This window comes from Kitasatospora aureofaciens, from assembly GCF_019192735.1.
Taxonomy (GTDB): Bacteria; Actinomycetota; Actinomycetes; order Streptomycetales; family Streptomycetaceae; genus Kitasatospora; species Kitasatospora aureofaciens_A.
In genome coordinates this window covers 113,610-169,148 of record NZ_JAHTKP010000002.1, presented here as the reverse complement: position 1 = coordinate 169,148, position 55,539 = coordinate 113,610, and the positions used below count along the sequence as shown (strand labels likewise).

Sequence of the window (55,539 nt, the reverse complement as noted above, 5' to 3'; positions counted from 1 at the left end):
TGGTGCCAGACCCCGACGGCGACGTAGGCGCAGAAGTTGGTCTCCTTGGCCCGGTTGGAGACCTCGCCGTCGGTGTAGGCGGCGTACCAGGAGCCGTCCGGGTTCTGGTGGGCCGCGAGCCAGCGGTAGGCGGCCTCGGCGGCGGCGTGCTCGCCGGCGGTGTCGAGGGCCATCGCGGCCTCGGTGTGGTCCCACGGGTCGAGGTGGTGGCCGGTGAACCACGGGATGGCGCCGTCGGGGCGCTGCTCGGCGAGGATGCTGCGGACGGTGCCGGCGGCCTGCTCGGCGTCCAGCACCCCGTCGAGCAGCAGCACCTCGGGGACGGCGGCGGTCATGCGTCCACGCGCCGGGGCTTGGACGCGTACGCCACGAAGCTCTTGCCGATGACCGGGTTGAGCGCCTTCTCGGCGGCCTTGGTGAGCGTGCTGATCACCGGGGTGCCGACGATGTCCCAGACCAGGAGCTGGTGGTACGCCTTGACCGGCAGCGCCTTGTCGTTGTCCACGCCGACCGCGCACTTGATCCACCAGTACGGCGAGTGCAGCGCGTGCGCGTGGTGGGTGCCGTACGGCTCCAGGCCGGCGTCCTTGAGCTTGCCGAGCAGCTCGTCGCCCCGGTAGATCCGGATGTGGCCGCCCTCGACCTCGTGGTACTCGTCGGAGAGGGCCCAGCAGATCTTCTCGGGCAGCCAGCGCGGCACGGTGACGGCGAGCAGGCCGCCCGGCTTGAGGACCCGGAACATCTCGTTGAGCACACCCTTGTCGTCAGGTATGTGCTCCATCACCTCGGAGATGATGATCTTGTCGAAGTACTCGTCCTCGAACGGCAGGGCCAGCGCGTTGCCCTCCATCGCGACCGCCGACGCGCCCTCGGGGGCCTCACCGGCCTGCTCCATCGCGGCGAACCACTTCTTGACCTCGGCGATCTCCTCGGCGTTCTGGTCGAGGGCGATCACGTTGGCGCCGCGGCGGTAGCACTCGAACGCGTGCCGGCCCCCGCCGCAGCCCAGGTCGAGCACCCGGTCGCCGGGGGCGAGCGGGAAGCGCGAGAAATCGACGGTCAGCACTGCAGGGCTCCCATTCCTTTGCTACCAAGCGTTCTTGACGCAGCATCAAGTTCCTGACGCAGCATCAGATCCGGCCGGGCCGAGCCGGCGCGGACCGGACGACTCAGGGCACGTACCGCCAGCCGGGCCCGGACCGGGCCCGGGCACCGACGCCGGTGGCGATCGCCGCGCGGTACGCGTCGACGGTCAGCTCGGCGGCCCGCTCCCAGGTGAACCGGGCCAGCACTCGCTCGCGGCCGGCCGCGCCCAACTCCGCGCGCAGCGCCGGATCGTCCAGCAGCCGGCCGAGCGCGGCGGCCAGCGCGTCCGCGTTCCCCGGCGGCACGGCGAGACAGGTCTCCCCGTCCGGCCCCGCCACCTCGGGGATCGCGCCGCCGGTGGTGGCGACCAGCGGGGTGCCGGTGGCCATCGCCTCGGCAGCCGGCAGCGAGAAGCCCTCGTACAGCGACGGCACGCAGGCCACCTCGGCCGAGCGGTACAGGTCGACCAGCTCCCGGTCGGTCAGCCCGCTGCGGAACTCGATGTGCTCCTCCAGCCCGAACCGGCGGACCGCCTCGGCGACCGGGCCGTCCTCCTTCTGCGGCTTGCCGACCACGACCAGGTGCGCCGGGCGCTCGGTGCGCACCTTGGCCAGCGCCTCCACCAGGTACACCAGGCCCTTGAGCGGCACGTCGGCGCTGGACGTGGTGACGATGCGCCCGGGCACCCGCGCGATCTCCGCCGACGGGGACCAGAGCCGGGTGTCGGCACCCACCGGCACCACCGAGATCGCGCCCGCCGAGGCGCCCAGGTGCTCGACGATCTCGCGCTTCGAACTGCCCGAGACGGTGATCACGTGGTCCAGCCGGGTGGCGACCCGGCGCTGCATTTGGGTGAAGGCGTACCAGCGGCGCAGCGACAGCCGGCGCAGCCGGGTGGTGGCCGCGTCCAGCTCCAACTGCCGGTCCACGGTGATCGGGTGATGAATCGTGGTGACCAGCGGGAAGCCATGCCGGGCCAGCCCGAGCAGGCCGTAGCCGAGCGTCTGATTGTCGTGCACGACGTCGTAACGGCCCTTGTGTCGGGCCAGGTACTGGCGGGCGCGCAGCGAGAAGGTCAGCGGCTCGGGGAAGCCGCCGGTGCGCATGGTCGCGAACTCCAGCACGTCCACCGGCCCGCGGAACTCGCCACGCGCGGGCGTGCGGAACGGGTCGTCGGCGCGGTACAGGTCCAGGCTGGGCAGCTCGACGAGGCGCACCGAGCCCGGGCCCTCGACCTCGTCCAGGACGGGGTACGGCTGGGCGCCGATCACGTCCACGTGGTGGCCGAGCCTGGCCAGCTCGCGGGAGAGGTGCCGTACGTACACGCCCTGACCGCCGCAGAAGGGGTCGCCGCGGTACGACAACAGGGCAATCCGCAGCGGCTGCGCGGTCATCCTGGGCCCTCATCTCTGCTGCTGTCGGTGGCTGCTGCTACCAGTGGCTGATGCCGGCAGCTGCCGGGCGTGCTGCTGAGTCTGCTGCCTGGTGTGCTGCCGGTCGCTAAAGTAGATCAGGTTTCAGTGGATGTGGAACTCGTCATCGACCATGTGAACAATGAGAGACCTCGAAGATACCGGCCCGTAGCTTTCCCTCAGGAGCCAGGGCTGGTGATTCACGCCACGCCGGGTAGCGGCGCAGCTGGATCTGTTGGAGCACGCCGCCACTCTCGCGCCCCGGGAGCACTCTTGCCGCCGTCCACCACACCCGTGACCGCCGCCCCCACCACCCCCGCGACCCCTGCGCCGACCACCGCGTCGACCACGCCGTCGGCCACCGGTGAGCCGCCGCTGACCGCCCGCCAGGCCGAGCGCCGGCGGCGGATCCTGCGGGCCGCCACCGCCCTGGCCGCCCGGGGCGGGTACGAGGCGGTGCAGATGCGGGAGGTCGCGGAGAGCGCGCAGGTCGCCCTCGGCACGCTGTACCGGTACTTCCCGTCCAAGGTGCACCTGCTGGTCGCGGTGATGCTGGAGCAGTTGCAGGGCCTCCAGGAGCACATCCGGCGGCACCCGCCGACCGACCCCGAGCCGGCGCCGCGCGTCGCCGACACGCTCACCCGGGCGTTCCACGCGCTCCAGCGCGAGCCGCTGCTCGCCGAGGCGATGGTCCGGGCGCTGTCCTTCGCGGACCGCTCGGTCGGGGCCGAGGTGGACCAGGTCAGCATCGCCACCGGGCAGCTCATCCTGGACGCGATCGGCCAGTCCGGCCCGCCCAGCGAGAGCCAGCGCGCGGCCGTCCGGGTGATCGAGCACACCTGGCACTCGGCGCTGGTCGCCTGGCTCTCCGGCCGCGCCTCGATCGCCGAGGTCCGCGCCGACCTGCACACCGCGGCCCGGCTGCTCACGCTGCCCTGACTGGAACCTGTTCCTGCGGTGGTGGGCCGGGGTGGGCGGCCCCGACGGCTAGAGTCGACGGGCAGCACAACTTCATCCCGTCCCTCCCCCGGGGGAAGCCGGTGCGAATCCGGCGCTGACCCCGCAACCGTGAGTCCGGCCCCGCGACGCGCCGGACGAGCCGGAGCACCCGGGCAGGGGCGAGCGGCCAGTCCGGGCCCGCCACCGCGCGCGCCGCCCGGCACCGTCGAGGACTACGGAACGGCCCCGCCGGGCCCCCACCGCTCACCGAAAGGCACACCTCCACCATGCTCACCGCCGCCCGCCTGGGCGCCGCCGCCCTGTCCGCCGCGCTGCTCGCCGGCACCGCCGCGACCCCGGCCCTCGCCGACAGCCCCGCGCCGACCTCCCCGACCGCCGCGGCCGTCCCCGAGGGCCTGTACGGCAAGGGCGACCCGAAGTACGACGGGGTGTGGCGGCAGTCCCTCGCGCTCATCGCGCTGGCGGGGGCCAAGGTCACCCCGGCAGACTCGGCGGTCTCCTGGCTCGCCGGGCAGCAGTGCGAGGACGGCGGCTGGCCGTCGTTCCGGGCCGCCGGGGCGGCCTGCGACGCGAAGACGGAGGACAGCAACGCCACCGCCGTCGCCGTCCAGGCACTCGTCGCACTCGGCGGGCACCAGGACTCCGTAGACAAGGGCGTCCAGTGGCTCAAGGCCAACCAGAACGCCGACGGCACCTGGGCCTTCAACCCGGGCAACCCGGGTGACGCCAACTCCACCGGCCTCGCCGTCAACGCCCTGTTCGCCGCCAAGGCCGACCCGGCGGGCGTCGCCAAGTCCGGCAAGAACGCCTTCGACGGGCTGGCGGTGTTCCAGGTCGGCTGCGCGGCCCCGGCCGACCAGCGTGGCGCGTTCGCCTACCAGCCGGACCCGGCCTCGGGCGCCCTCGCGCCCAACGCCCTTGCCACCGCCCAGGCCTCGCTCGCGGCGGCCGGAGGGTGGCTGCCCGTCGCCGCCGGCGTCCGCAGTGACGCCGCGCCCAAGCCGCTGGCCTGCCAGGACGGGGCTCCGACGGCCGCCGTTGCACACGCCGACTCGGCGGAGGCCGCCGGGGCGTACCTGACCGCCCAGCTCGGCGCGGGCGGCAACCACCTCACCCTCACCACGCCGGGCGCCGCGCCCACCCCCGACTACACCGCCACCGCCTGGGCCGCCCTCGGCCTCACCCAGAGCGGCCACCCGCAGCAGGCCGCCGGCGCCGTCGACTGGCTCACCCAGAACGGCGCCACCTGGACGAAGGCCGGCACCGACGCGGGCGCCACCGCCACCCTGCTCCTGGTCACCCAGGCGGCGCAGCGGGACACCGCCGCCCTGGTCCAGCAGCTGACCGCCCTCGGCCCGGCGCCGAAGGCCGTTGCGTCGTCCTCGGCATCCGCCTCCCCCGCCCCCGCCTCGAAGAGCAACGGCATCGGCCAGTACTGGCTCATCGCCGTGGGCCTTGTCATCGGCATCGGCGGCGGCCTCCTCCTGAGCCTCCAGCGCAAGCGCGGCGCCAAGCTGTGACCTCCGCCGATCACCCCGCCGCCGAGGCCTCCCGCGCCTCGGCGGCGCGCCGGCACACCCCCGACCCAACAGCCCGCACCCACCACCACCTCACCCGGACCACCGCCACCGCCGGCCGGCGGTGGCGGGGTTCCCTGGTTGCCCTTCTCGGGGTACTGATGGTGGTCGCCGGCGCCGCTCCCGCGCAGGCAGCCGGGTATCGGTACTGGTCGTTCTGGAAGGGCGCCGCCGACGGCAGCTGGGCCTACCAGCAGCAGGGACCGTCGATCTACGTGCCGCCGGACGGGAGCGTGGACGGGTGGCGGTTCGCCGTCAGCCCGGACGGCGGGCAGGATGCCGCGCGGCCGCGGCTCGGTGGCGGGTTCGACTCCGCGTGCGCGGGCACGCCGCCGCAGGCGGGGCGTAAGCGGGTGGCCGTCGTGCTGGACTCCGGTACGGCCGCTGACGCGCCCTCGGGCGAGGCGCCGTTCGAGGAGCGGACCCTCTGTGCCGTCGTGCCGCCCACCGCCACCTCGGCCGAGGTGCTGGCCTCCGCGGCGGCGCCGCTGCGGTACGACTCCAATGGCCTGCTCTGCGCCATCAGCGGTTACCCGAAGGCCGGCTGCGCCGAGCAGCTCGGCCTTCGCCAGGAGCCCGCCACGCCGGCGGCCGGCAACAAGAGCAGCGGCCCCGACCTCGGCCTGGTCGCCGGCGGCGCCCTCGTCGTCGCCCTTGCCGCCGGGGCCGTCTGGCAGGCGCGCCGCCGCCGTCACCGATGAGGTCCCCCGTCATGCGCACTCCCCGCCAACTGCACCCCGGGGCCTGGTGGTTGTGGGCGCTCGGGCTGGGCGCCGCCGCCACCCGCACCACAAACCCGGCGATCCTCCTGCTCCTCGCCGCCGTCGCCGGCTACGTCGTGGCGGCCCGGCGCGGCGATGCGCCCTGGTCGCGTTCGTACGGCGCGTTCCTGCGGCTCGGCCTCTTCGTCCTGGGCGTCCGACTGCTGTTCGCCATCCTGCTCGGCTCGCCGATCCCCGGCACGCACGTGCTGTTCACGCTGCCCGAAGTGCCGCTCCCCGTCTGGGCGCAGGGCGTGCGGATCGGCGGCCGGGTGACCGTCGAGGGCCTACTGGCCGCGCTGTACGACGGGCTGCGCCTGGCGACGCTCCTCGTCTGCGTCGGCGCCGCGAACGCGCTCGCCAGTCCGGCCCGGCTCCTGCGCGCCCTGCCCGGCGCGCTCTACGAGGCGGGTGTGGCGGTGGTCGTGGCGATGACCTTCGCGCCGAACCTGGTCGCGGACGTGCAGCGGCTGCGCGCCGCCCGCCGTCTGCGCGGACGGACGGACAGGGGCATCGCCGCCGTGCTGAGCGTCGGGCTGCCCGTCCTGGAGGGGGCGTTGGAGCGTTCGGTGGCGCTGGCCGCCGCGATGGACACCCGCGGCTTCGGCCGCACGGCCGACGTCCCCCGTCGCCTCGCCCGGGCAACCGCCGCGCTCACCCTGGCAGGCCTGCTCGGGATCTGCCTCGCCGCTTACGGGCTGCTGACCTCCGGCAGCGCCGGCTGGGCGCTCCCCGTCCTGCTGCTCGGCCTCGCCGCCGCCTTCGCCGGTCTGCTCCTTGGTAGCCGACGGTCCGTCAGGACGCGCTATCGGCCCGACCCTTGGGCATTCGCCGAGTGGCTCACCGCAGGTTCCGGCGCCGCCGTCGCCGCGCTCACCATCATCCTCTCCACCCGCGACCCGGCCGCCTTCGCCCCCACCGTCGTCCCGCCGACCGTCCCCGTGCTGCCGCTGGCCGCCGTCCTGGCCGTACTCCTGGGCCTGATACCGGCGTTCGCCACCCCGACCCCGCCCCGGAGGGCTTCGTGATCACCTTCGAGCAGGTCTCCGTCCAGTACGCGGACGCCGCCGCCCCGGCCCTGAGTAACGTCGACCTGACCGTCCCCGAGGGCGAACTCTGCCTGCTGGTGGGCCCGTCGGGTTCCGGCAAGTCCACGCTGCTCGGTACGGTCAGCGGCCTCGTCCCGCACTTCACCGGCGGCACCCTGCACGGCCGGGTCACCGTCGGCGGCCGGGACACCCGCGAGCACCGGCCGCGCGAACTCGCCGATCTGGTCGGCACGGTGGGGCAGGACCCGCTCGCGCACTTCGTCACCGACACCGTCGAGGACGAACTCGCCTACGGCATGGAGTCCTTGGGCCTGCCCGCGGACGTCATGCGGCGCCGGGTGGAGGAGACGCTCGACCTGCTCGGCCTCGCCGACCTGCGCGACCGCGCCCTCACCTCGCTCTCCGGCGGCCAGCAGCAGCGCGTCGCGATCGGCTCGGTGCTCACCGTCCACCCGCGCGTGCTGGTCCTGGACGAGCCGACCTCGGCGCTCGACCCGGGCGCCGCCGAGGAGGTACTGGCCGTGCTCCAGCGGCTGGTGCACGACCTCGGCACCACCGTCCTGATGGCCGAGCACCGGCTGGAGCGCGTCGTCCAGTACGCCGACCAGGTGCTGCTGCTAACCCCGGGCGCCGCGCCCGTGCTCGGCGAACCGGCGGAGGTGATGGCGCACTCGCCGGTGCACCCGCCGGTGGTCGGTCTCGGACGGCTGGCGGGCTGGCAGCCGCTGCCGCTGTCCGTGCGCGACGCCCGCCGCAAGGCCGCCTCCCTCCGGGACAGGCTCGACGGCCACCGCCCGGCCGCTGCCGGTGTTCCGGCCGCCGCCCCGATCGCCGTCGCCGAGCGCCTGGCCGTCCGGCGCGGGCCGGTCGCTGCCCTGCGCGGGGTGGACCTGGTGATCCGCCCCGGCGAGATCACCGCCCTGATGGGCCGCAACGGCGCCGGCAAGTCGACCCTGCTGGGCGGCCTGGTCGGCCTGCACGCACCCGCCTCCGGCAGCATCCGCATCAACGGCCGCACCCCGCACCGCACCCGGCCCGCCGAGCTGATCCGCGAGGTCGGCCTCGTCCCGCAGGACCCGCGCGACCTGCTCTACGGGGAGAGCGTCGCCGCCGAGTGCACCGCCGCCGACGCCGACGCGGGCGCCGCCCCGGGCACCTGCCGCGCCCTGGTCGAACGGCTGCTGCCCGGCATCGCCGACGCCACCCACCCGCGCGACCTCTCCGAGGGCCAGCGGCTCACCCTCGCGCTGGCCGTCGTGCTCACCGCCCGGCCACCGCTGCTCCTGCTCGACGAGCCGACGCGCGGCCTCGACTACGCCGCCAAGGCCCGGCTGGTGGCGATCCTGCGTGACCTTGCGGTCGAGGGCCACGCCGTCCTGCTGGCCACCCACGACGTCGAGCTCGCCGCCGAACTCGCTCACCGCACGGTGATCCTGGCCGAGGGCGAGATCGTCGCGGACGGCCCGACGGCCGAAGTCGTCGTCTCCTCCCCCGCGTTCGCCCCGCAGGTCGCCAAGGTGCTCGCCCCGGGCCCGTGGCTCACCGTCCACCAGGTGGCGGAGGCGCTGAGCGCATGAGCGAGCGCAGCGAGCGAATCATCAAGAGGTGCGCGTGGGCGAATGCCCCTGCCGAGCGGAGCGAGGCGGGAGCATGAGCCGTCCCGTCCCGCTTGGCCGCCGGTCCGTCGCTGCCCTGCTGCTTGTTTCGCTGGTCGGTGTGACGGCCTTCGGCTGGCCCCTCCTCGCCTCCACCAAGTCCGCCCTGGTCGGCCATTCCACCGACGCCCCTTGGCTGTTCGCGCTGCTGCTGCCTCTGCTGTTGGCCGTCGTCATCGCCCAGATCTCCGAGGGCCGCTCGGCGGGCGGCGGCGCCCCTGGCCTGGACGCCAAGTCCGTCGCCCTGCTCGGCGTCCTGGCGGCGGCGGGCGCGGCGTTGCGGCCGCTCGGCGCGGGGACGGCGGGCCTGGAGCCGATGTTCTTCCTGATGGTGCTCTCCGGGCGGGTGCTGGGCCCGGGCTTCGGGTTCGTCCTCGGCGCGCTGTCGATGTTCGCGTCCGCCCTGCTGACGGGCGGTGTCGGCCCCTGGCTGCCGTTCCAGATGCTCGCGATGGGCTGGGTCTGCCTCGGCTCCGGGCTGCTCCCCGGTTCTGCCGGTTGGCGCGGTCGCCGCGAACTCGTCCTGCTCGCCGCGTACGGAGCTGTTTCCTCGGTCCTCTACGGCACGATCATGAACCTCCAGGGCTGGCCCTACATCGGCGGCCTCTCCAGCTCCATCTCGTTCGTCCCCGGCGACCCGCTCCCCGCCAACCTCCTCCGCTTCGGCGCCTACTGCCTCACGACGTCCCTCGGCTGGGACCTCCCCCGCGCCGCGCTCACCGTCGTCCTCTGCCTCACCGTCGGCACCCCCGTTCTGCGCGCCCTGCGCCGCACCACCCGCCGCGCCGCCTTCGCCGCCCCGGTGGCCTTCCGCCCGCCAGGCGAGTGAATCGCGCGACGCATACGCGGTATTCAGCCCCCTCGACCCGATTCGTCCACGACCATCTCGACCGTGAAACCCTTCAACCGCACCCTCGCCCGTACGACGACCGTGGCCGTGACGTCCCTGACGCTCGCCGCCGCGTTCGCATCCCCCGCCGCCGCCGTGACCTTCATCGGCCGCGACGTGCCGACCACCGTCACCATCGCCCCCGGCCAGACCGCACCCGTGCCGTGGACCTACCAGAACACCGGCGGCCCCGGCCTCCTCCCGCCCTCCGGCATGAGCGCCGTGTTCACCGCGCCGGGCAACACCACCTTCCCCTCGCAGTCCACCGTCCCCACGTCCTACAGCAGCGACGGATCGAGCTGGACCAGCAACAACGTCGGCCTGCGCAACTGCGCGCTCAGCAACGGAAACCGGACCCTGACCTGCGAGGGCTACGGCCTCAATGGCAGCCGCAGCAGCTGGCCGTCCAACGGCTACTTCCGCTTCTCACCGCAGGTCACCGTGGACGCCACCGCGCCCGACAACACCACACTCCCGCGCGGCAGCGGCAGTTTCCGCTACACCGACCCGAACAACGGCACCTACTACACGATCGAGAACGGCACCCTGAACGTCGCCACTCCGCCCAGCCGGCCCACCGGGACGTGTCTGGACGTCGGCAACACCCGGAACAATGCCGACAACGTCCGCATCTGGCAGTGCCTGGACCACACCAACCAGCGCTTCGTCCTCGACGGCGGCCGGGTGAAGGTCGCCGACACCGTCGGCACCGGGCAGGAGATGTGCCTCGACGCCGACTACACCGGGTACAACGGCGACAACGTCCGCATCTGGGCCTGCGAGTACTCGCAGGCCGCCACCGCCAACCAGACCTGGCTGCTGCGCCAGGGCTCGTTCGTCCTGCAGGCGACCGCCGACGGCTACCAGGAGATGTGCCTCGACGTCGGCTCCACCCGCAACAACGGTGACAACGTCTTCCTCTACGAGTGCGGCGCGGACAACACCAACCAGAAGTTCGTCGTCGACCGCGGCTACATCAAGGTGCGGGACACCCCTCCGACGTAATCCGCCGCTGCGCGGCATGCGGCACACGTTGTCCCGGCCGCCGCCACAGGCCGCCCACACAGGCCGTCCCGGCCCGGGCACTCGTGGCTTCGCGCCGTCCCGGCCGGCCCGTCGGTGACACGACGGGCCGCCGGGACGGGCGGAACCTGCGCAAGCCGCGCAGCGACGATCGCCCCAACGCTGTGCGTGATCCGTTCCGGCAGCGGCGCGGCCAGGATCCCCGTCAGCGCCTCCCAGCTCCAGCCGCCCGCGAGCAATCCCTCCACCCGCGCGGCCTGATCACTGAGTGGCTTGCCCGCCAAGGCCATGCGCGGGTCACGGCGCCCCAGTTCGAGCAAAAGCGCGATGCCGGCCGTCAACTTCTCGGACGGAGGGACGGAAGGGACTTCCACTTCCTTCACCCTCAACTTCCCGGAAGGGCTTCCCGCCTTACCGGCGCCTGGAACCCCAGCTCCAGGCGGTCCGGCGGCCGGGGACACGGGAAGCGGCGGCATGGTGTGAACGGCCTTGCCCGCCACCGGAACTTCATGAACGGACACCACCGTCCGAACCTGCCCCGTCACGGGATCCCGCTGCGTCCGCCGGACGTAGTGCCCGGCCGCTTCGAGTTCACGGAGGGCCCGCGACACCGTCGCCCGCCCCTCAACGCTCTTCGCTGCCAGCGTGCGGACGTCCTCGCGGGCCCCGTCCGGCAGACTGAGCAGGTAGCCGAGCAGCCCGCGCGCGGCCCAACTCAGCGAGTGCTTCCGGACGACGTGGCCGTTGTCGAGGATCGTGTACCCGGGGGCATGCCGAGGGATACGATGAACCTGCATTAGGAGCTTCCTTCTCCTGGTGCCATACCCCGGGGTGTTGACCGCACCGCCGGGGCTCACTTTTTTGTCGTACGCCGAGCGCTCCTCACGAACGCCCGCGCCGCCATCGTCACCGTAATGCGCCAACCGAGCGTCAAACTCCGTTCCAGATCACCCATTCGGGCGGCGCAAGCGCACACAACCCAGCGCGCCCCCGGGCTCAAAAGCCCGGGGGCGCGCCGCCGTCAGGCCGGACGGACTCGATCAGCCAGTGAGCGAGGCATCCAGGTATGCCTGTACCGGCTCGTAGAGCCCGTAGGGCACGTACTGCGGGATCTCAGCGAGGACCACCCACGCCAATTCGTCCAGTTCCTCGGTGTCCACCACCTCAGCGGTACCGCTCACGACCTCACATGCCGTGTACGACATGAGCCGGCCGGTCTTCGGGTGAACGCGCTCGCCCAAGAGCTTGATGGAAGCCACGCCGAGCCCGGTCTCCTCCTTGGTCTCGCGGGCAGCGGCTTCCTCGGGCGACTCGCCAGCCTCGATCTCGCCGGCCGGGAACGGCCAGGAGAGCTGACCCTCGCTGACCCGCCGCCGCACCATCAGAACGCGGCCCTCGTGCACCACGATCGCGGCGGCAATTCCCGGGCGTCCCTCGGCAGTCTGCTTCGTCACGTCGGCTCCTCCAGAGCAGCCAGGGTGGGTACGAGGATCGTATCGGCGTCGATGAAGCGCGTCACCGAGCGGTGCTGCCGCAACAGCAGCGAGTTGCTACGGTCGGCGCATGACTGACTACGAGACTGCGTTCCGGTCGCTGGACGGCACAGCGCTGTTCGGCACGGTCACCTCATCCCCAACTCACCCTGCTGCCCTAGCCGTTCTCGCACACGGTGCCGGTGTCACCCGCGAAGAGGGCGGGTTCTTCGGCCGTCTCGCAGCCGGCCTGGCCGCGACTGTGCGCGAAGCGGCCGTCGGCTTCCACCTTCGCGGCCACATGGCGCCAGCCCGTTGAAGACGTCAGCTCAACCGGAAGCCCGTGGCCCGCACGATCGGCCACCGCCTGGAGAGCGTTCTGCACCGAACCAGCCCTCACCACCTCGGGATAGAGCGTCGCGTACTCGTGCATGGGATCGGCGGCATTGGTCGGCGCCACACTTGGAAGCTGCTCGGCATGCGGTCGAGTCTGCCAGAACAGCCTGCCACCGCAGCCCACTGACGAACAGACGATGGCCGATCTGCGGCCATCAACAAGATCGTGTCACGAGCTCATAGGGGTCGACCTGGGATTCATATTCCGCTGATTTGCTGCCAGATCGTCAGCACAGCCACCATCTGGGCGGTCAGGTAGGCGATCTGTCCGGAGAGGCCGTGCACCTGATAGATCGACACCAGCAGGCTGAGGCGATTTGACCAAACGTGCCGCTCGAGATGGAAGGTATCGGTGTCCATCCACATGCTCGTCACTGTCAGCACCATGAGCATCAGGAGGGCCCTGAGGAGTGCCCTGTACAATTCCGCGCCGACAACGAGGCCGGGCGCGATGCCCGCGACTACGCCGATGGGGACGAGCCAGGCGATGAACAGGCTGAACGCTCGCATCGGGCCGCGCTCTCCGGGCAGTAGACGCCACAACGCCCCCAGGACCAGTCCTGCACCGGCGAAAGAGATCTCTTGTGCCAGGAACACTCCGACCGTATCCGGGATGCCTGTGGGTGAGTTGAGCGTAAACGTCCACTGCTCGGCATCGTGCACGTTCTCATACCAGGTGGTGACTACGCTTGGGAGAATTCCGAAGATGGCGGCCCAGCAGGCGGCCTTGCGCGCGTTGCCCCAGCAAGACTGATCTGGTCCCAAGCTGAGGGCGACGTCTACGACGGATACCTCGTCCGGTAGGCAGTCGTGGCTGCGTCCCTCAGACAGCCAATGGTGCAGCTTGCGCAGTTCTTGCTCCAGTTGGTCTCGCGAGGTCTCCTCCCCGTGTCCGCGATCAAGGAGGTGCAGCCGGTGGAGCTGATCGTGGCAGCTCCGCGCCTTCTCCATCAGGCCGCCGTAGCCTTTCGGTCCGCTCAGCTCTTTTACGACGCAGTCCTCCTCCGCTCTTCGGTTCGCTCGGTACAGCACCGACCATCGACACCCCACCTTCACCGTGGCGTAGAGTGCGACCATATTCAGAGGTAGCCAGAGGCCGTACACCGCTGCCGAGTGTCCTGCAAACATGACCCCCCTCAACGCTACGACGATGGCGAAGATGGCGGTTACCAGCAGCAGATCCACCTTTTCCGGCCGCCTGAGCTCGAGGGTTTCTTGTTTAGTGAAGCTAAGATGGAGTAGCGCTACAAGTGCCATTCCCGCCAGCACCCACGTATAGCTGTACACCCATTGGGGGCCTCTGGATGCGAACTCTGCGAGTTGCTGACTCAGGGCACGTCTGTAATCAGTGCCGAAACGCATGCTTGCTTTCCCCGCCCAGTTGGCACGTTCCCACGCGAGGTGAAAGGACAGCCATCGGCAGGCCACCACCACGACTGCGGCCACGAAGAGCGCGGCTCCGATTGCAGCCATAGGGCGGAGGCGATGCTCAGGCTTTCCTCCGCCCAAGGATTCGGAATGCTCAGACTCGCCTCCGCCCAAGAACTCGCCCAGCTCTCCTTCTCGCACAAAACACCAGGCCCATGCGACAATCGCCGCCAGCCACAGCCACACCATGGAAAGGTCCAATAGGGCCAGCCCGATAATTCCGGTAGCCGGAGGTGAGGCTTCGGGCATGAGTTGCGGCGAGAGGTTGAAAAGGTCGGGAACCAGGATCACCAGCAGGCCGATCGTCGCTGCTGTCAAGGTGGCGTTGAGCACCGCTTTCCTTCGCCCTCTGTCGTCGGAGCCGTGCGCCAACGGGAGCCAAGGGTGCGCGAGAAGGACCAAAATAAGACCCGACGAAATTCCAATGAGGGCACGCCAACGATTTGCGGCGGCAGAGGGATGGAGCAGCAGAAGCAACGTCAAGCCAAGGGCTGCACTCAGTGCCGCCCACTCCAAAGCCGTTTTAGCTAAAGCGCTGGTGTCCCCCCCATCAGGACTTTTGACGGTTTTCTTGAAACGCCATACCGACACTGCGATCACGGCCGAGGCGCAGATCCACCAGGAGACGAGGCCCAGAGACACGATCCAGGCGGCGTGGCCACTCGGCACCAGAGCCCATGGTGGCACCACTTTGACCTTAATGTCCGGGCTCCCTGAGGGCCATCTTCTACTGCCGTCTTCATTTGTGCTCGACGCCACAGAGGCGTCGCTGATTTCCAGGCCGCCCGGATTGACCTCGATCGACTCCCATGAGGCGTCTCCACGCAGAGCGCCCGGCGTGTCTGGTGAGTGAAGGGTGGCTTCCCAAGCCTGACCTGGTCTGACTTCAACTAGCCACGGGCCGACTTCGAATTCACCAGAGCCATTGATTAAATTCCATGACTCGTATTGAACCGTCACCATGTGGTCGTCATTGGTCACCTGGGAGCTGGTGGATCGCCACTCTGGATGCCACTTGTCGAACATCACCTGCGACGCACTGTTCCCGCGCAGCAGGCAGTACATGGCATTTCGGTACCTTGCCGTATCTGCGCCGAACATCAGGTCGTCCGTGAACCCCCCCGGCTGTTCCGACACCTTGATGATTGTCGTCTGCCGAATCTCGACGAAATCCGGATAGTGTTTAATGAAGATGAGCTTGGTGTTCTTGTTGAGTTGCTGGGTTGGACAATTAACCGTATCGGCGGCGTACGCCTGTGTCGGTTGCGCTCCCCACCACCCGAGCATCGCGAAGGCGAGCGCGATCCACCGCCATGCCAGGGCAGTCATTTCCGGGGCGGGCATCCGCTGTAAGGGTCGCACAGCAGGACGACCTCATAGGGGTCGCTGGCGAACTCTGCGCGGCGTGAGTGGTGGACGCTCGGGAGGAAGCGCCACTGGGTGGGCTTGCTGTGTGTGGTCTGGTTCGCCTTCTCTACGCGAGTATGGAGGGTGCGCGCCTCGGTATCGTTCGTCTCGACCAGGATCTCGTCCGCAGCCAGGGGAAAGTGGTCGTGCAGTAGGCACAGGCCGAAGCGCTCCAGGTTGCCGTGCTTCTCCAGGACCGCGATCAGATCCTGGACGAATGTCGCGTCCTGCGGTCCGAGCCCCTCGGCCTCCTCGAACCGCGGGAGCGCCCCCCTGGGATTCCTCGCTTGGCTGGCCACTATCGCCTCCGTTTTGTAACTAAACGCATACGTACGATCACCATAGGTTCCCATGCGTTGGCTTGCAACAGGAGACTGATGCGCTCAATCCCGCAGGCAGGGGCGTTTCAAAAGTTCCGGTGATCTTGTGGACGGGCTGGAAGTCAGGGGGGTGTCCAGGAGATCGAGTGGCCGGTTGAAGGGGCCGCAGGAGACGTGGCAGAGGCCGGCGGCGATGTTGCGGTGTCCGTGCCGGCTGAGTGGTTATTAGCTCCTGGCGCCATGCCCCAGGGGCGTTGGACTCACCGCCCGGGCTCACCATTTGCCGTGCACCAAGCGATCAACCGCACGCCCACGCCGCAATGTTCACCGTAGTGATTCGTCAAACTCTGTTCCATATCACCCAATTCGGTCGGCGCAAGCGCACACCACCCAGCGCGCCCCGGGCTCCGAGAGCCCGGGGCGCGCCTTCCACCACTCGTCAGCCGATCACGCAGTCGGGCTCGTCCAGCCACACCCGCTGCTCGCCCTCAACGGTGACCGTCGGGCCGAACCGGTGGAGCCCGGGTGCGCCCTGTCGCTGCCACCACGCGTGCGCGGCCGTCACCTCGTCCCACAGGGTGCGGGGCCCGGACTGCGACACCGCATGCTTGCCGTCCCAGTCGGCGAGGCGGCAGTGGGCGTACGACACTCCGTCCCAGACCTCGAACCGGCCAGTACCGAACCGGTCGTAGCCCGCCCACGCCTCCTGCCGGAACAGTCCCGGCAGTCGCAGGCCGATCGCGAAGGCCGCGTTGGTGTGCTCGGCCACGGCGGCGGGGTCGAGTTCCGACGGGCCGTGCCGGACGTTCTCGATCTCGAACTCCCCACTCTCCGGCCGCTGGTCGCGCACCCACATGAACGCGACGTCCTCCACGAACGGCCCGCTCGCGGAGCGGCCGTCCTCGGCGACGGTGAGCTTCAGCAGCCCACCATTGCAGAACGGCGCGCCGTAGGGGACCACGATGATGCCGCCGGGCACCGTCTGCTCGATCAGCGCACCGGGGACGCGTTGCACGGCCGCAGTGACGTGCACCCGGTCGTACGGCGCGCTCGGCGCATCGCCGAGCGCGCCGTCACCGACAACAACCCTAACTGGCAGCTGATTTGCTACGAGCCGACGGCGAGCCTCGTCGGCTAGATGAGGGTCCACTTCGACCGTGGTGATGTTCTCCGCCCCGAGCCGGTGGGCCAGCAGGCCGGCCGTCCACCCCGTACCGGTGCCGACGTCGAGCACGCGCATGCCTTCTTGGACATCGAGGTGCCGCAGCATCTGCGCCACAACGGTGGGCATCGAGCTGGATGAGGACGGCGTCGTGCCGTCCTCATCCAGCTGGGTGACGAGCGGGAGGTCGGATCCGACCAACTCGTACCACTGGACGGGGTGTTCATTCCGGTCGATCCACTCGCCCTGGTGGTGAATCCGGTCCGGCACGAACAGCCGGCGCGGCACAGCACGGAATGTCGATTCCCAGTCGGCCGACAAGGCCCCGGACTCCCGGAGGCCGTCAGCCAAGGTGTCCCAGTTCATGCACGCACTCCCCTCAACGCTTCGACGGCTTGGGCAGGTTGGTGGGCGGCGCGTCCCGCTTGCCGTCGTGCGGCGCGGTGTCCGGCTTCCCGGAGTGTCCACCGCCCTTGCCTCCGCCCGCCTTGCCGGGCCCATCGTTGCCGGATCCTCCGCCGTGCTTGCCCATTGTGCTTCTCCTCTTGACGCGTCAGTTCTAGCTGGTGGGATCTACCGGTCCGGCGGCCTGGGGGTCGGCGGTCGCTCGGGCTGCGGGGGCGAAGGTGATGGAGTGGCCATGCTGCTGTCTCCTCGTGTTGGCTGGCAGGGTTGTTCGGTGCTGCGCCGCCCCTATGGGCCGGCGCAGCAGAGCGCCAGCAGCATTGCCGCGAGCACGACTGCCCCCGCGACCGACACCGCGCAGGCGGCGAATAGCGATTGGTGACGGCCATCGGCCGATTCACGCCTCATCGGTGCGCGCTCCCGTGGTGCCGACGCAGCAGGACGCGGGCATCGACGGCGCCGGAGTAGTCAAATCGGGCCGCGGATTCCGCCTCGCGGACGGCCAGTTCGGCGCACGACTCGCAACCCCCAACCGGTACGGGAGCCGCGTCGCGAGGGACCTCCATCAGTTCCACCGGGACCACCAGTTCGCCTCCCGCACCCGGGCTTCCAGGTCCTCGCGCCGCAACCGACGCCACTCACTGTTCGCGGCGTCGAACCGCACGAAGGCCCGGATGGCTCCGTCGCCGTCCCGCAGCCACGTGCCGGCCGGCTCATCGCGAACGCGGTAACAACGCGCCGCCGGATCCCAGCGAATGCCGTACCCATGAGTGGCCGCCGGATCCAACTCCCGCACAGCCAACTTGGACAGCCGGGCCGCCTTTGCCGCAGCCAACTCGTCCCGCCCCACCTGCGTCATCCGCATGCTCCTTTACGCACCGAGCCCGTAACGTCACACGACGTTACGGGCTCGTACGCGGGGCAACTGCCCCAAAATGGGGCACCTTGTTGTTGATCTTCAGGCCGCTACGCCCACCGCCTCGGCGAGGGCGACAGCGTCGCCCCGGAGCGGCCCCTTGGACGTGCGGGCGAGCTCGACCACCAGCGAGCGCCCGGCGGGCACGTACCGCACGCCCTCCGGCGAGACCTCGTAGGCCCGCTTCAAGTAGTGCAGCGCGCCTGCCGGTTCACGGCGCGCGTACTCCGATCGGGCCGCGTCCACGAACAGTCGGGACCGCCGCTCGACGCTCGGAACGCTTATCGGGTCCACCTCGGCAACCCGTCGGAGGGCAGCCCCGGGAGTCTTCAGATCGACGCCGATCGTGACACCGTGGACGGCCACGTTCCCCGTGCCGAACGCGGTCCACGGATGCCAGTAGTCGGGTGCGAGTTGAGCCGTCCGCTCAGCCTCGGCGAACCACCGCCAGGCATCGCCTTCCCGGCCGTCCCCGGCCAGCGTCACTGCGGCTTTCAGGGCGATCGACCCAAACGTCGCCCGCAGGAACTCCGACCCGCCCTCCAGCTGCGGCCGCAGCATGTCGGCGGCTTCGGCCAACAGCCTGACGCATTCGTCCGAGTGGCCGCTGCTGGCCAGCCCGTTCGCGGCGATCCACGCAGAGAACGCCAACATGACCGGGTCGTCGGACTCTTCGGCCGCCATCCGAGCCCGGTCGACCAGCACCCAGTACAGTTCCGGCTCCGTGACGTGAGCCGCGTACATCTGGGCCAACGCGTAGGCCTCGACGAGGATTCGGCAGGCCCGACGGCGCTCTTCTCCTTCACGACCCCTTGCGGTCGCGTGGCAGGTCAGCAGCAGTTCCGGCAGCACCGCGCCGACCTGCGTCCGCTGGTGCGGCGACGCATGCCAAAGCGCCCAGGTCTGGCGAACCCGACCGGCCAACTCGTCCACCGTCGTCGGCAGGTCGTTCGGGCGCCGGAAGGTACCGGCGTGGACGGCCTCTCTCAGAGCAGGCACCGCCGAGTGCGACAGCTTCCCCCACGTCCCGACAGGTACAGCCCCAGGCGTACCAGTGAGCGCACCGACGTCGTCCATCCGCAGCACCTGCGCGATCCGGACCAACGTCGTCAGGTTGCGAAGCTCACGCTCACCCTGCTCGATCTTCTTCAGCCAGCCCTCCGAACGCCCCACCAACCCGGCCAGCACCGCTCGCTTCATCCCAATTCGCTCGCGGTGGAACCGAATCCGCTCGCCTGTCGTTAGTTCTGCCGGCATCTCGCTCATGGCCACTCCCGGGCGGTGTCACGTCTACCGGGAGCGTACGCCGCAAAGTGCCTGTGAGGGAGGCCAAGTCACCATCACATCGGCCGTTCGGGGATGTACATCGAGCGGCACTCGATGACGCAGCCGATGGCGCGCCCCTCCGGTTCCCTCCTCGACGCCTCGCGACCGGCCGGGCCCGCGCTCATTGGCGCGGGCCTGGCCCAATTCGAGGGCGAGCGCACCATGACGAGCCGCACCTTCGGCCGCATCCGCATCACCCTGCCCGATCTCGTCGGCGGCTGCCACCCTGGGCGGCAGCCGCCGTAGGCGGACCGTCGCCGAGCCGCCACGCACAAGAGCCAGGGGCGATCGGCCGGGAGCCGCGTGGATGGGGGTGTCGCGGGTGGTGCTGAATCCTCCGGAGATCACAGGACTCCCTTCCAGAGCCGAACGGGGTGCTGCCGCCCCCGCGCGGCGGGGGCGGCAGCTCCTACAAACCGGCGCAGCAGAGCGCCAGCAGCATCGCCGCGAGCACCACTGCTCCTGCGACGGACACCGCGCAGGCAGCCAAGAGTGGTTGGTGACGGCCATCGGCCGATTCACGCGTCATCGGTGCGCGCTCCCGTGGTGCCGGCGCATCAAGACGCGGGCGTCGACGGCACCGGAGTAGTCGAATCGGGCGGCGGATTCCGCCTCGCGGACGGCCAGTTCGGCGCACGACTCGCAACCCCCAACCGGTACGGGAGCCGCGTCGCGAGGGACCTCCATCAGTTCCACCGGGACCACCAGTTCGCCTCCCGCACCCGGGCTTCCAGGTCCTCGCGCCGCAACCGACGCCACTCACTGTTCGCGGCGTCGAACCGCACGAAGGCCCGGATGGCTCCGTCGCCGTCCCGCAGCCACGTGCCGGCCGGCTCATCGCGAACGCGGTAACAACGCGCCGCCGGATCCCAGCGAATGCCGTACCCATGAGTGGCCGCCGGATCCAACTCCCGCACAGCCAACTTGGACAGCCGGGCCGCCTTTGCCGCAGCCAACTCGTCCCGCCCCACCTGCGTCATCCGCATGCTCCTCTACAACGCCGAGCCCGTAGCGTCACACGACGTTACGGGCCCGTCACTATGCGGAGGGGCAGGGTTTCTGCCTCCAATTCCGGCAGCTGCTATGCGGCCATACCGATGGACTCGGCCAAGCGCCGCCCGGCCTCCTGTACCGACGACCGACCATCAACCAGGCCTCGAACCATGGCTCGCGTCTCCTCGTTCCACCGGGCCGTTTCAGGCGCGACCGCGATGGCGTCCGTGAGCAGTTCCACCACGGACTCCGCCTCCCCACGGAGGGCGTGCGCCCTCGCGACCTCGATCAGGTGGCGACCACGGCGGGGAACCGCCGTGACATCGGCGGCTGGTAGCCGCCTCGCCCACCGGAGCGCGGTGCCGGTCTGGCGAAGCTCGACTGCCACAGTCACCGAATGCAGACCAACGGCCTGGCGAGAGCCTGACGTTGGGGCGCTCCAGAAACCTTCCGGAAGGCGCTGCGCAATCGCCGCCGCGCGGTCGATCCAACCCCATGCCTCTCCGGCCTCCCCGGCCACGGCGTGCGTGATGGCCGCATGGAATGCCATGTCCGCCCAGGCCGAGGCCAGTTCCGGCGACTCCGCGCGAAGCGGGTCGAGCAGCCGAAGAGCATCCTCGGTCAGCGACTGGGCGCTGTCCCACTGGCCCGACTTCCGGAAGGCCTCCACCAGGAACCAGCACGCTCGCGCGATCGCTCGCGGGTCGCCCGAAGCCCGTGCGGTCGCCAACGCCCTCTCGGCCACCCGCCAGACCAGATTGCCGTCCCCCTGGAATGCCGCATACATCTGCGTCAGGTTCAGCGCGCTGGCATACATCACCTCCGCCCGCCGCCGATCCGCGCACTCCGGGTGCGAAACCGCCATGGAGGCCGCCGACACAAGCGGTGGTAGCAACTCCGCCAGGGCGGTTCGGTGGTCGCCTCGCGTCATCCTCGTGCGCCAGGCATTCGCCAACTGGACCTCGATGTGGTCAAGGTTGAGCGCCGGCCCACCGGCCAACCCGAGCGGAGCACCGTCAACCGCCCGCCTGACCGAGTCCAGTGCCGCATGTTCCACACCGGAATACAGGGCCCTGGGCATGCTGACATCGCCCGTCAGCAAGGAGAGATCATCAATCCCCAAGTGCTGAGCGATACGCACGAGCATCGGCAGACGCGGAGGCAGCAGCGCCCCGTTCTCCACCTGTTTCAGCCAACTCGGCGACCGCCCCAACAGAGCGGCCAACACCGGACGAGACTTCCCGGCGCGCTCACGGTAGTACTGGATGCGCCGGCCTACGGGCAATGCAGGATCCACAGCCATGCCATCAGCGTAGGGCCGCCGAACCGATTCATATGGGTGGAGACCCAATCCAGGAGCACAGACTTGACCGACCAACGCGAGCCGTTCCTCTACGTCATCGTCTGCGCCTCGGGCATCGCGGACAACGTCAGCGGATTGATCACCGCCGCCCATGCCGAAGGCTGGAGGGTCGGTGTCATCGCCACCCCCAACGGGCTCGGATTCATGGACCAAGAAGCCATCGAGCGGCAGACCGGCTACCCGATCCGCTCCGCCTGGCGCACCCCTGCAATCCCTCAGCCCCTTCCCCCAGCGGATGCGATCGCCGTGGCACCGGCCACGTTCAACACCATCAACAAGTGGGCCGCCGGCATCTCGGACACCCTCGCGCTCGGCATCCTCTGCGAGGCGTACGGGCTCGGCATTCCCACGGCCGTTCAGCCCTACCTCAACTCGGCCCAAGCAGCCCACCCGGTGTACGGAGAGAGCCTGAGCCGCCTCCGTTCGATGGGCGTCCTGATCGGCGACTACGTGCCCCACAAGCCGAAGGCCGGCGGTCGCCGGGACCAGTACAACTGGACCCACGTCCTCGACCTGCTTCGCCCCGTACTGACCTCGACCACGAACCGGAACTAGCAACTCACCCCGGGGCACGCAGGTCAGCCAGGAAGCAGCCGTGCCCGCCGGGCCCGCGCGTTCCGGCGCGGGCCCGGTCCCATCGATCGACCGCGGGGCGGCGCCGGGTGCGTCATCCCGTCGGCGTGGGGGCGCGGAGTCCGACGACGATGCCACTCTGCTGCGCCACCGGCGGCGCGGGCTGGAAGAACGCGCAGCTGACGGCGAGGAGCAGCGCGACGAGGAGCAGCCCGACCACGACGGTCGTCGTGCGGGCGCGGCCGTGCCGGATCGGGTTCTCGACCAGCGCGTACGAGGCGGCCGCGAGGACGAACGAGACCGGCAGCGCCACCACGGCCACCTGCGGGCCGTCCCACGCGGGCCACAGCCGGCGCAGGAACACCCAGACCGGCCAGTGCCACAGATAGAGCGAGTAGCTGATCGCCCCGACCGCCACGAGCGGCCTTGACGCCAGGACTCGGGCGACCGGGCTGGTGCCGGACGCCGCAACCGTAGCGATCAGCAGCGCGGCGGCGAGCCCGGCCAGTGGAAGCTGCCAGCTGTGCAGTGCGGGCCGGCCCATCCGCGTTGTCACCCACAGCATGCCCAGGGCGACCGCCGCGGCCGCCGTGAGCACGGCGGCCGAGCGCGCCCGGTGAGCCGGCACCCGGCGGTCCCAGCAGCCCTCCGCGCAGGGCCGCGCGCGGACGGTGATCACCGCGACGAGGATCCCCAGGAACAGCGCCGCCGCCCGGGTGTCGGTGCCCAGGTACGACCGGTCGGGGTCGTCACCGGACCACTGCGTGATCGCCAGGGCGAACGAGGCCGCCGCACCCAGCGCGGCCACCGCGCCCAGAACGGTCCGGGATCTCGCGAAGGCGGCGACCCCCGCGAACACCATGGGCCAGCACAGGTAGAACTGCTCCTCCACGGCCAGTGACCAGAGGTGGTTGAGCGGGGCATCCGTCATGGCGGTGCCCCAGTAGCCGACATTGCCGAAGATCGCGTACCAGTTGCTGCCGTACACCAGCGCGGCGAGCGTCTGGGCGTTGGTGGTGAGCCGCAGGCTGTGGGTGGCCGAGAGTCGCATCCACAGCTGGGTCACGGCCAGCAGCGCCAGCACGGCCGGGAAGAGCCGTCTGGCCCGCCTGGTCCAGAACCTGCCGAGCGAGATCCGCCCGCGCGAGGCGTGTTCGATCAACAGCAGGCGGGTGATCACGAACCCGGACAGCACGAAGAAGATGTCGACGCCGAGGAACCCGCCGCCGAGTCCGAGATCGAAGTGGAACGCGATGACGGCCAGCACCGCGAGGGCCCGGAGGCCGTCCAGCGCGGGCAGGCGCCCGGCGGGTGGGGCGGCGGACGCGACCCGCGCGGCGGCGGCGCGCTCGGTCCCGGTGGTGGCGGAGACGGTCATGGCGGTTGCCTTCCGGTCCTCAGGCCGACGGCTCGGAGCCCTGGTGCTGCCCGACGGCCTCGTGCATCGCGTCGAGCATCCAGGCGCCCAGCCGGTCCTGGGCCTCCTTGGTCGGGTGGCCGGTGTCGTCGTAGACCTGGATGCCGTGGATCTCCCTGGGGCAACCGGAGTCGTCGCACAGCTGGTCGCGGACGCTCAGCAGTGAGGTGCCCTTCGCCGCGTTGCGGGCGACCGCCGCCCGCACGGCCTTGTTCATCGCGTCCGACTTGGTCCGGTAGGGGCCCGGGTCGCCGTCCGTCGTCGTGGTCAGGAAGACCCGGGCGCCGCCCCGGCCGAGCAGTTCGAGGGCCTGGTCGAGGTGCACGGCGTAAGCCTTCTGGAAGTCCGGCGCATCGATCGTCTTCAGCTTTCCCGAATCGTCGATCACCTGGGCGGCCTGGTCCCAGAACGACGTGCTGAGCAGGACTGCCTGGGGCTTGTGTTGGTCGATCAGCTTCGGCCACTCCGTCGGCCAGGTGTTGCACTGTGTGGGAGTCGGAGTTCTTTTCTTGCCGACCTCCTCCTCGGCGGACAGCATGATCCCGCAGCCACCCTGAGCGGCATTCACGATCGTATTGTTCTGCGATTTTCCGACCGAATTCATGCCGACGCCGAAACTGCGGGCCCACGAGTCGCCGACCACCAGAATCGTCATATCCCGAGTCCCGGGCGAGAGCGCGTCATGACTGAGCAACGCGCCCGGATCGCTTGCGGTGGAACAGGCCGGTACCCCAAGGCTGAGCAGGGCGGCCAGCGTGACAGTACGACAGATTCGACCAGCGGACGATCTCACTGACCGGGCCTTTCTTCCGAGACGGACGGCGATCAGCAGTACACCACACCAAAACCGGAATTCCCGTAACACAGGCATTCTGACGGAATGGCGAATCGGTCGGCCGTTAGCGGGCGTATCGTCCTGCGCTCGGCCAAGGAGCGCGGTGGGGCGTGCGCATGTGGCGCGCGGCGACCTCCTTTCACGGCAGCGACCGCAGCCTGCGGTGCAGTTCAGGCTGATTGGCCTTGGCCACCAGCAGACAGTGGGCCTTCTTCCTCTCTGGACGTCGCCTTCGGAGACGACCTCGAACCATGAGCCTCAAGAACGCCGAGCGTGGTGGACCAGGACGGCGGCCAGGGCGCAGGCCCCCGCTGGGAGGAGCATCGCCGCTGCCAGGGGAGCATCTTCGCCGCCGACGAAGGCGCCCATTACCGCCACGCCCAGCGTCGCCCCCACCTGGCGGACGGCGTTGAGGAGGCCGCTTGCCGCGCCTGCGGCGCCCTCGGGGGCAGTGGTGACCACCGCGGTGACCAGGGCGGGGAGCGCGAAGGAGACGCCGAAGCCGCACAGCAGCAGGCCTACGGCCAGCACCGGGTACGGGGTGCCGTTCAGGACGGCTGCCGAGAACACGACGCTGCCCGCTGCCAGCAGGGCCAGACCGCCCAACACCGGCTTCCACGGGCCGACTTTGGCGACGATGCGCCCGGTGAGCAGCGGGTTGAAGCCGGGCGGCAGGGTCATCGGGAGGAACGCCACACCGGCCATCGTCGGCGACAGCCGCAGCTCCTGCTGCAGCAGCAGCGGCAGGACGAAGAGCACGCCGAGCATGGCGAAGTTCACCGCGGCCCCGGCCAGCAGGACCGCCCCCATCCCGCGCGCCCGCAGCACCGCCGCCTGGAGCACCGGGGTGGGGCTGCGCCGCTCGCGCCGGACGAAGGTCCCAAGAGCCACCACCGCCCCAACCCCCGAGCAGCTCACGTGCAGCCAGGCGCCGGAGCCCACCGCGATCAGCGCATCCGTGAACAGCGCGAGCGTTGCGCAGGCGGCCAGTTGGGCCCACCAGTCGATGCGACGCGTCCCATGCGGGCAGTGCACCGCCCGGCCGGCCACCAACCCCAGCACCAGCAGCGCCAGCGGGACGTTCACCAGGAACACCGCCCGCCATCCGGCGAGGTCGACGAGCACCCCGCCCACCATCGGCCCGAAGGCCATCGCGCAGCCGCTGACCGCCGCCCAGACGGCGACCGCCCTGGCCCGCTCCCCCGGCTCCGGGTACAGGCGGGTGATGAGCGCCATGCTCGCCGGGACGCACGCGGCCGCCGCAACCCCCAGGACGGCCCGCAGCAGCACCAGCGCCCAGATGTCCGGCGCGAGCGCGCTGAGCAGCGACCCCGCCCCGAACGCAGCGATGCCGAAGCGGAAGGCCCGGTGAGCGCCGTAACGGTCGGCGGCAGCACCGGCCGACAGCAGCAGCGCGCCGAACGCGACGCTGTACCCGGTGACGGCCCATTGCAGCCCGGCCGTCGAACTGCCCAGCGAGGACGCCAAATCGGGCTCGGCAACGGAAAGCACCGTGGTGTCGAGCAGCACCATGAAGTAGCCCAGCGCGATGCCGAGCAATGAGCGCAGGCGAGTCGCCACAGGCGGATCGGCTACGAGAAGAGAGGTAGTCATCTGGAGGTCTCCCGAGTGAGAGCGGATCGGGGGCCAACTCTGCTCCGCGACCGCGACCCCCTCCACCGGCCGACCCTGACGCACCGTTCGGAATATCCGAACGCACCCGTGCGCTTCTCCCGACCGAAGCCAGAAGGGGGAAACCAGTGGAACTCCGTCAGTTGCGCGTCTTCGAGGCCGTCGTCACCCACCGCACCGTCACCGCCGCCGCCGTGGCGCTCGACCTCGCCCCGTCCTCGGTCTCCGAACAGATCCGCACGCTGGAGCGGAGCCTCGGCATCGACCTGTTCGAACGGGCGCCGCGCGGGATGACGCTCACCGCGGCCGGCGAGCGCCTGCTCCCGTGGGCGCGGACCTTGCTCGACCAGGCCGAGCAGGCCCGGCGGGAAGTCGCGGAAGCCCGCCCGACGCTGCGGCTCGGGGCGCTGGAGACCATCGCGGCCACCTACGTGCCGACCGTGCTGGCCCGCCTCGCCGAGCGCCGGCCCGACCTGGACGTCTCGCTCCACACCGACGCCGCCCGCGACGGCCTGCTCGGCGGGGTCGCCGCCGGGGAACTGGAGGCGGCGCTGATCCTGGACACCGCGGGCCCGCTCGGCGAACTCGGCTTCAACCTGCCGCCGGCCCCGCTCGCCCACCTCGATCTGGAGGACGTCCCCCTCGCCCTCGTCGCCGCGCCCACCCACCCGCTCGGCAAGGCCGACGCACTCACCACCGAGGACCTGCGCGGCCACCGCCTCCTGGTCAACGTGCCCGCCTGCTCATTCTGGCTCGCCGGCGAACGCCTGCTCGGCCACGCCGTCGAACGCGTCCGCACCGGCGGCGTCGCCGTCACCCGCGCCTGCGCCGAGCAGGGCCTGGGCGTGGCCCTGCTCCCCGAGTTCGCCGTCCGCGACGAACTGGCCGCCGGCTCCCTGATCCGCCTCCCCCTCCCGACCCCGGGCCTCCACCTGCGACTCGTCTGGCGCTCCGACCGCGAATCCGTCCCGGGCCTGCGCGAAGTCCTCTACGCCGCGGCGGCCTGAACCGCTCAACCGCTCAACCGCTCAAAAGAATCTTTCCGCGGGGCGACGGTTTTCCCGCCTCCCGCTGGTCTTGATTGGCGACCGAACCCGACCAGCACCCCCGGAGCCTCCGATGTCAGATCCCATCCACACCGCCGTCGTCACCGGCGCCGGCCGCGGCTTCGGGCGCGCGATCGCCGCCGCGCTCGTCGCCCGGGGCACCCGCGTCATCGGCATCGCCCGCGACGAGCAGCAACTGCGCGCCGTGCGCGACGAACTCGGCGAGCGCTTCACCCCCGTCGCCGCCGACGCCACCGACGAGAACCTCGCCGCCGAGGTGATCCGCACCCACCGCCCGAACCTGCTCGTCCTCAACGCCGGCGCCGTGCCGCACATGGCGCCCGTGCAGGAACAGACCTGGGAGACCTTCAGCCGCAACTGGGAGGTCGACACGCGGCACGTCTTCGCCTGGACGGGGGCCGCGCTGCGGGAGCCGCTGGCCCCGGGCAGCGTGGTCGTCTCGATGTCCAGCGGGGCCGCGCTCTTCGGCTCCCCGCTCAGCGGCGGATACGCCAGTGCCAAGGCCGCCATCCGCTACCTCCGCCAGTACGGCGCCGAGGAGTCCGAGCGGGCCGGGCTGGGCATCCGGTTCGTCACGCTGCTGCCGAACATGACTCCGGTCGGCGGAGTGGGCGACACCGGGGTCACGGGCTACGCCGCGCGGGCGGGCGTCGACCGGGAGACTTTCCTCAAGGGGCGGCAGCCGATCCTCACCCTGGAGCAGATCGGCAAGGCCGTGGTGGAGGTCGCCGGGGACCCGGACAGCGGTCCGGAGTACCGGGTCGACGGCGCCGGGCTGAGCCCGATCGGCTGATCCGCCGCCCACCGCACGACGAGGAGGACCCGCGATGCCGTCGAACGCCGAGTTCACCGCCCTGGCCGAGCCGTACCGGCCGGAATTGCTCGCACACTGCTACCGGATGCTCGGCTCGATCCACGACGCCGAGGACCTGGTGCAGGAGACCTACCTGCGGGCGTGGCGGGGGTTCGACGGCTTCGAGGGCCGTTCCTCGGTGCGGCGGTGGCTGTACAAGATCGCCACAATGGCCTGCCTGACGGCCCTGGAGACGCGGTCCCGGCGGCCACTGCCATCGGGGCTGGGAGCGCCCTCGGACGACCACCGGGTGGCGGTGGCTCCCCGCGAGCCGTCCGTGCCATGGCTCAAACCGGCGCCCGACGCCCGCTTCAGCACCGAGTTCGGCACCGACGACCCCGCGGCGATCGTGGCCATGCGGACGGGCGTACGCCTGGCCTTCATCGCCGCGCTCCAGTACCTGTCCGCGCGCCAGCGCGCCGTACTGACCCTGCGTGACGTGCTCGGGTTCCGGACGGCCGAGGTGGCCGAGGTGCTGGACACGACCACCGCGGCCGTGGACAGCGCCCTCCGCCGCGCCCGGGCCCGCCTGGCCGACGCCGGACCGGTCGCGGACGACCTGGCCGAGCCGGACGAGGAGGTCCGGCGCGGCCTTCTCGACGACTACGTGGACGCCTTCACCCGCGCCGACCCCGACGCGCTGGTGCACCTCCTGCGGGCCGACGTCGAGATGGAGATGCCGCCGACCCCGACCTGGTTCACCGGTCGCCCGGCCGTCCTCGGCTTCCTGTCCGCCCGCATCCTGCGCCCCGGCCTGTGGCGGCTGACCCGCACCCGCGCCAACGGCCAGCCCGCCCTCATCGGACCAGAGGGTGGAGCCGGAGGCGGCGGGGCGCTTCGGGGCCTCGCCCTCCGGGGCGCTGCGGTGGGCGGCCTGCATGGGGCCCTCCATCCAGGCCTTGAAGTCCTCCTCGCTGCGCCAGCGGGTGTAGACCAGGTACTGCTCGGTGCCCTCGACCGGGCGGAGGAGCTCGAACCACTCGAAGCCGTCCGAGTTCTCCACCGCGCCGGCCCGCGAGGCGAACCGCTTCTCCAGTTCCGCCCGCTGCTCGGCGGGAACCGTCAGTACGTTGATCTTGACGACGGACATGCCGCACCTCTCCTCGTCCACCGGGGTCCGCGAACGGCCGCCGGCTCGGTTACTGCGAGCAGTCTCCTACACCTCACATCGCACAGGTCAGGCGATCCACGGCGGCAGGAGGCGCTCGGCGTCCTTCGGCGCGAGGCCGCAGGCACCCGCAGGGGTGACGGCGTCCGGGTTGTAGGCGTGCGCCGGGGACGGGGAGGCGACGACGGCGGTGAAGCCGTCGAGGGTGGTGATCTGGCGGGCGACGTCGGCCGGGAGGACGAGGGTGTCGCCGGCGGTGACGGCCACGGCGTCGCCGGCCAGGTCGACGGTGGCGGCGCCGGTCACGAACGTCCAGATCTGCTCGACGTCCATGGCGTGCAGCGGGCCCTGCTTCCCCGCCGACATGTCAACCTGCCACATCGCCAGGGCAGTTGTGCCCTGGGTCGGCGAGGCGTAGGTGGTCATGACGGCGTTCGGCGTCTCGGTGCGGCGCGCGTCGGCGTGACGGATAACGGGCATGGCGAAGAAACCCCTTAAGATGGACAACGACGTTGTCTATATGGTCAATGAGGTTGTCTATCCGTGTCAAGCGAACCCGCCCCGCCCGGCTTCGAGCTGCCGCTGCGCCTCCTGCTCGCCTTCCGGACGATCATCGACGAGCTGCACGAGCGCCTGGCCCGCGAGGGCCACCCCGACCTGCGGCCCATGCACGGCTTCGTGTTCCAGGCGATCGGCCCGCACGGCACCACCGCCGTCGAACTCGGCCGCCGCCTCGGCGTCTCCAAGCAGGCGGCCGGCAAGACCATCGACGGCTTGGAGCAGCTCGGCTACGTCGAACGCGGCACCGACCCCGCCGACGCCCGCCGCAAGGTGGTCCGCCTCACCGCGCGCGGGGTGGACTGCCTGGCCCGCTCTGCCCGGATCTTCGACGAGCTGCGCACCCAGTGGTCCGCCACCCTCGGCGAGGACCACCTCCGCCAACTGGAGACCGGCCTGCGCCTCCTCGCCCCCGGCGACCCGTTCCGCCTCGACACCCCGCGCTGGTTCGGCGGACCGTGAGTGGCACCTGCCGGCCGTGACGGCACAACCTCCCGATCCCTACAGGAAGTTGTCAGAAAGGATGGGCTTCCCTGTCGGCCCGGCCGAAGGCGGTGTCTGATGAGTGAACTCAGCGGCCGATCAGGCCGCTGCGATTCCTTGAGGAGCACACGACATGCGCAAGATCACCAAGGCCGCGGCCCTCGCCCTGGGCGGGATCGCCCTCGCCCTGTCCGGCCCGGGAATAGCTTCCGCGGCCACTGCGACTCCCACCGCCACCACCGGCGTGCCGTCCTGTGTGGTTGACGTGTATGGGGACAACTTCGCTCAGGTCACCAACAACTGCAGCACCACACAGCGGGTGGAGACCAGCATCTGGTTCGGCTACAACGAATGCTGGGTGCTGCAGCCCGGCGAGACGCGGACGACCAACGAGTCCATCATGGGCCACTTCGCTCTGCGCACCTGCTGACACCTCTCACCTCGCTGCTGTCCGGGCGTGTGCCCGGACAGCAGCGGACCGCCGACCGATGACGGCCGGTCAGAACGACCGGCCCTCGCCGCGGTACGGGGGCTGGGGGCCGATCGGGTCGGGGCGGTCGCGGGGGTCGGCGCAGAGGGTGGAGCTGAGGCGGGTGAGGAGGTCGGCGAGGTCGGCGTACTGCTTCTCGTCCCAGTCGCCGAGCAGTTCGGCGAGCTGCGAGCGGCGGGCGGCGACCAGCTTCAGCGCGACCTCCTCGCCCGGCTCGGTGAGCCGCAGCGACAGGCCTCCGGACCGGGCGGCCAGGCCCCGGCCCTCCACCTCCCGCACCGCGTCCTCGACGACGGAGATCGGGATGATCCGCCGCTCGGCCAGCTCCGCCGGCTCGGCGTAGCCGTGGTGGTGCATCTGCAGGAGCAGCCAGCTGGAGGCCGGTCTGAGGTCGAGTCCGGCGGTGGCGGTGATCCGCCGGAACAGGTCGCGCCGGGCCTCGCGGGTGCTCAACACCGAGAGCGCGCGGGCGATTTCGTCCAACGACGAGCGCTCCACCGGGTTGAGGCCGATGGACTCGCTGAGGTCCGGCGCCGTCACGGTCGAGCGCAGCTTCTGCTCCTGCAGGAAGAGCGACAGCACGAAGGCCGCCGCCGCGACCGGCACCGCGTACAGGAACACTCGGGTGATCGATTCGGCGTACGCGTGGTGGACGCTCGCCTGGACGGCGGCCGGCAGCCGGGTGATGAGGCGCGGGTCGGAGGTGATCGCGTCGGGGCGGAAGCCGGGCGGCAGCGGCACCCCGGTCAGGACGTGGGCCAGCCGGTCGCGCAGGCCGCTCGCGAAGATCGTCCCGAAGATGGAGACGCCGAAGGAGGCCCCGATGGAGCGGAAGAACGTGGCGCCGGCGGTGGCCACCCCGAGGTCCTGGTAGCCGACCGAGTTCTGCACGATCAGCACCAGCACCTGCATCACGAGGCCGAGCCCGAGGCCGAAGACGAGGAAGTAGAAGCTCATCTCGGTCGTGCTGCTGTTCTCGTCGAGCCGGGAGAGCAGCAGCAGACCGACGGTCGTGACGGCCGTCCCGGCGATCGGGAAGACCCGGTAGTGCCCGGTGCGGGCGACGATCTGGCCGGAGCCGATCGAGGTCGCCAGCATGCCGAGCACCATCGGCAGCATGTGGATGCCGGACAGGGTGGGCGAGACGTGCTGGACGACCTGGAGGAAGGTCGGCAGGTAGGTGAGCGCGCCGAACATCGCGAAGCCGACGACGAAGGAGATCACCGCGACCAGGCTGAACGTCCGCGAGCGGAACAGTCGCAGCGGCAGCACCGGTTCGACGGCCGTCCGCTCCACCTGGACGAAGGCCACCAGCAGGACGAGGCCGAGCACCCCCAGCCCGACGATCTGCCAGGAGCTCCAGGCCCAGGTGGTGCCGCCGAGCGAGGTCATCAGCACCAGGCAGGTCGCGACGGCGGCGATCAGCGCCGTGCCCAGGTAGTCGATCCGGTGCTCGCGCTTCACCTCCAGCCCGTGCAGCACCGCCGCGATCACCACGAGGGCGACCACACCGACCGGCAGGTTGATGTAGAAGACCCAGCGCCAGCTGAGGTTGTCGACGAACAGGCCGCCCAGCAGCGGCCCGAGGACGCTCGTGACGCCGAACACCGCACCGAACAGGCCCTGGTACTTGCCGCGGTCGCGGGGCGGGACGAGGTCCCCGACGATCGCCTGGGAGAGCACCATCAGCCCGCCGCCGCCGAGGCCCTGGAGAGCCCGAAAGGCGATCAACTCGCCCATGTTCTGGGCGATTCCGCAGAGCACCGAGCCGAGCAGGAAGATCACGATGGAGGCCTGGAAGAAGCGCTTCCGGCCGTACATGTCGCCGAGCTTGCCCCAGAGCGGGGTGGCCGCGGTCGAGGCCAGCAGGTAGGCGGTGACCACCCAGGACAGGTGCTCCAGGCCGCCGAGGTCGCTGACGATCGTGGGCAGCGCGGTGGACACGATGGTCTGGTCGAGCGCGGCGAGCAGCATCGCCAGCAACAGGGCGCCGATCGGCACCCAGAGGTTCGGGACGGTGACCTCCGGCGGGCCGGGCTTGTTCGCCGGGCTCCGCTCGGACGCGGCGAGCGGGTCCGTCATGGCGTCTCCGTAGGGTCGCGGGCCCCGGCTGGAGCGCGGGCCCGTGCGGATGATCACTCCCAGCTCACCATGCTGTCAGAATTGCCCCGGTTTGCGCCGTCTGATTGAGCCGAACGTAAGCACCGCGGCCGTCGCCCGTTTCCCCGGGGCCAACCACCACCAACCGGCACAAGCCCACCGCGGACGGCCGGACAACCCTGTCCACCCTCCGGGACGTCCTGCATAATCAGGCGCGATCGCGAGACCGGGACCGCCCCGGACAGCACGCCCGAGAACCGAGGAGGACCGGCCGATGCCGGACCAGCACTGCCCGACGTGCGGCACCGCACGCTCCGCCGGGTGCGGCTGCCTCCCGGATCCGCGCCTCACCGAGACCACCGTCCTCCCGCACGTCGAGGGCCCGCCGCTGGTCCGCCCGTACGTGCCGCAGGCGGCCGGCCAGGTGGCCGAGGAGCCGCCGACGACCGACGGGCCCGCCGACCCGTTCGCGACCACCGTCCTGCCGCCGGTCGCGCCCCCGCTCGGGCCGGACGCGGACGCCTATGCGACGACCGTGCTGCCCCCCGTACCGGGACCCGCCCCGGGCGCCTACGCGACGACGGTGCTATCGCCGGTCCCGCCCGGTGCCAGGAACGACATCGGCTACTTCCCGTTCGACAACCCGACGCCCGAGCCGGAGCCCGCGCCCGACCCCACCGGCGGACGGGCCGTGCGACGGGCGGCCGAGCAGGCCGCGCAGAGCCCGATCGCCCGGCACAAGGTGCTGATCGCGGCCGTCGGCGCCGGGCTGCTGGCGCTCACCGTCGGCCTCGCGTACGCGGTGACGCCCTCGTCCGAGCCCGTCCGCCAGGCGCAGCCGCTGCCCACCGCCACGCTCGCGCCCGCGCCGGTGGACCCGACCACCGCGGCCGCCCCGACCCCGAGCTCCCCGCCGCCCACCAGCGACACGCCGAGCCCGACGCCCACCAGGACGGCCAGGCCGAGCCCGACCAGAACACCCACCCCCACCCCGACGCCGACCCCCACGCCGACGCCGACTCCCACACCCACCCCGACCCCCACGCCGACCCCGACGCCCACCCCGACACCGACCCCGACGCCCACACCTCGGGTGCTGCAGCTGGGAATGGTCGGGGCCGACGTCAAGGACATGCAGCAGAAGCTCTGGGCGGCCATGTGCGGGTATGTCGACAAATCGATCATCACCGGCACCTTCGACGACTCGACCCAGTCGACGCTCATCAGCTACCAGCGCGCCAACCGGGTCAAGGGCGAGACCGGCGTATACGGCCCGAAGACCCAGGCCGTCCTGGCAGCCGACCCGGGCTGCTGAACCCGACTCCCCAACAGCCCGTCAGCCGGCAGCCCGTCAGCCGGTGACGGCCCCGACGATGCTGACGCCCGCCAGCACCACCATGATCGCCGCCGCGATCCGGACGATCAGCTTCATCGGCACGTACTGCAGCAGCTTCTGCCCGCCCACGATGGCGATCCCGCCGACCGCGCACAGCGCCAGCCACGAGCCGAGGCCGACGGCCAGCGGATCGGCGTACTTGGCGGCCAGGTTGGCGGTCATGATCTGGGTGAGGTCGCCGAACTCGGCCACCGCGACGACCACGAAGCTCGCCCCGGCCACCTTCCAGAAGCTGCTGGAGGACGGCTCCTTGGCGGCGTGCCCGTCCTCGTCGTCCCCGCCGTGGAAGAGCAGCATCGCGGCGCCGACCAGGAACAGCGCGCCGGTGACCCCCTCCACCCAGCGGTGCGGCAGCAGCGAGAGGAGGCGCCCGGCGACCAGCGCGAGGCCCACATGGAGCGCGAAGGCGGCGGCGATGCCCGCGAAGACGTAGCTCGCGCGGTACCTGGTGCCGAGCACCAGGCTGGCCAGCGCGGTCTTGTCCGGCAGTTCGGCCAGGAAGATGATGCAGAACGTCAACGCGGCAACAGTCAAGCTCATCAGAGGGATTCCCTCGGTCGGGCTGTCCGGCCCGCCGCGGCTCCGTCAGGGGACGCTTCGGCCCGACAGCACTGGTCATGGTTCACAGCACTGCGGCCGAAGGTCTCGCCGGCACCGTCCCACTTAAGGAACGGGTGCCCCGGGCGCCGGGCCCTGGGGGGCCAGTATGTCGACGGTCCGGTGGAGGGCTACTCCCCTTCAACGTGCTCAAGGGTACCGGACGCCGTCGGCCGCCTCCCCGGTCACCAGCCCCCGGCCGACCAGTTCCAGCACCACCACGATCGCCACCGACTCCACCGCCAGCAGGCCGACCAGCACGAACAGCTGCACCGCGCCCGCCTGCACCGGCGAGGCGCCGCCGAGCAGCATGCCGACGAAGGCGCCCGGGAGGGTCACCAGCCCGACCGTCCGGGTCTGGTCGAGGGCGGGCACGAGCGAGGTGGCGGCCGCGGTGCGGCAGATCTCCAGCCGGGCGTCACGCTCCTCGAACCCGAGCGCGAGCGCCGCCTCCACCTCGCCGCGGCGCTGCCGCAGCTCGTCCAGGGCACGCCGTCCGGCGAGCGAGGTGGCCGTGAGCCCGCCGCCGATCAGGATGCCCGCGACCGGGATGACGGACAGTCCCTCGGGCGGCAGCAGCCCGACGGCGAGCAGCAGGACGAGCACCGGCAGCACCCCGGCGCCGATCGGGGCCGCCGCCCAGACCCAGCCGGGGCCCGGGGTCATCCGGCGACCGGCGGTGTGTACCGCGACCGAGAACATCAGCAGCACGAACAGCGCCGACCACCAGCGCGAGCCGACCACCCAGGTGATCACCGCGGCGACGGCGGCCAGCTGCACCACGGCCCGCAACCCGGCCCGCAGCACCGCGTGCCCGTGCCCGAGCAGGCCCCACCCGGCCACGGCGACGGCGGCCAGCAGCAGGAGGCCGGCGATCACCCCGAGCACCGGGGTGACGGGCAACAGCTGGCCGCCGGAAGCCGCAAGGCGCACGGGCGTCAGATCCAGCTGGTGAACCACATCCGGTCCTGCCAGCCCGACATCGGGATCACCTCCGCCGTGTACAGCGGGTAGAAGAAGGCGAAGCAGGCGACGATCGCGAGCACGATCAGCCCGGCCGCCGCGGCGCCGATCCGGCGGCGCTCGGGGGTACAGCCGGCCGGACCGAGGATCGCGCCGAGCATCTGGGCGACGGCCAGGCACAGGAACGGCACCAGGACGACCATGTAGAAGGAGAAGACGGTCCGCTCCTGGTACTGGAACCAGGGCAGGTAGATCCCGGCCACCGCGCACAGCACGGCGCCGGAGCGCCAGTCGCGGCGGAAGAACCAGCGCCACAGCAGGTAGGCCAGCGCGAAGCAGGCCGTCCACCAGAGCAGCGGGGTGCCGAGGCCGAGGATCTGCGCCGCGCAGCCGCCCGAGGAGGTGCAGCCCTGCTGCCCGTTGGGGACCTGCTCCCAGTACATGGAGACCGGGCGGCCCATGACCAGCCAGCTGAACGGGTTCGACTGGTAGGTGTGCGGGGTGCTCAGGCCGGTGTTGAAGTCGTACATCTGCGAGTGGTAGTGCCAGAGGCTGCGCAGCGGCGCGGGCACCCAGCTCATCGAGACCTGCGGCAGCGGGAAGCCGAGGAAGCTGTCCGGGGAGAGTCCGGCCCGGCCGTCGGCCCATTGCCGGTCGTACCCGCCGCCGCCGTTGCCACCGCTCGCCAGCCAGCCGCCCCAGGCGCCGACGTAGACGACGAAGGCGGAGCCGACCATGGCGAGGAACGCGGGCACGGCATCCCGGCCCAGCATCGAGCGCCACGGGTGGCGGGCGCCGGCCCCGCGGCGGCCGGACTGGTCCCAGAGCACGGTCAGGATGCCGAAGGCGGCGAGGATCATGACGCCGTTCCACTTGACCGCGCAGGCGGCGCCGACGAACACCCCGGCGGCGATCCGCCACGGCCGCAGGCCGAGCCGGACCAGGTCCCCGTCGGCTGCCTCGGCCAGCCGGGCACGCGCGTGGTCGCGGTCGATCAGCAGACTGCCGAAGGCGGCGAGGACGAAGAACATCTGGACGCCGTCGAGCAGGCCGATCCGGCTCATCACCAGCTGGAGGCCGTCGACGGCCATCAGCAGGGCGGCGGTGCAGCCGATCAGGGCGGAGCCGAAGAGGCGGCGGCCGATCCGGGCCAGCATCAGCACCGTGACGGTGCCGAGCAGGGCGGTCATGAACCGCCAGCCGAAGGGGTGCAGGCCGAAGAGCTGCTCGCCGATCGCGATCACCCACTTGCCGAGCGGCGGGTGGGCGATGAACTCGGGGGCGGAGGTGAGCGGGACGCTCTGCGGGACGGCCAGGATGTCGGTGTTGGCGTGGTCCGGCCAGCTGCCCTCGTAGCCCTGCTGCAGCAGCGACCAGGCGTCCTTGGGGTAGTACGTCTCGTCGAAGACGAAGGCGTTGGGGTGGCCGAGGTTCCAGAACCGCAGCAGGCCGGCGAAGAGTGCGACGCCGATCGGCCCGAGCCAGCCCGACCACTCGACGCGGTCGACCCGATCGGCTGCCCGGCCGAGCAGCCCGCGCGGGGCCGGAGCGGGAGCCGGGGCCGGTGCCGCCGGGGGGTGCGTGAGCGCCGCTTGCGTCATTGCCTCGCCGTCTCGCCTGTGTGCCGCTGTGCCCGTGGCCGCCGCGCCGGCCGGGAGGCCGGGCGGTCAACAGGCACTGACACTATGTGGCGGTGGTCGCGAAGCCAAGCGCGACGGGCGCCGACCAGGTGACCCGGTCGGCGCCCGCTTGGACATCGGTTACGCGGCGGTCTGCAGCTCCCGGACCGGGATGGCGCGGACCACGGCCGGGGCGGCGTTGTCCTGCTCCGGCGTGAGGTACGGGCGCAGCCGCAGCGCCAGGGCGACGATCAGCAGCGTGGAGCCCGCCATGGCCGCCAGGTAGAGCGGCCAGGTGCCGGAGCCGACCAGCAGCACGCCGACGGCCGGGCCGACCGCGATCGCGATCTGCTTCACCAGGGCGTACCCGGCGTTGTAGGTGCCGAGCAGCCGGGCCGGGGCGAGATCGGCGACGATCGGGCCCATGGTGGGTGCGAGCAGCGACTCGCCGACGCCGAACAGGGCATAGATCGAGACGATCGCGACCGTGGCGGCCATGGTCTCGGTCCGGATCAGGCCGGCCACCAGGGCCATCGTCCAGGCGCCGAGCCAGACCAGGCCTGCCGCGGCCATCGCGGTGGTGCGGCGGCGGCGCGCGGTGATCTTCACCATGAACATCTGCAGGACGACGATGGTCAGCGCGTTGGCGCCGATCGCGAAGCCCAGGGTGGACGGCGGGGTGCCGACGGTGTCGGTGGCGAAGGCCGCGACGCCGGACTCGAACTGGCCGTAGCAGGTGAAGAAGATCAGCCCGGCGAGGACGCAGAACCGCAGCATCGCCTTGTCGGCGACCAGCGCGCGCAGGCCCTGGGGGCCGTCGGCCTTCCCCTGGACGACGGTCAGCGTGACCGCGGGCATGCGGGCGGTGCCGGTGACCAGGGCCAGGCCGAGGAAGGTCGCCGCCTCGATGGTGAACAGCCGGGTGAGGCTGGCCGGGTCGGCCACGTTCACGATCTGCCCGCCGACCAGCGCGCCGATGCCCATGCCCAGGTTGACCAGGGTGAACTGCAGCGCGAAGGCGTGCGCCCGGGTCGCCGTGGTGGAGCAGCGGACGATCATCGTGGCGAGCGCCGGCTGGCAGGTGGTGACACCCGCGCCGAACAGGAACGAGGAGACCAGCAGGGCCGGGGTGCCGGTGGCGTGGCCGAAGGCGAACGCGCCGGTGGCGGCGAGCGCGGTACCGGCCAGCAGGACGGGCCGGGGCCCGTACTTGTCGATGCCGCGGCCGGTGAACGGGAGGACGGCGAGCGCCGCCAGCGCGAAGACGGTGAACACCATCCCGGCCGCCAGCGAGCCCAGCCCACGCACCTGGTCCACGTACACGAACATGTACGGCATCGTGAACCCGCTGCCGAACGCGCTGAGCGCGTTGCCGATCTGGACGCGGCGCAGCGGGCCGCCCGCCGTGCGTCGCTGCTGCCTCTGCTGCCTCTGCTGCTTCACCGTGCCGGTCACCGTGCACACCCCTTCCTGGATTCAACTGGATACTCTTAAGTCCAGAAGATTTCAGAGCTAAAGTTTGACGAGATAAAGTCTTAGCACCGGAAGAGTGTGGAGTCAAAGGCTTAAGAGATGCACGCCTCCGTGCGACACTGGTCCGCATGACTACCGACAAGCCCGCGCCGGCCAAGCCCCGGGAGCTCGGCATCGCCGAGCAGGTGGCCGTCTACCAGCGGGAATTCCCTCTGGTGGACCCGCAGGTGGAGACCATCGTGCAGACCCTGTCCCGGGTCGCCCGGCGGATGGGCGTGGCCTACGACCGGCAGCTGACTGTGCTCGGAATCACCTCCGCCGAGTGGGAGGTGCTCAAGGCGCTGGTCGTCGCGGGCAGCCCGTACCGGCTGGGGCCGGGCGAGCTGGCCAAGCGGCTCGGGCTCACCCCGGCGGCGATGACGCACCGGATCGACCGGATGGTGGCCGAGGACCTGGTCACCCGGGAGCGGGACGAGTCCAACCGGGTGCGGGTGATCATCGAGCTCACCGAGAACGGCCGCGACAAGTGGCTGGAGTCGATGCGGATGGCGGCGGTGTTCGAGGAGGAACTGCTCCAGGACATCGTGGGCGAGGAGCGGACCGTGCTGTCCGCGCTGCTGGCGCGGATGCTGCGGCGGATCGAGGAGAGCCGGCCGGACGCGCTCGGGCGCACCGCGGACCTGGCGTAAAGGCAGAAATGGTTCCGGCCCGCCGGGGAGGATCTCCCCCGGCGGGCCGGACCTCTTGCGGTGCGAGGGTCCGTCAGGCCCTCAGCCGTTCAGGTGCCCGATCGTTCGAGTACGCGACCGTTCGGGTGCTCGATCGTTCGGGTGCTCGATGCGGCGGGTGCTGGATGCGGCGGGTGCTGGATGCGGCGGTGTCAGCAGGGGCCGTTGTCGGTCCAGACGCCCCACTGGCCGCTGAGGCTCGGGTCCTCGCCCTTGGTCCACCACTTGTTGGTGTAGTAGTGGCCCTTCCAGGAGACCTTGGTGCCGCCGGCCGCGTAGGTGGTGTTCGGGTCCCAGCTCGGGGCCGCCGGGCAGCCGGCCGGCGAGGTCGGGGTGCTGGTCGGCGTGCCGGTCGGGGTGGAAGTGGGCGTACCGGTGGGGGTGCCGGTCGGGGTCGGCGTCGCGGTGGAGCTCGGGGTCGGGGTGCCGGTCGGCGGGGCCGGGCAGGCGGCCGCGGAGCCGTTGGTGGCGTTCACCATCGTGTCGAGCAGGCCGGTCCGGGTGCCCAGGTCGTACAGCGAGAAGGCGAAGGAGCCGCCGAGGCCGTTGCAGTGCGCGTAGTCGAGCTTGGCCTGGATGGACCGGGTGTCCTCACCGCTCCAGAAGGTGGTGCCGTCGTAGAAGTACGTGGCCTTGGCCGCGTCGTCCCAGTAGGTCTTGGCCGGGTTGTCGACGAAGCCGCCGAGCTCCTTGTACATCTGGATGCCGGGGACGTTGCCGGACATGGCCGCGCCGGCCGCAGGGCCGGCGGCGGGCTGGAACAGGCCGTTCTGGCCGTTGTTCGGGACGCCGGTCCAGCCGCGGTAGTAGAACGGGACACCCATGTTGATCTTGCTGGCAGGGAAACCGCCGGGGATGCCGTAGTCCGCGTCGCCGACCGTCCATGCCTTGATGGCGTTGTCGATCGAGTACTTGCCGTGGCCCGGCTTGGCCGGGGTCATCGGGTCGTTCGGACCGGAGTAGAGCGGGGCCTGGTGGTTGGTCGGGCCCTGCGCGTCCCACCCGCCGTGCATGTCGTAGGTCATGACGTCGAGGAAGGTGAGGTACTGGCCGATCTTGTCGGTCTCGACGTTCATGATCTTGTCCTGACCGGCGCCGACCGCCGCCGACAGGGCGTAGGTCTTGCTGTCGGCCTTGCCCTGCGCGTCCAGCTGGTTGCGGAACTCCTGCAGCAGCAGGGTGTAGTTCTGCTTGTCGGCCGGGCTGGAGATGTTGCCGGTGTGGCCGCCGCCGCCCGGGTACTCCCAGTCGATGTCGACGCCGTCGAAGATGCCGGCCGCCGAGCCCGGGCCGCCGTAGCCGGCGTCCGCCGGGAGGTTGCCCTTGATGAACATGTCGAGGCAGGACGAGACCAGGTGCTTGCGCGAGGCGTCCGTGGCGGCCGCCGACGAGAAGTACTTGGAGTAGGTCCAACCGCCCAGCGAGATCAGGATCTTGAGGTTGGGGTTCTTCGCCTTCAGCTTCTTCAGCTGGTTGAAGTTGCCCGCGATCGGCTGGCCCCAGACGTCGCCGACGCCGTCGACCGAGATGTCCGGGCCGAAGCTCTTCTGGTAGTCGGCGAAGGCGTCGCCCGCGTTGTCACCCGCGTTGGGGTTGTTGTCGTCCGTGCTGGCGGCCTTGGTGGCCTCGAAACAGCCCAGGTCGGTCGGGTGGATGTTGGCGAAGTCGTAGATCAGGTAGTCCAGCTTCCCGGCCACGCCGGTGTCCTGGATCGTCTTGGGGTAGTACCCGTTCGCGTAGATCGACCACTGGTCGAAGTAGGCGACCTTGATGCCGCCGCTGGTGGCGGGCGCGCCGGTGGAGTTGGTGGTCGCGGCGTTGGCCGCGCCGCCGCCGGTGAGGGCGAGGCCCGCGCCGAGCAGCAGGGAGGCGGCGGTGCCGGCCGCGATCGCGGCCAGGCTCTTCGGGCGCCGACGGCGGACGCCTTCCTGAGCCGGGGTCCCGGCCCTTTCAATGCGTGAGCGCAGCATGGGTGCGTGACTCCTGGTTGTGGGGGGGGTTCCGTCGCTCCGGAGGCTCGTCCGGGGTGGGGCCGGACGACCGGGGCATGACAGATCGAAGAAGGGAATCGAGCGGGATCAGGCCGTGACGGACACCGGGATGTGCCGAACCGGCGCCCGCGGCCTGCGACCGCTGACGCCGGTTCAGGGGCTCCCTGCACCTGGGCATAAAAATGGACTAGACCAACTCCCCCGTCAAGGGGTGGCGTTGGGCTTTGAGCCGCGCTTAAGGTTCGAACCCTTCGGCCGGTACGCGGTCAGTAACGGACCGCGTTGGCCACCTCGGCCTTGACGGTGCCCGACAAGTCCCTATTGCTCCTGGCGGTGGCCTTCGCGCTCTTTCCGGCGGCCACGTCGTCGACGGTCACCACGGTCGCGTCCTGCACCTTGCCGGAGTCGTCCGTGAAGTTGACCTGGATCACGTACCGGTACGACTGCTGCCCGTGGTTGGTGACGGTCAGCTCCGCCTGCGCCTTGCCGTCCGAGCCGGTGGTCACCGTGCCCACCGCCACATCCCCCTTCGCGTCCAGCCCGCCCTTGATCCCGGCGATCCCGGACGAGGCCGCCGACACCGCTGCCGAGGCCTGTCCCTCCGCCGAGGCGATCGCCCCGCCGATCCCGCCGGCGGCCGAGGCCAGCGCGGAGGCGGCGGACTCGGCGGCCGAGGCGCTCTTCTGCACGGCGCCCGCGGCCGAGGACGCCACGCTGCTCGCGCTCTTGCCCGAGGAGCAGCCCGCGAGCGCCGTCCCGCCGACCACGACAGCGGCCAACAGCCCTGCCACGGCCCGGCGTTGGCGGCGCAGCAGGGGCGCGTCCGGGTGCTGCGCGGTGGCCGTGGGAGCGGCCCGGCGGGTGGCCCGGGTGAGCGGCTGGCGGTCCATGAGCTCCTCGTTTCTCCCCGAGTTTCTGCCTGGAGTGCCTGGGGTTTCCGCCCGGAGCTCGGCCCGGAGTATCGGCCCGGCACCGGCTGCCCGGCACGTCTCCCGGCCCATCCTCCGAGGCTCCGGGCGGGGGCGCCAGCGGGGTGGTGCCTCCGGGGGACGTCCGGGTGACGTTGGGGTGACGTCGGGGTGACGGAGGCACCGCCGCCGTCAGGACAGCCCCGAACCCTCCTGCTCGTCCGCCTCCATCGCAGCCCGCTCCTCGCGCAGCCGCACCACGTGCCGGCGCCGGGCCACCACCCCGTACGCGGACGCGGCGCTCGCCGCGAAGGCCAGCACGCCGACCCACGGCCGGTCGAAGACGTGGCCGGTCAGGTGGTCCACCGAGTAGCGGCCCGGGCCGGCCAGGCCCAGCGCCAGCCCGGTCACGCCGAGGAACGCCGGGTACTCGTAGCCGCCGGAGGTCATGAAGAAGCCGGACGGCGCGTGCACCGCCACCGCGCCGGCCATCGTCCCGGCCACCACCGCGCCGGCCGCCGGGGTGGCCAGCCCGGCCACCAGCAACGCGCCGCCGCCCGCCTCGCCGAGACCGGCCGCGATCGCGCTCTGCCGGGCCGGGTGGAAGCCCATGTGCTCCATCGCCTTGGTGGTGCCCTCCAGGCCGCCGCCGCCGAACCAGCCGAACAGCTTCTGGGTGCCGTGCGCGATCAGCACCCCGCCGACCGCGCTGCGCAGGGCCAGCAGGCCCAGGTCCTTACGGTTCAGACACATGTCGCATCCTCGTTCCCGGGAGGGTGATCCGACTTCCATGGGACCCGAGAGCGCGCAGCCGTTCGAGCCGGGACCGCCATCCGGGCGAATCCGCCGGTGATCAGGAATGAACGGCCCGACCGTGCGATTCACGCCACGCCCACGCCCACGCCCGAGCCCGGGGCGTGGCAGGGCGGTCGCGATGATCGCCGCGGTCATGCTTGGCCCATGTTCGTCTTCAACCTGAGCAGCGCCTTCATCACGTTCTTCGCCGTCGTCGGCCCGCCGAAGGTCCTGCTGTCCTTCGCCCGGCTGGCCCCCTCCCGGACCACCCGGGAGCTGCGGCAGCTGGCGGCGTGGAGCACCGTCGTCTCGGCCGTGATCGGCCTGGTGCTCGGTTTCAGCGCGGACGAGGTCACCACGCTCTTCCACATCAGCGACCAGTCGCTGCAGCTCGCCGGCGGGACGATCTTCTTCCTCTACGCCGTCGCGCTGGTCTTCGGCGTCCACCTCGGCGAGGGCGAGGACGACGAGCACCTGCCGAACCCGATGTTGGACGGCTTCCGCGAACTGCTGCTGCCGTACATCGCCAGCCCGCTCGCCATCACCGCCGTCCTGGTCGCCTCGCTCGCCAAGGACGACTGGGGCTGGCGGGCCACCGTCGCCTGGGCCTACGTGGCCGTCGTGGTGATCAACTACGTCTGCGTGGCCCTGCTCGCGCCGCTGATGCAGCGCACCCACCGCACCTCGCTGGAGGTGCTCTCCCGACTGCTCGGGCTGCTGCTGGCGGCGGTCGGGGTGGAGCTGTTCCTGAACGGCCTGGCCGGGCTCGGGGTGCACCTCCCCGAAGGGCACTGACACCGAGGGGCACAGATCCCCGAGGGGCACAGATCCCCGGGGGGCGCTGATCCCCGGGGGGCGCCGAGCTCCTTGAAGGGCACCGAGCCCGGCCTACGGGCGTCAGCCCGCGGCGAGCCGGGCCAGCACCGCACCGATCCGCTCGCGCACCAGCGGGTCGGCGACCAGCCCGTCCGGGCCGACCGCCTGCCGGTCCAGCGGGATCCGGGCGCAGGCCTCGTCCAGCACGGCCGCGCCGGTGTAGCCGAGGACGGTGCGCAGGGTGGCCTCGGCGCCCTGGCCGCGGCCCGGACCGGCGCAGTTGATCCAGGCGGCGGGCTTGTCCGAGATCTCCGTCCCGCCGACCGTCCAGTCCAGCAGGTTCTTGAAGGAGCCGGGCAGCGTGCCGGCGTACTCGGGGGTGCAGATCAGCAGCGCGTCGGCGGCGTCGATCGCCGCCCGCAGCCCGACCACCGGCTCCGGCAGCGGGTCGGTGTCGTGGTCCGGGTTGAAGTGCGGCAGCTCGGCCAGCCCGGTGTAGTAGGTGGCGCCGATGCCCGGGGTTTCGGCGGCGATGGCGGCGGCCGTATGCAGCACCGTCTCGTTGGTCGAACCGGCGCGCAGGCTTCCGGGCAGCAGCAGGATGTGACGCTCATTCGGCATGGCCAGGAACCTACTCCTTGACGCCTACGGCAAGGCCACCGGCGGGACGATCACCGGTTCCTACGGGGCGACCACCGGCCGCCAGGGCACCGGGCTGGAGAGGATCATCGAGCTGGACGGCTGGCCGTAGCCGCCGAGCCGGTCGCAGAGCGCCTCGAACTCGGCCATCGTGGGCACCGCGACCAGCAGCACGCAGCAGGCCCCGCCGGTGACCCGGTGCAGCTGGAGCACCTCCGGCCAGTTCGCCACCTCGGGGTCGCGCAGCACGCAGCGCGGGCCGTAGCACTGGATCTGGACCAGCGCGGTGATCGGCAGCCCGGAGCGGGTGAGGTCCACGTGGGCGTGGTAGCCGGTGATCACCCCGTCCGCCTCCAGTCGGCGGACCCGTTCGGCCACCGCGGGTGCGGACAGGCTCACCCGGCGGGACAGTTCGTTGTACGAGAGCCTGGCGTCGGCCTGGAGCTCGGCGAGCAGGCGGCGGTCGACGGCGTCCATGGCGGCTCCCGGAGTGGCTGGAATCGGCGGTTCTGCCGATCGTAAAGAGAATCGTCCGAACACCTTGCGAACAACAGCCCCGGGGGCGTTTGCGGTGCTCAGAGGCCATTCAATCCGGGCCCGGCACCGCCGCACAATGGGGTCCTCGGTGGAACCAGGCCGTCCGTCTGGTCACCGGTTCGGGCGATGGGGCCCAGGGTCACAGGAGGGATCGGGATGGGGCACGACACGGTGGAGACACCCAGCCTTTCGTTCGGCAGGGGCGGGCAGCCGGGTCGGGGCACCCCGTACGCCCGCTACGCGCGCCTGGATGAGTTGCACAGCCTCCAGCACCCGCTCAGCAAGGCGCCGGCCGAGATGTCGTTCATCGTCACCACGCAGGTGATGGAACTGCTGTTCGACCTGGTGCGGCACGAGTGGACCCTCGCCCAGCAGGCGCTGCGCGAGGACGACCTGCCGTCGGCGCTGGCCGCCCTGCGCCGCGGCACGCACGCCCAGGACGTGCTCACCGAGTCCTGGGACCTGCTGGCCACCATGACGCCGCAGGAGTTCAACTCCTTCCGCGCACTGTTCGGCGAGGCCTCGGGCTTCCAGTCCTCGGCCTTCCTGCGCCTGGAGTTCCTCCTCGGCAACAAGAACGTCGCCCTGCTCAAGATGTACGACGAGGTGCCGGAGACGCACGCCGAACTGACCGAGGCGCTGCGCGCCCCCGGCCTGTACGACGACGCCCTGGCCCTGCTGGCCCGCCGCGGCCTGGCGGTCCACGCCGAGCCGTCCGAGCAGCGCTACCGCGCCTCCGAGGAGGTCGAGGCGGCCTGGCGCCGGGTATACACCGACCCGGAGTTCGCCGCGCTCCAGCCGCTCGCCGAGGCGCTGCTGGACGTCGCCGAGCGGGTCACCCGCTGGCGCCAGCGGCACCTGAACGCGGTCAAGCGGACGATGGGCGGCAAGCCGGGCTCGGGCGGCTCCAGCGGCCTGACCTGGCTGCGCAAGTCGGCCGAGCAGGACGTGTTCCCCGAGCTGTGGACGATCCGGGACGAGATGTGAGCGAGGGGCTGGGCATGATCACGGGCACGATCACGCGCGAGGAGTGCGCGGCGCTGGACGCCGTCGACCCGCTGGCGGCGTTCCGCAAGGAGTTCGCCCTGCCGGACGGGGTCATCTACCTGGACGGGAACTCGCTGGGCGCGCTGCCGGTGCGCACGCCCGAGCGGGTGCGGCAGGTGGTCGAGGAGGAGTGGGGCCGGGAGCTGATCCGCAGCTGGAACGACGCCGGCTGGTTCGAGCAGCCGTACGCGCTGGGCCGGCGGATCGCGCCACTGGTCGGCGCCGGGGCGGACGAGGTGGTGGTCTGCGACACCACCTCGGTGAACCTGTTCAAGGTGCTGTCGGCGGCCCTCGGGCTGCGCCCGGGGCGGCGCACCGTGCTCGGGGACGGCGAGGCCTTCCCGACCGACCTGTACATCGCCGAGGGCGTGACCGGCCTGGTCGAGGGCGCGCGCAGCGTGCTGATCCGGCCCGAGGAGCTGGACGCGCACCTGGACGGCGACGTCGCCGCGGTCGTCCTCTCGCACGTGGACTACCGCACCGGCGAGCTGCTGGACATGCCCGGGATCACCGCCCGGGTGCAGGCCGCGGGCGCGCTGATGATCTGGGACGTGTGCCACTCGGTGGGCGCGCTGCCGGTCGAACTCGGCGCGGCGAACGCGGACTTCGCGGTCGGCTGCACCTACAAGTACCTGAACGGCGGCCCCGGTTCGCCGGCCTTCCTGTACGTCGCCGAGCGGCATCTGGCGGCCGGCCCGGTGCAGCCGCTGAGCGGCTGGTTCGGGCACGCCCGGCCGTTCGCCTTCGAGCCCGGGTACGACCCGAAGGCGGGCATCGGACGGTTCCTGACGAGTTCGCCGTCGCTGCTCGGCCAGGCCGCGCTGGGCGCCAGCCTGGACGTCTGGGAGCGCGCCGACCTGGCCGCCGTCCGGGCGAAGAGCCTGGCGCTGACCGACCTGTTCATCGCCCTGGTCGAGGGCCTGGACGGGATCGAGGTGGCGACCCCGCGCGAGCACGCCCGGCGCGGAAGCCAGGTCGCGCTGCGGCACGCCGACGGCTACCCGGTGGTGCAGGCGCTGATCGAGCGCGGCGTGATCGGGGACTTCCGCGCGCCGGACCTGATGCGCTTCGGGTTCACCCCGCTCTACCTGTCCCACACGGACGTCTGGGACGCGGCCCGGCAGCTGGCCGAGGTGCTGGCGAGCGGCGAGTGGCGGGCGGAGCGCTTCTCCCGCCGGGGCGAGGTGACGTAGGGGGGACGGTCGTTGAGCCGTGCAGCAGGCCCCTCGCCCGTGCGAGGGGCCTTTCGCATGCCCGGCCGGCTCGGTCGGCTCAGTCGGCTCAGTCGGCTCAGCCGGCTCAGTCGGCTCAGTCGGCGATGGTCAACTCCCCGATCAGGCGCCGGTAGACGTCGAAGGCGGGCTTGCGGGAGTAGTCGTCCCGGAGCAGGCCGAAGTGGTGGAAGAGAGTCGCGCCCGCGCTGTCGGCGTCCCGGAGGGCGAAGAACGCGTAACCGGTGACGGCGAGTTCGGCGGCCAGGCCCGCGACGGTCCGGACCACCTCCTCGACCACTTCGGCCTGCCGCACCTCGTCACGTCCCGGTCCGGTGGGCCAGCCGTTCTCGCAGATCCGGATCGGCACCGCCGGGCCGATGCCCGCCGCGGCCAGCGCGTCCCGCCGGAAGCCGGTGAGCACCGCCCTTACGGCGTCGGCGAGTTGGTCGGACTGGAGCGGCCGGAAGACGTCCGGGAAGAAGTCCAGCCCGACGTAGTCGAGCGCACGGTGGAAGCGCTCGTCGGCGAGCTGCCCGAGGTCCGTCCAGAAGGTGTCGGCGGGATCGAAGGACGGCACCGCGTTGAAGCCCACCGCCAGGTCGCCGTATCCGCAGGCCAGGGCCTCCTCCTTGGCCGCGATCACCCCTTCGACCAGCGCTCGGCGAACGTTCGGGATGCTGCCGTCCACGGGCGGGAGGTCCAGATTGGGCTCCTCGCAGATCTGCAGGACGGCCAGGCGGTGGCCCTCGGCCCGGACGGTCCGCCGGACGAAGTCCGTCCAGCCGTCCAACTTCCCGTCGGGATGCCGGAATTGGAGCACGAGGTCGAGCTTCCGGCCCTCGGTGGCGTACTGCTCGGGCCGTTCGGGGGTGTGTGCGCCCGCCGGGTGCGAGCGGTAGGCGCGGACCAGTAACGCCGGTGCACTGCCCTGGAGTTCGCACAGAGCGGCGGTGATCAGCGCGGGGTCGTCGGGGCGGACGGGCTCGGTCAGGCCGGTGTCGCTGCCGAGCAGGCCGCCTGGGTAGATGCCGAAGGTGAAGGTCATGCCGCCACCGTAGCCGATATTTTTGGTGCCACTGCAAATTTAGTGTGACACCATGATTCGCCGTAGGATGCCGCCATGGGACTTCGCGAACTCAAGAAGCAGCAGACCCGGGCCCTGCTGTCCGACACCGCCATGGGACTGTTCGCCGAGCGCGGGTTCGAGCAGGTCACGGTGGCGGAGGTGGCCCGGGCCGCCGGGGTCTCGACCAACACGGTCTTCAACTACTTCCCCACCAAGGAGGAGCTGTTCTTCGACCGGCAGGACGAGGTCGTGGCGCACCTGGCCGCGGTGGTCCGGGGGCGCCCGGCGGGCAGCCCCGCGGTCGAGGCGGTCCGGGCCGACCTGCTCGCGGCGGTGGCGGCCGGCGAGCCGACGGTCGGGCTGCAGCCGGGGATGGCGGCCTTCTGGCGGATCGTCGCGGACAGTCCGGCGCTGCGCGCCCGGCTGCTGGAGCTGGGCGAACGCGCCGAAGCCGCCCTGGCGGCGGCCCTGGCGGAGGAGTCGGGGGCCGGGCCGGAGGACCCGCTTCCCCGCGTCCTGGCCGGCGCGATCGCGGGCGCACACCGGGCGGTGCTGGCGGAGATCCGGCGGGCCATGGTGGCCGGGGAGCCGGCCGAGGCGGTCCGCGCGCGCGTCGAGGAAGCGGCGGAACGGGCGTTCGGCCTGCTGGCGTCGGGGCTTCGAGGCTACCCGGCGGACCGCTGACACGGCTCGGGCCGCCCGGTCGCGGGGACCGGACGGCCCGAGAGGCCGTTTCAACGGCGCGGCCGAACCGACCGTCAGCACGGCGCAGTTGCCGTCCGTACCCACCGGTCGCGAGGCATGGCCTAGGTTGGACGCATGACCACCGAGGACCAGGACCAGCGCCAGGACCGGCCCGCCCCGCTCGTCGCCGTCGCCTCCGCCGACGCCGTGCTGCGCCACCCCGAGGCGGGCGAGCACCTGCTCACCGACCTCGAACACCAGCGCGCGGCGCGCTTCCGGAAGGAGTCCGGGCGGCTTGACTTCACCGCCGGCCACATCCTGGTCCGGCTCTGCGCCGCCCGGCTGCTCGGCGTACCGGCCGCCGCCCTGACGCTCGCCCAGCAGTGCCCGGACTGCGGCCGGGCCGACCACGGCAAACCGTTTCTCCCGGACCGCCCGGACGTGCACGTGAGCCTGTCGCACACCCAGGGCGTGGTCGCCGCCGCCGCCGGATACGAGCCGGTCGGCGTGGACGTCGAGCTGGCCGCGCGCGGCGGCACGCTCCAGGGGGTGGCCGAGCGGGTGCTCACCCCCGCCGAGCTGGCCCTGGTCGTCGCCGCCCCGGAGCCGGACCGGGCGTTCCTGCGGCTGTGGGTGCGGAAGGAGTCGCTGATCAAGATCGGGCGGGCCGGCATGGACTCCCTGGCCGAGGTCGACCTCTCCGCCCTGCCCCTGGACGTCCCGGCCGACGGCCCGCTGCGCAGCCGGTACCTGGACCTGCACCTGCTCGACTGGACGGACCCGGAGCACGGGGCGGCGGTGGCGGCGGTCAGCACGGCCGAGCCGCAGGTCGTGGAGCTGACGGCAGGCGGCTGACCAGGGCCGCCGCCCGGGCCCACCCGAGCGGGGGGCCGCCGGGTAAGCGGTGTTAGCGTGCCTGGTCGGGCGCCGGAACCGGGCGCCCCGCCGAGTCAGCTGCCCACCGCCGGATTAAGGGTGTCCCCGCCATGGCCAAGTTCCTGCTGAGCCTGCACGTCCTCGCGTCGGTCCTGTTCATAGGCCCGGTCGCGGTGGCCGTCAGCATGTTCCCGCGCCGGGCGAAGGCGGCGCTGGCGGGCGGGCCCGACCAGGCCTCCGACGCGGGCGTGCTGCGGATCCTGCACCGGATCACCCAGGTCTACGCGCTGCTGGGGGTGGCCGTGCCGGTGCTGGGCATCGGGCTGGCCCAGGTGATGGACGTGCTCGGGCAGTCCTGGCTGATCGCCTCGATGGTGATCACCGCTGTCGCCGCGCTCTCGCTGCTGCTCTTCGTGCTGCCCGGGCAGCAGGCCGCGGTGGACGCGCTGGGCCTCGACGCCGGGGACGAGCGGCACGGCAAGGCCGTCCAGGGTCTGAAGCTGCTGCCGATGACGGCCGGGGTGTTCAACCTGCTGTGGGCGGTGGTCGTGGTGCTGATGGTCGTCCGGCCGGGGTCGAGCACCGGGGTCTGAGCCCTCCCTTTCTTCTGTTCCAGCGGCTTCTGTTCCAGCGGCTTCTGTTCTAGCCGCGGACGCCCGGCCGCTGGAGCGGGACGCCCGCCCGCTTGACCGCGCGGGCGACGATCGCGGTCTCGGCGCGAGCCACCCCGAGCGGGCCGAGGGTGTCGGTGAGGAAGCGGTAGAGCCCGCCGTGGTCCGGGCAGAACAGCGTGGCCATCAGGTTGGCCGGGCCGCTGGTGGCGAACACCCCGTGCACCTGCGGATGCCGGGCCAGGGCGGTGCCGATCTCGGCGAGCCGGCCCGGCGGCACGTCCAGCCAGAGGTTGGCGTCCACGGCCATGCCGAGCAGCCGGGGGTCGACGGTGGCGTGGGTGCGCAGCAGTCCGGCGTCGTCGAGCCGGTGCAGCCGGCGGCGGACGGTCGACTCGGGTGCGCCGACGGCCGCGGCGAGGGCGGCGTGCGACTGCCGTGCGTCCTCGGCCAGTCGGGCCAGCAGCACGCGGTCCAGTTCGTCCAGCGGCGGGGGTGCCGCCGGGCGGGGTGCGGCGGGCCGGGCGAGCGCGGCGGCCTCGTCCGCGTCCAGGTAGCCGGCCTGCCACTGCCCGGCGTCGGCGAAGGCGTGCAGGACGGCGTGGGTGGTGGTGTCGGTGACGGCGGCGGTCGCCGGCAGCTGCCCGTACAGCAGGCGGTCGCGGGCGCCGACCCCGCTCAGCATGACGGCGCCGATCTCCTGACCGCCGAGCATCACGTCGACGAACGGGACGTCCGGGCGGTCGGCCAGCGCCCGCGCGATGGCGTCCACCGTGCCGCGCAGGACCCGGACGCGCAGCAGCAGCGCGCCGACCGCGGCGTCCTCGACGTCGGGCATCCGCACCACCCGCAGCACGCCGGCCTGCTGCATCCGGGCCAGGCGGCGGGTGACCGTCCGGGCGGAGACGCCCAGCACCTCGGCGATCCGGCCGGTCTCGGCCCGGCCGTCCACCTGGAGGGCGCAGATCAGACGGCGGTCGAGGGCGTCGAGCGCGGTGTCCGGATCAGCAGTCGAGAGGTCCATGCTGTCCGATCTCCGTCAGTCTCGTCCGCTTGAGCGTCTCGTTCGGCAGCTCTCACGGTACTCCTTGTCCTGCGCGGCCGGGGTGTCCGGCCCCGGGATGGCAACAGCGGAACGGACAAGGAGTACGGCGATGGAGCTGCAGACGCTGACGGACGGGGTGGAGGCCGCGGTGCGCGAGGTCGGCGCGAAGCTGGCGGCGCGGCGGCCCGCCGAGCCCATGCCCGCGCGGACGGCGGAGGAGGCCATGGCGCGCTTCGCCGAGGTGGACGGACCGGCCGCCGCCGAGCTGCGGGAGCGGCTGGCCGCCCTGCGCCCGCAGGCCGGGTGGGTGAGCGAGGAGCTGGACGGCACGGTGCCCGCCGAGGGCGAGTGGTGGTTGTGCGACGCCACCGACGGCGCGGTGCAGTACCTCCTCGGGCAGCCGCAGTGGGCCGTCACCGCGACGCTCGTCCGGGACGGCGAGGCGGTCCTGGCCGTGGTGCACGCGCCCGAGCTGGGCGGCGGGCGGACCTACCGGGCGGTGCTCGGCGGCGGCGCCCGGCTGGACGGGCGGCCGATCGCGCCGCTGCCGCGCGAGCTGCGGGCGACCGTCGCCGGCACCAGCCAGCCGCCGCTCGTCGCCGCCGACCCGGTGGCGCTGCGCCGGGCGGGCGAGTCGCTGTCCGCGATGGCGGGCGCCGTCCTGGCGGTGCGCAACCTCGGGCCGACCGCCCTCCAGGTGGCCCAGGTCGGCTCCGGGCACCTCGCGCTGTTCTGGGAGTACGGCGCCGACGCGGGCAACCTGCTGCCCGGCGCGCTGATCGCGAGCGAGGCGGGCGCGACGGTGACGGACGCCGCCGGAGCGGCCTGGACGGCCGGGTCCGACAGCTTCCTCGCCGCCGCGCCCGGGCTGCACGAGGACGCGGTGGGGGTGCTGCGGGCGGTGCGGTGATCGCGTGCTTGGGGCGGTGCCGTGATCAGGTGCGGTGCTGGGCGGCGGGGCGGCGATCAGGTGCGGTGCGGTGATCAGGTGAGGCCGAACAGCCGCGCCGCGTTGTCGTGGCAGACGGCCCGCAGCCACTCCTCCCCCAGTCCCAGGCCGGCCAGCGCCTCCAGCTGGTGGACGTACCGGTACGGGATGTTCGGGAAGTCGCTGCCGAGCAGGATGCGCTCCCGCAGGCCGCGCAGGCGCGGCAGTTCGTCGCGCGGGAACGGCACGTCGGCCTCGGCGAAGTCGGTGAACGCGATGGTGGTGTCCAGCCGGACGGCGGGGTGGCGCTCGGCGAGGTCGAGGAAGTCCCGGTACTCGGGCATGCCGAGGTGGGCGACCACCAGCACCAGCCCGGGGTGCCGGGCCAGCACCTCGCCGATCGGGCCCGGGCCGGTGAACTTGCCGGGCACCGGCCCGGATCCGCAGTGCGTCACCACCGGGGTGCCGGTCTCGGCGAGCAGCCCCCACACCTCGTCCAGCCGCCGGTCCGCCGGATCGTAGCCGCCGACCTGGAGGTGCGCCTTGAACACCCGGGCGCCGTCCTCGATCGCCCGCGCCACGTAGCCGGGCGCCTCGGGCTCGGGGAAGAACGTCGCCGTGTGCAGGCAGTCCGGGGTGCGGGCGGCGAAGTCGGCGGACCACGCGTTCAGCCAACCGGCCATGCCGGGCCTGTGCGGGTAGAGCATCGACGTGAACGCTCGGACGCCGAAGTCCCGCAGCCGCTGGACGCGTTGCTCCTCCGCCTCGCGGTAGGTGATCGGCCAGGGCCGGTTCACCAGCGGGCCGGCGGCGTCGAAGTACGCCCACACCTTGTCGAGGACGTTCTTCGGCATGAAGTGGGTGTGCACGTCGACCAGGCCGGGGAGGCCGAGGTCCTGCCAGAAGGCGCGGACGTCGGCTGCTTCACCGGTCTCGGGGTTCACGCGGGCACCGGTCTCGGGGCTCGTTCGGGCACCGGGCTCAGGGCTCACGCGGGCACCGGGCGGGCGCGGTCGATGATCTCCGCCACGTCCAGGCCGGCCGGCAGGGTGCCGAAGGCGGCACCGTGGTCGCCGCCGAGGCGGGACGCGCAGAACGCGTCGGCCACCGCCGGGCTGCCGTACCGGACGAGCAGCGAGCCCTGGAAGGCCAGCGCCATGGCTTCGACCAGGCGGCGGGTGCGGTACTCCAGGTCGGTCGGGTCGGTGAGCTGCTTGCGCAGTTCGGCGACGGCCGCGTCCAGGCGGCGGTCCGCCCCGGCGGCCGCGTCGAGTTCGCCGAGGAACGCGTCGACCACCTCCGGGCGCTTGGCCATCGCGCGCAGCGCGTCCAGGGCGGCGACGTTTCCGGAGCCCTCCCAGATCGAGACCAGTGGCGCCTCGCGGTAGAGCCGGGGCATGCCGGACTCCTCCACGTAGCCGTTGCCGCCCAGGCACTCCAGCGCCTCGGCCGCGTGCGCCGGACCGCGCTTGCAGACCCAGTACTTGGCGACGGCCAGGCCCAACCGCCTTACCAGCACCTCGGTTTCGTCCCCGGCAAGGGCGAGGTCGGTGGCCTGGGCGAGCCGCATGGCGACGACGGTGGCCGCCTCCGACTCCACGACCAGGTCGGCCAGCACGTTGCGCATCAGCGGCTGGTCCACCAGCGCCTTGCCGAACGCCCGCCGGTGGAGGGCGTGGTGGACCGCCCGGGTGGCGCCGTAGCGCATGCCGGAGGCGCCGCCGATGGTGCAGTCGAGGCGGGTCATGTTGACCATCTCGATGATGGTCGGCACGCCCCGCCCCTCCTCGCCGACCAGCCAGCCGACCGCGCCGTCGTACTCCAACTCGGCGGAGGCGTTGGACTTGTTGCCGAGCTTGTCCTTGAGTCGCATGAGGTGCAGACGGTTGCGGCTGCCGTCCGGGAGGACGCGCGGAAGCATGAAGCAGCTGAGCCCGCCCGGAGCCTGAGCGAGCGTCAGGAACAGGTCCGACATCGGGGCGGAGGTGAACCACTTGTGGCCGGTGAGGCGGTAGGTGCCGTCGGCGTGCGGGGTCGCGGTGGTGGTGTTGGTGCGGACGTCCGAGCCGCCCTGCTTCTCGGTCATCGACATGCCGGCGATCAGCCCGCGCTTGGTGCGCGGCTCGCGCAGCCCGTAGTCGTACGTGGTGGTGGCCAGCAGCGGCTCCAACTCCCCGGCCAGGGAAGGGTTCGCACGCAGGGCGGGGACTGCGGCGTAGGTCATCGAGATCGGGCAGGTGTGGCCGGCCTCGACCTGGCCCCAGACGAAGAACTTGGCCGCGCGGGCGGCGTGCGCGCCGGACCGCTCGTCCCGCCAGGGCGCGGCGTGCAGGCCGTGCGAGACGGCGGTGCCCATCAGCTCGTGCCAGGCCGGGTGGAACTCGACCTCGTCGATGCGGTGGCCGAAGCGGTCGTGGGTGCGCAGGACGGGCGGGTTCTCGTTGGCCAGCCGGCCCCATTCGGCGGCCTGCTCGGAGCCGGCCAACCGGCCGAGTTCGCGCAGCTCGGGCTCGGCCCAGCCGGCGCCGGCCCGGTGCAGGGCGGCGAGCAGGGTCGGGTCGGCGGCCGTGTCGTGTCCGTACGGCAGGGGCACCTGGTTGGTGACCTCATGCGTCGCTGTCATCGCGTCCTCCCAGGGCACGCAGGGTGAAGGAGACCAAGGCGGGGACCACCTCGGTGGTGGCTTCGACGGTGGTGGCTTCGACATCGGGGTCGGCCTGCCCGGCGTTGGGGTCGGCCTGCCCGACGGGTGCTGCCGCGAGCGGGCCGGCCAGGGCCTCGCCGACCGCGCCGACCAGGGCGGCGGCCGTCAGCACCGGGTCCTGCTCGGGCAGCCGCCCGCTCGCCACGGCGGCGGCGATCTCGGTGGCGATCACGTCCCGGAACGCCC

At 71.7% G+C, this 55,539-nt stretch carries 54 protein-coding genes, 2 pseudogenes and 1 riboswitch (2 of these 57 running past the window's edge); of the genes and pseudogenes, 23 read left to right on the top strand and 33 right to left on the bottom strand.

The window, feature by feature from the left end; all coding sequences use genetic code 11:
• The 3 genes from KV557_RS02835 to KV557_RS02825 all read right to left on the bottom strand — a co-directional run.
• Positions 1–335, bottom strand: partial view of a prenyltransferase gene (locus tag KV557_RS02835; RefSeq protein WP_218197985.1) — the 5' end (the start) only. It extends 727 nt beyond the left edge of the window; the window shows 335 of its 1,062 coding nt (coding positions 1–335); the start codon lies at positions 333–335; its stop codon lies off the left edge, out of view.
• Complete coding sequence (locus KV557_RS02830) at positions 332–1,066, bottom strand: class I SAM-dependent methyltransferase (RefSeq protein WP_218197984.1); 735 nt, start codon at positions 1,064–1,066, stop codon at positions 332–334. Before KV557_RS02830 ends, KV557_RS02835 begins: the two co-directional genes overlap by 4 nt.
• Positions 1,067–1,169: 103 nt before the next feature.
• Positions 1,170–2,480, bottom strand: a complete 1,311-nt coding sequence (locus tag KV557_RS02825) for a glycosyltransferase family 4 protein (protein WP_218197983.1) — start codon at positions 2,478–2,480, stop codon at positions 1,170–1,172.
• Between the two features lie 312 nt (positions 2,481–2,792).
• Here KV557_RS02825 and KV557_RS02820 point away from each other — a divergent pair, with 312 nt between their 5' ends.
• The 7 genes from KV557_RS02820 (at position 2,793) to KV557_RS02790 (ending at position 10,394) form a co-directional block, all read left to right on the top strand.
• Positions 2,793–3,437 carry a TetR family transcriptional regulator gene (locus tag KV557_RS02820; protein WP_218197982.1) on the top strand — a complete coding sequence of 215 codons (645 nt, stop codon included), beginning with the start codon at positions 2,793–2,795 and terminating at the stop codon, positions 3,435–3,437.
• A gap of 92 nt (positions 3,438–3,529) precedes the next feature.
• Positions 3,530–3,607, top strand: a riboswitch (cobalamin riboswitch).
• Between the two features lie 117 nt (positions 3,608–3,724).
• On the top strand, positions 3,725–4,978 hold the full coding sequence (locus tag KV557_RS02815; protein WP_218197981.1) for a prenyltransferase/squalene oxidase repeat-containing protein: 1,254 nt from the start codon (positions 3,725–3,727) through the stop codon (positions 4,976–4,978).
• Entirely contained in the window at positions 4,975–5,736 is a 762-nt protein-coding gene (locus KV557_RS02810) for an SCO2322 family protein (RefSeq protein ID WP_308129738.1), read from the top strand. Before KV557_RS02815 ends, KV557_RS02810 begins: the two co-directional genes overlap by 4 nt.
• Positions 5,737–5,747: 11 nt before the next feature.
• Complete coding sequence (locus KV557_RS02805; protein WP_256176840.1) at positions 5,748–6,824, top strand: energy-coupling factor transporter transmembrane protein EcfT; 1,077 nt, start codon at positions 5,748–5,750, stop codon at positions 6,822–6,824.
• A complete protein-coding gene (locus tag KV557_RS02800) occupies positions 6,821–8,422 on the top strand; it encodes an ABC transporter ATP-binding protein (protein ID WP_218197979.1) in 1,602 nt (533 codons plus the stop codon). The genes KV557_RS02805 and KV557_RS02800 overlap by 4 nt, the downstream gene beginning before the upstream one ends.
• 73 nt (positions 8,423–8,495) lie before the next feature.
• Positions 8,496–9,329, top strand: coding sequence for an ECF transporter S component (locus KV557_RS02795; protein ID WP_218197978.1), 834 nt, complete (start codon positions 8,496–8,498; stop codon positions 9,327–9,329).
• A gap of 63 nt (positions 9,330–9,392) precedes the next feature.
• On the top strand, positions 9,393–10,394 hold the full coding sequence (locus tag KV557_RS02790; protein WP_218197977.1) for an RICIN domain-containing protein: 1,002 nt from the start codon (positions 9,393–9,395) through the stop codon (positions 10,392–10,394).
• Here the strand turns inward: KV557_RS02790 and KV557_RS02785 are convergent.
• The 9 genes from KV557_RS02785 to KV557_RS02745 all read right to left on the bottom strand — a co-directional run bounded on the left by KV557_RS02785 (position 10,361) and on the right by KV557_RS02745 (position 19,184).
• A complete protein-coding gene (locus tag KV557_RS02785) occupies positions 10,361–11,335 on the bottom strand; it encodes a helix-turn-helix domain-containing protein (protein ID WP_218197976.1) in 975 nt (324 codons plus the stop codon). The genes KV557_RS02790 and KV557_RS02785 overlap by 34 nt on opposite strands.
• Before the next feature lie 117 nt (positions 11,336–11,452).
• Positions 11,453–11,866, bottom strand: coding sequence for an NUDIX hydrolase (locus KV557_RS02780; RefSeq protein WP_218197975.1), 414 nt, complete (start codon positions 11,864–11,866; stop codon positions 11,453–11,455).
• A 196-nt stretch (positions 11,867–12,062) separates the two neighbouring features.
• Positions 12,063–12,344 (bottom strand): hypothetical protein, encoded by a 282-nt coding sequence (locus tag KV557_RS02775; protein WP_218197974.1) that lies wholly within the window; start codon positions 12,342–12,344, stop codon positions 12,063–12,065.
• A gap of 134 nt (positions 12,345–12,478) precedes the next feature.
• Positions 12,479–15,037, bottom strand: coding sequence for a DUF6185 family protein (locus KV557_RS02770; RefSeq protein ID WP_218197973.1), 2,559 nt, complete (start codon positions 15,035–15,037; stop codon positions 12,479–12,481).
• Positions 15,034–15,414 carry a hypothetical protein gene (locus KV557_RS02765; protein ID WP_218197972.1) on the bottom strand — a complete coding sequence of 127 codons (381 nt, stop codon included), beginning with the start codon at positions 15,412–15,414 and terminating at the stop codon, positions 15,034–15,036. Before KV557_RS02765 ends, KV557_RS02770 begins: the two co-directional genes overlap by 4 nt.
• A gap of 460 nt (positions 15,415–15,874) precedes the next feature.
• Positions 15,875–16,963 (bottom strand): methyltransferase domain-containing protein, encoded by a 1,089-nt coding sequence (locus tag KV557_RS02760; protein ID WP_218197971.1) that lies wholly within the window; start codon positions 16,961–16,963, stop codon positions 15,875–15,877.
• 13 nt (positions 16,964–16,976) lie between these two features.
• The gene (locus KV557_RS02755; protein WP_218197970.1) at positions 16,977–17,129 is read right to left on the bottom strand and encodes a hypothetical protein; all 153 of its coding nucleotides are present in this window, start codon (positions 17,127–17,129) and stop codon (positions 16,977–16,979) included.
• Positions 17,130–17,567: 438 nt separating this feature from the next.
• Positions 17,568–17,861, bottom strand: coding sequence for a hypothetical protein (locus KV557_RS02750; RefSeq protein ID WP_218197967.1), 294 nt, complete (start codon positions 17,859–17,861; stop codon positions 17,568–17,570).
• Positions 17,862–17,960: 99 nt separating this feature from the next.
• Positions 17,961–19,184, bottom strand: coding sequence for a helix-turn-helix domain-containing protein (locus tag KV557_RS02745; protein WP_218197969.1), 1,224 nt, complete (start codon positions 19,182–19,184; stop codon positions 17,961–17,963).
• 93 nt (positions 19,185–19,277) lie between these two features.
• Here KV557_RS02745 and KV557_RS02740 point away from each other — a divergent pair, with 93 nt between their 5' ends.
• Complete coding sequence (locus KV557_RS02740) at positions 19,278–19,490, top strand: hypothetical protein (RefSeq protein ID WP_218197968.1); 213 nt, start codon at positions 19,278–19,280, stop codon at positions 19,488–19,490.
• Positions 19,491–19,930: 440 nt separating this feature from the next.
• Here KV557_RS02740 and KV557_RS02735 read toward each other — a convergent pair whose 3' ends face one another.
• Positions 19,931–20,224: a hypothetical protein gene (locus tag KV557_RS02735; RefSeq protein ID WP_218197967.1), complete on the bottom strand. Its 294-nt coding sequence runs from the start codon at positions 20,222–20,224 to the stop codon at positions 19,931–19,933.
• Positions 20,225–20,325: 101 nt separating this feature from the next.
• Positions 20,326–21,540, bottom strand: coding sequence for a helix-turn-helix domain-containing protein (locus KV557_RS02730; protein WP_218197966.1), 1,215 nt, complete (start codon positions 21,538–21,540; stop codon positions 20,326–20,328).
• A gap of 63 nt (positions 21,541–21,603) precedes the next feature.
• Between KV557_RS02730 and KV557_RS02725 the strand changes: the two genes are divergently transcribed.
• Positions 21,604–22,155, top strand: a complete 552-nt coding sequence (locus KV557_RS02725; RefSeq protein ID WP_218197965.1) for a flavoprotein — start codon at positions 21,604–21,606, stop codon at positions 22,153–22,155.
• A gap of 112 nt (positions 22,156–22,267) precedes the next feature.
• Here the strand turns inward: KV557_RS02725 and KV557_RS02720 are convergent, their stop codons facing one another.
• From KV557_RS02720 to KV557_RS02710, 3 genes are all read right to left on the bottom strand, one after another.
• A complete protein-coding gene (locus KV557_RS02720; protein ID WP_218197964.1) occupies positions 22,268–23,551 on the bottom strand; it encodes an acyltransferase family protein in 1,284 nt (427 codons plus the stop codon).
• A 19-nt stretch (positions 23,552–23,570) separates the two neighbouring features.
• Positions 23,571–24,461, bottom strand: a complete 891-nt coding sequence (locus KV557_RS02715; protein ID WP_256176839.1) for a DUF459 domain-containing protein — start codon at positions 24,459–24,461, stop codon at positions 23,571–23,573.
• A gap of 222 nt (positions 24,462–24,683) precedes the next feature.
• Positions 24,684–26,039 carry an MFS transporter gene (locus tag KV557_RS02710; protein ID WP_218197962.1) on the bottom strand — a complete coding sequence of 452 codons (1,356 nt, stop codon included), beginning with the start codon at positions 26,037–26,039 and terminating at the stop codon, positions 24,684–24,686.
• A gap of 146 nt (positions 26,040–26,185) precedes the next feature.
• Between KV557_RS02710 and KV557_RS02705 the strand changes: the two genes are divergently transcribed.
• From KV557_RS02705 to KV557_RS42155, 3 genes and pseudogenes are all read left to right on the top strand, one after another.
• The gene (locus KV557_RS02705; protein ID WP_218197961.1) at positions 26,186–27,064 is read left to right on the top strand and encodes a LysR family transcriptional regulator; all 879 of its coding nucleotides are present in this window, start codon (positions 26,186–26,188) and stop codon (positions 27,062–27,064) included.
• Positions 27,065–27,176: 112 nt separating this feature from the next.
• Entirely contained in the window at positions 27,177–27,917 is a 741-nt protein-coding gene (locus tag KV557_RS02700; RefSeq protein WP_218197960.1) for an SDR family oxidoreductase, read from the top strand.
• 34 nt (positions 27,918–27,951) lie between these two features.
• A pseudogene (locus KV557_RS42155) lies at positions 27,952–28,716 on the top strand (RNA polymerase subunit sigma-70); the annotation flags it as partial.
• A gap of 57 nt (positions 28,717–28,773) precedes the next feature.
• On the opposite strand, the pseudogene KV557_RS42150 reads toward KV557_RS42155, so the two are convergent.
• Positions 28,774–29,067 (bottom strand): annotated as a pseudogene (locus tag KV557_RS42150) (antibiotic biosynthesis monooxygenase family protein); the annotation flags it as partial.
• 561 nt (positions 29,068–29,628) lie between these two features.
• On the opposite strand from KV557_RS42150, the gene KV557_RS02690 reads away from it, so the two are divergent.
• Positions 29,629–30,105, top strand: coding sequence for a MarR family winged helix-turn-helix transcriptional regulator (locus tag KV557_RS02690; protein ID WP_218197958.1), 477 nt, complete (start codon positions 29,629–29,631; stop codon positions 30,103–30,105).
• Between the two features lie 154 nt (positions 30,106–30,259).
• Positions 30,260–30,556 (top strand): hypothetical protein, encoded by a 297-nt coding sequence (locus tag KV557_RS02685; RefSeq protein ID WP_218197957.1) that lies wholly within the window; start codon positions 30,260–30,262, stop codon positions 30,554–30,556.
• 69 nt (positions 30,557–30,625) lie between these two features.
• On the opposite strand, the gene KV557_RS02680 is transcribed toward KV557_RS02685, so the two are convergent.
• Positions 30,626–32,698, bottom strand: coding sequence for an MFS transporter (locus tag KV557_RS02680; RefSeq protein ID WP_218197956.1), 2,073 nt, complete (start codon positions 32,696–32,698; stop codon positions 30,626–30,628).
• A gap of 292 nt (positions 32,699–32,990) precedes the next feature.
• On the opposite strand from KV557_RS02680, the gene KV557_RS02675 reads away from it, so the two are divergent.
• The gene (locus KV557_RS02675) at positions 32,991–34,031 is read left to right on the top strand and encodes a peptidoglycan-binding domain-containing protein (RefSeq protein ID WP_218197955.1); all 1,041 of its coding nucleotides are present in this window, start codon (positions 32,991–32,993) and stop codon (positions 34,029–34,031) included.
• A 36-nt stretch (positions 34,032–34,067) separates the two neighbouring features.
• On the opposite strand, the gene KV557_RS02670 is transcribed toward KV557_RS02675, so the two are convergent.
• From KV557_RS02670 to KV557_RS02655, 4 genes are all read right to left on the bottom strand, one after another.
• A complete protein-coding gene (locus KV557_RS02670) occupies positions 34,068–34,655 on the bottom strand; it encodes a TMEM165/GDT1 family protein (RefSeq protein WP_218198194.1) in 588 nt (195 codons plus the stop codon).
• Between the two features lie 204 nt (positions 34,656–34,859).
• The gene (locus KV557_RS02665) at positions 34,860–35,669 is read right to left on the bottom strand and encodes an ABC transporter permease (RefSeq protein WP_308129737.1); all 810 of its coding nucleotides are present in this window, start codon (positions 35,667–35,669) and stop codon (positions 34,860–34,862) included.
• Positions 35,648–37,273, bottom strand: a complete 1,626-nt coding sequence (locus tag KV557_RS02660) for a dolichyl-phosphate-mannose--protein mannosyltransferase (protein ID WP_218197954.1) — start codon at positions 37,271–37,273, stop codon at positions 35,648–35,650. The genes KV557_RS02665 and KV557_RS02660 overlap by 22 nt, the downstream gene beginning before the upstream one ends.
• Before the next feature lie 159 nt (positions 37,274–37,432).
• Positions 37,433–38,746: an MFS transporter gene (locus KV557_RS02655; RefSeq protein WP_308129736.1), complete on the bottom strand. Its 1,314-nt coding sequence runs from the start codon at positions 38,744–38,746 to the stop codon at positions 37,433–37,435.
• A gap of 146 nt (positions 38,747–38,892) precedes the next feature.
• On the opposite strand from KV557_RS02655, the gene KV557_RS02650 reads away from it, so the two are divergent.
• Positions 38,893–39,453, top strand: coding sequence for a MarR family winged helix-turn-helix transcriptional regulator (locus tag KV557_RS02650; protein WP_218197953.1), 561 nt, complete (start codon positions 38,893–38,895; stop codon positions 39,451–39,453).
• Positions 39,454–39,644: 191 nt separating this feature from the next.
• Here KV557_RS02650 and KV557_RS02645 read toward each other — a convergent pair whose 3' ends face one another.
• The 3 genes from KV557_RS02645 to KV557_RS02635 form a co-directional block, all read right to left on the bottom strand.
• Positions 39,645–41,462, bottom strand: a complete 1,818-nt coding sequence (locus KV557_RS02645; RefSeq protein ID WP_218197952.1) for a glycosyl hydrolase family 18 protein — start codon at positions 41,460–41,462, stop codon at positions 39,645–39,647.
• Positions 41,463–41,749: 287 nt separating this feature from the next.
• The gene (locus KV557_RS02640; RefSeq protein ID WP_256176838.1) at positions 41,750–42,373 is read right to left on the bottom strand and encodes a hypothetical protein; all 624 of its coding nucleotides are present in this window, start codon (positions 42,371–42,373) and stop codon (positions 41,750–41,752) included.
• Positions 42,374–42,583: 210 nt separating this feature from the next.
• The gene (locus KV557_RS02635) at positions 42,584–43,144 is read right to left on the bottom strand and encodes a DoxX family protein (RefSeq protein ID WP_218197951.1); all 561 of its coding nucleotides are present in this window, start codon (positions 43,142–43,144) and stop codon (positions 42,584–42,586) included.
• A 207-nt stretch (positions 43,145–43,351) separates the two neighbouring features.
• Between KV557_RS02635 and KV557_RS02630 the strand changes: the two genes are divergently transcribed.
• Positions 43,352–43,981, top strand: a complete 630-nt coding sequence (locus tag KV557_RS02630; RefSeq protein ID WP_218197950.1) for a MarC family protein — start codon at positions 43,352–43,354, stop codon at positions 43,979–43,981.
• A 102-nt stretch (positions 43,982–44,083) separates the two neighbouring features.
• On the opposite strand, the gene KV557_RS02625 is transcribed toward KV557_RS02630, so the two are convergent.
• Both KV557_RS02625 and KV557_RS02620 read right to left on the bottom strand, forming a co-directional pair.
• On the bottom strand, positions 44,084–44,623 hold the full coding sequence (locus tag KV557_RS02625) for an NADPH-dependent FMN reductase (protein WP_218197949.1): 540 nt from the start codon (positions 44,621–44,623) through the stop codon (positions 44,084–44,086).
• Between the two features lie 60 nt (positions 44,624–44,683).
• Positions 44,684–45,118, bottom strand: a complete 435-nt coding sequence (locus KV557_RS02620) for an Lrp/AsnC family transcriptional regulator (RefSeq protein ID WP_218197948.1) — start codon at positions 45,116–45,118, stop codon at positions 44,684–44,686.
• 216 nt (positions 45,119–45,334) lie between these two features.
• Here KV557_RS02620 and KV557_RS02615 point away from each other — a divergent pair, with 216 nt between their 5' ends.
• Positions 45,335–46,165 (top strand): tryptophan 2,3-dioxygenase, encoded by an 831-nt coding sequence (locus tag KV557_RS02615; RefSeq protein ID WP_218197947.1) that lies wholly within the window; start codon positions 45,335–45,337, stop codon positions 46,163–46,165.
• 14 nt (positions 46,166–46,179) lie between these two features.
• On the top strand, positions 46,180–47,418 hold the full coding sequence (gene kynU, locus KV557_RS02610; protein ID WP_218197946.1) for a kynureninase: 1,239 nt from the start codon (positions 46,180–46,182) through the stop codon (positions 47,416–47,418).
• Between the two features lie 115 nt (positions 47,419–47,533).
• Here the strand turns inward: kynU and KV557_RS02605 are convergent, their stop codons facing one another.
• Complete coding sequence (locus KV557_RS02605; protein WP_218197945.1) at positions 47,534–48,484, bottom strand: hypothetical protein; 951 nt, start codon at positions 48,482–48,484, stop codon at positions 47,534–47,536.
• 75 nt (positions 48,485–48,559) lie between these two features.
• On the opposite strand from KV557_RS02605, the gene KV557_RS02600 reads away from it, so the two are divergent.
• The 3 genes from KV557_RS02600 to KV557_RS02590 all read left to right on the top strand — a co-directional run bounded on the left by KV557_RS02600 (position 48,560) and on the right by KV557_RS02590 (position 50,658).
• Positions 48,560–49,189 (top strand): TetR/AcrR family transcriptional regulator, encoded by a 630-nt coding sequence (locus KV557_RS02600; protein ID WP_218197944.1) that lies wholly within the window; start codon positions 48,560–48,562, stop codon positions 49,187–49,189.
• Between the two features lie 135 nt (positions 49,190–49,324).
• Entirely contained in the window at positions 49,325–50,044 is a 720-nt protein-coding gene (locus KV557_RS02595) for a 4'-phosphopantetheinyl transferase family protein (protein WP_218197943.1), read from the top strand.
• A 131-nt stretch (positions 50,045–50,175) separates the two neighbouring features.
• Positions 50,176–50,658, top strand: coding sequence for a DUF2269 family protein (locus KV557_RS02590; protein WP_218197942.1), 483 nt, complete (start codon positions 50,176–50,178; stop codon positions 50,656–50,658).
• A gap of 49 nt (positions 50,659–50,707) precedes the next feature.
• Here KV557_RS02590 and KV557_RS02585 read toward each other — a convergent pair whose 3' ends face one another.
• Complete coding sequence (locus KV557_RS02585; protein ID WP_218197941.1) at positions 50,708–51,700, bottom strand: Lrp/AsnC family transcriptional regulator; 993 nt, start codon at positions 51,698–51,700, stop codon at positions 50,708–50,710.
• 130 nt (positions 51,701–51,830) lie between these two features.
• On the opposite strand from KV557_RS02585, the gene KV557_RS02580 reads away from it, so the two are divergent.
• Positions 51,831–52,631, top strand: a complete 801-nt coding sequence (locus tag KV557_RS02580) for an inositol monophosphatase family protein (RefSeq protein ID WP_256176837.1) — start codon at positions 51,831–51,833, stop codon at positions 52,629–52,631.
• 74 nt (positions 52,632–52,705) lie between these two features.
• Here the strand turns inward: KV557_RS02580 and KV557_RS02575 are convergent, their stop codons facing one another.
• The 3 genes in view from KV557_RS02575 to KV557_RS02565 are tightly spaced (at most 44 nt apart) and all read right to left on the bottom strand, a layout consistent with a single transcriptional unit that may run on beyond the window.
• Positions 52,706–53,593: an amidohydrolase family protein gene (locus KV557_RS02575; protein WP_308129735.1), complete on the bottom strand. Its 888-nt coding sequence runs from the start codon at positions 53,591–53,593 to the stop codon at positions 52,706–52,708.
• Between the two features lie 44 nt (positions 53,594–53,637).
• The gene (locus KV557_RS02570) at positions 53,638–55,272 is read right to left on the bottom strand and encodes an acyl-CoA dehydrogenase family protein (protein ID WP_218197939.1); all 1,635 of its coding nucleotides are present in this window, start codon (positions 55,270–55,272) and stop codon (positions 53,638–53,640) included.
• On the bottom strand, positions 55,256–55,539 hold the 3' portion of the coding sequence (locus KV557_RS02565; protein WP_218197938.1) for a TetR/AcrR family transcriptional regulator. Its footprint extends 391 nt past the window's final position; only the last 284 of its 675 coding nucleotides appear in the window; its start codon lies off the right edge, out of view; its stop codon occupies positions 55,256–55,258. Before KV557_RS02565 ends, KV557_RS02570 begins: the two co-directional genes overlap by 17 nt.

What these genes read in the sequence shown, in the direction of transcription:
- kynU (WP_218197946.1), top strand. Translation starts at nt 46,180, where the DNA reads ATGATCACGGGCACGATCACGCGCGAGGAGTGCGCGGCGCTGGACGCC.
- KV557_RS02700 (WP_218197960.1), top strand. Translation starts at nt 27,177, where the DNA reads ATGTCAGATCCCATCCACACCGCCGTCGTCACCGGCGCCGGCCGCGGC.
- KV557_RS02620 (WP_218197948.1), bottom strand. Translation starts at nt 45,118, where the DNA reads ATGGACGCCGTCGACCGCCGCCTGCTCGCCGAGCTCCAGGCCGACGCC.
- KV557_RS02570 (WP_218197939.1), bottom strand. Translation starts at nt 55,272, where the DNA reads ATGACAGCGACGCATGAGGTCACCAACCAGGTGCCCCTGCCGTACGGA.
- KV557_RS02595 (WP_218197943.1), top strand. Translation starts at nt 49,325, where the DNA reads ATGACCACCGAGGACCAGGACCAGCGCCAGGACCGGCCCGCCCCGCTC.
- KV557_RS02805 (WP_256176840.1), top strand. Translation starts at nt 5,748, where the DNA reads ATGCGCACTCCCCGCCAACTGCACCCCGGGGCCTGGTGGTTGTGGGCG.
- KV557_RS02640 (WP_256176838.1), bottom strand. Translation starts at nt 42,373, where the DNA reads ATGGACCGCCAGCCGCTCACCCGGGCCACCCGCCGGGCCGCTCCCACG.
- KV557_RS02605 (WP_218197945.1), bottom strand. Translation starts at nt 48,484, where the DNA reads ATGACCTTCACCTTCGGCATCTACCCAGGCGGCCTGCTCGGCAGCGAC.
- KV557_RS02600 (WP_218197944.1), top strand. Translation starts at nt 48,560, where the DNA reads ATGGGACTTCGCGAACTCAAGAAGCAGCAGACCCGGGCCCTGCTGTCC.
- KV557_RS02750 (WP_218197967.1), bottom strand. Translation starts at nt 17,861, where the DNA reads ATGACGCAGGTGGGGCGGGACGAGTTGGCTGCGGCAAAGGCGGCCCGG.
- KV557_RS02590 (WP_218197942.1), top strand. Translation starts at nt 50,176, where the DNA reads ATGGCCAAGTTCCTGCTGAGCCTGCACGTCCTCGCGTCGGTCCTGTTC.
- KV557_RS02675 (WP_218197955.1), top strand. Translation starts at nt 32,991, where the DNA reads ATGCCGGACCAGCACTGCCCGACGTGCGGCACCGCACGCTCCGCCGGG.
- KV557_RS02715 (WP_256176839.1), bottom strand. Translation starts at nt 24,461, where the DNA reads ATGCCTGTGTTACGGGAATTCCGGTTTTGGTGTGGTGTACTGCTGATC.
- KV557_RS02795 (WP_218197978.1), top strand. Translation starts at nt 8,496, where the DNA reads ATGAGCCGTCCCGTCCCGCTTGGCCGCCGGTCCGTCGCTGCCCTGCTG.
- KV557_RS02580 (WP_256176837.1), top strand. Translation starts at nt 51,831, where the DNA reads ATGGAGCTGCAGACGCTGACGGACGGGGTGGAGGCCGCGGTGCGCGAG.
- KV557_RS02760 (WP_218197971.1), bottom strand. Translation starts at nt 16,963, where the DNA reads ATGAACTGGGACACCTTGGCTGACGGCCTCCGGGAGTCCGGGGCCTTG.
- KV557_RS02645 (WP_218197952.1), bottom strand. Translation starts at nt 41,462, where the DNA reads ATGCTGCGCTCACGCATTGAAAGGGCCGGGACCCCGGCTCAGGAAGGC.
- KV557_RS02815 (WP_218197981.1), top strand. Translation starts at nt 3,725, where the DNA reads ATGCTCACCGCCGCCCGCCTGGGCGCCGCCGCCCTGTCCGCCGCGCTG.
- KV557_RS02625 (WP_218197949.1), bottom strand. Translation starts at nt 44,623, where the DNA reads ATGCCGAATGAGCGTCACATCCTGCTGCTGCCCGGAAGCCTGCGCGCC.
- KV557_RS02585 (WP_218197941.1), bottom strand. Translation starts at nt 51,700, where the DNA reads ATGGACCTCTCGACTGCTGATCCGGACACCGCGCTCGACGCCCTCGAC.
- KV557_RS02735 (WP_218197967.1), bottom strand. Translation starts at nt 20,224, where the DNA reads ATGACGCAGGTGGGGCGGGACGAGTTGGCTGCGGCAAAGGCGGCCCGG.
- KV557_RS02635 (WP_218197951.1), bottom strand. Translation starts at nt 43,144, where the DNA reads ATGTGTCTGAACCGTAAGGACCTGGGCCTGCTGGCCCTGCGCAGCGCG.
- KV557_RS02660 (WP_218197954.1), bottom strand. Translation starts at nt 37,273, where the DNA reads ATGACGCAAGCGGCGCTCACGCACCCCCCGGCGGCACCGGCCCCGGCT.
- KV557_RS02730 (WP_218197966.1), bottom strand. Translation starts at nt 21,540, where the DNA reads ATGGCTGTGGATCCTGCATTGCCCGTAGGCCGGCGCATCCAGTACTAC.
- KV557_RS02740 (WP_218197968.1), top strand. Translation starts at nt 19,278, where the DNA reads ATGTACATCGAGCGGCACTCGATGACGCAGCCGATGGCGCGCCCCTCC.
- KV557_RS02720 (WP_218197964.1), bottom strand. Translation starts at nt 23,551, where the DNA reads ATGACCGTCTCCGCCACCACCGGGACCGAGCGCGCCGCCGCCGCGCGG.
- KV557_RS02650 (WP_218197953.1), top strand. Translation starts at nt 38,893, where the DNA reads ATGACTACCGACAAGCCCGCGCCGGCCAAGCCCCGGGAGCTCGGCATC.
- KV557_RS02630 (WP_218197950.1), top strand. Translation starts at nt 43,352, where the DNA reads ATGTTCGTCTTCAACCTGAGCAGCGCCTTCATCACGTTCTTCGCCGTC.
- KV557_RS02680 (WP_218197956.1), bottom strand. Translation starts at nt 32,698, where the DNA reads ATGACGGACCCGCTCGCCGCGTCCGAGCGGAGCCCGGCGAACAAGCCC.
- KV557_RS02770 (WP_218197973.1), bottom strand. Translation starts at nt 15,037, where the DNA reads ATGACTGCCCTGGCATGGCGGTGGATCGCGCTCGCCTTCGCGATGCTC.
- KV557_RS02615 (WP_218197947.1), top strand. Translation starts at nt 45,335, where the DNA reads ATGGGGCACGACACGGTGGAGACACCCAGCCTTTCGTTCGGCAGGGGC.
- KV557_RS02755 (WP_218197970.1), bottom strand. Translation starts at nt 17,129, where the DNA reads ATGGGCAAGCACGGCGGAGGATCCGGCAACGATGGGCCCGGCAAGGCG.
- KV557_RS02710 (WP_218197962.1), bottom strand. Translation starts at nt 26,039, where the DNA reads ATGACTACCTCTCTTCTCGTAGCCGATCCGCCTGTGGCGACTCGCCTG.
- KV557_RS02685 (WP_218197957.1), top strand. Translation starts at nt 30,260, where the DNA reads ATGCGCAAGATCACCAAGGCCGCGGCCCTCGCCCTGGGCGGGATCGCC.
- KV557_RS02825 (WP_218197983.1), bottom strand. Translation starts at nt 2,480, where the DNA reads ATGACCGCGCAGCCGCTGCGGATTGCCCTGTTGTCGTACCGCGGCGAC.
- KV557_RS02745 (WP_218197969.1), bottom strand. Translation starts at nt 19,184, where the DNA reads ATGAGCGAGATGCCGGCAGAACTAACGACAGGCGAGCGGATTCGGTTC.